This is a genomic window from Flavobacterium psychroterrae (assembly GCF_018380615.1).
Classification (GTDB): domain Bacteria; phylum Bacteroidota; class Bacteroidia; order Flavobacteriales; family Flavobacteriaceae; genus Flavobacterium; species Flavobacterium psychroterrae.
In genome coordinates this window covers 115,344-170,574 of sequence record NZ_JAGYVZ010000013.1, presented here as the reverse complement: position 1 = coordinate 170,574, position 55,231 = coordinate 115,344, and the positions used below count along the sequence as shown (strand labels likewise).

Genomic DNA, 55,231 nt, shown 5'->3' with positions numbered 1-55,231 from the left:
CTGCAGAATCTTTTAATGCGAAAATTAAAGCATTTAGATCTCAATTTAGAGGAGTTAGAAATGTAGATTTCTTCTTATTCAGATTATCTAATCTTTTTGCTTAATCCCCAACTTTTGCACCTGATCCGTTATTGCTATGTTAAAAACTGTTTAATTATAGAGACAATTAAAAGCAAAAAAAAAGTCTTTTCAAGAAAATGAAAAGACTTTAGTCGGGGTGGCAGGATTCGAACCTGCGGCCTCCTGCTCCCAAAGCAGGCGCGATAACCGGGCTACGCTACACCCCGTAAGCGGATGCAAATATAGGAATAAATTTGGTTTAGAAAAGGAAAATCTGAAAATAAATAAAACTTATTTTGAGATAGTTATTTAGGATTTGATTTGGTGGTAATTTTTTATAATAAAGTTTACCTTTGCATCACTTAAAACTAAACATATTATGTCAGATACGATCGAAAAAATTAAATGCCTAATTATTGGTTCTGGTCCAGCGGGTTATACTGCGGCTATTTATGCAGCCAGAGCAAATATGAATCCGGTTTTATATCAAGGAATGCAGCCTGGTGGTCAATTAACTACAACAAATGAAGTAGAAAATTTTCCGGGATATGTTGATGGTGTTACAGGACCGGAAATGATGGTTCAATTACAGGAACAAGCAAAACGTTTTGGATCAGATATTCGTGATGGATGGGCGACTAAAGTTGATTTTTCAGGAGATATTAAAAAAGTTTGGATCAACGATTCAATCGAATTGCACTGCGAAACAGTAATCATTTCTACAGGAGCATCCGCTAAATATTTAGGATTACCGTCTGAACAGCATTATTTAAACATGGGCGGCGGAGTTTCTGCCTGCGCGGTTTGTGATGGATTTTTCTACCGTAATCAGGAAGTTGTAATTGTAGGAGCAGGAGATTCGGCTTGTGAAGAGGCACATTACTTATCTAAACTTTGTAAAAAAGTAACGATGTTGGTAAGAAGCGAAAAATTCAGAGCTTCGAAAATTATGGAAGATCGTGTTCGCAAAACCGAAAATATCGAAATATTAATGAACCACGATACTCTTGAAGTATTAGGTGATAACCAGGTAGTTCACGCTATTAAAGCATTGAACAAAACTACTGGTGAAGTTCTTGAAATTCCTGCAACAGGTTTTTTCGTAGCAATTGGCCATAAACCAAATACAGATATCTTTAAAGATCAGATTACTCTTGATGAAACTGGTTATATTATAAATATTCCCGGAACATCAAAAACTAATGTTGAAGGTGTTTTTGTTGCCGGAGATGCTGCTGATCATGTATACCGTCAGGCAATTACTGCTGCCGGAACAGGATGTATGGCTGCATTAGATGCTGAAAGATATTTAGCATCTAAGGAGTAAGTTTTTAGTCTCAGTATTCAGTCTCGGTTTCAGTATTCAGTTTTTTTTTGGAATTGAAATTTGATTATTTATAAAATACAAAAGTCCCATTCTTAATTGAATGGGACTTTTTTTATGTGAGATTCTTTATTAAATTATCTTTTAGAAATAATTAATAAAAATTTATTGCGGTAAAGATGATTTCTCTTTTTCCTTGTCTTTCTCTTTTTCTTTTACGCCGCCTGGTTTTTTAATCAGTTTTGCTTCTTCGCTAAAACGTGTAAGTTCAATTTTTGGATTTCCAAATAATGAAACTTCAGATTTGTCTCCCGCTGCGATTGAAATACTGGTTCCGGCTAAAACTGTAGCGGATGATGAACCTTCGGTAGTAAGATTTGCATCTTTCAAAGTAAATTTTGTTCCGTTAAAAACCGAATTATTATCTAAACGAATCGTTGCTTTATCAGCAATACCTTCAATATTTGCAGCGGCTTTTTGGTATAAATCACATTTGAATTTTATGGCAGATACTAATGTTTTAATGGCTGAGTTTTTGCTCAATTGTAAATTTGCATCTTCAGATTTTAAGTTCAATTCGGTTCTTGTTTTATCATCAGCAAACAAAGTGAATTTTTTTGAGTTTACATTCAGGAATAATTTCGAATAGTCAAAACTATTAAATGTAATATCATCTAATTGCAGTTCCTGAATAGCATATACTACGGCATCGTTTTTTGTAATGACACTTTTTAATGATTTTGTATAAGTAACACGAACGGTAAGTTTTTTGAAAATAGTACTTTCTTTAGAGGTGTATAATCGAAGTACTTTTTCTCTTAAATCCATCCCAATGATGTCATGTAAATTATCATCGGCTTCAATTTTAATTTCGTTTTTTTCTCCTCTTTCAAGATATACTTCTATATTATCATCTGCTTCAATACCGTCAAATTCTCCTACTTCTTTAATGGAAGTAGTTACGATTTTAGATCCTTTTATTTTTTCTCTTCTCTGAGCAAAAGTTAGCGTCGTAACCAATAATAATAGGAGTAAGGCTGTATTTTTTTTCATTAATTCTAGATTTGATTTTCACAAATATAAAAAAATCATCCACTTTCGATGAATGATTTTTTTATATTTAACAGATAAATATCATTTTATCCCTGACTGATACTTCCTCCTGAACTTGCAGTTTTCTCGATTGTTTTAGGTGTAATGTCATAATTAATGCTTCCACCGCTGCTTGCTTGCGCTTTTAAACTCAAAATAGGATGAACATTTGTGCTTCCGCCACTTGAAACTTCTGCATGAACCTCATTAGCAAATAATTTATTTGCATTGATGCTCGAACCACTTGATGCTGAAGTTCTTATTGTTAATGCTTTCCCTTTTAGGCTAATCGTACTTCCGCTTGCTGAATCTGCCGATACATTATCAAATTCTAAATCAATATCCATTGTTGAAGCGCTTGAAGTTTCCAGATCAATATCCTCACCTTGCAAAACGCCGTTACTCGTTACAGTTGCAGCACTTGAAGCTTCTAATTTGTTGATTTTGGGCATTTTTACCGTAACTGTTTTCTTTGTAACATCTCTAAATGAACTGTATTTACATTTAATGATCAAAGTTCCGTTTTCAACTTTTGTTGTAATTTCCTTTTGTATATTATCATCGGCTTCAACTACAATTTCAGTAGCATCAGATTGTATAATTACTAAATCGATCGCATTGCTAACAGATACTTTAGTAAAATCTCCCTGAACGATTCTTTTTTCAGTAGTAACATTTCCGCTTCCTTCAACTGAGTTCACGTTAAAGTTACATGAGGCAAACAATAATGCGGTAACAGTCGCAATAATGAATTTTGTAATATGAATGATTATTTTTATCATGGCTTAGTTAATTTTAATTATAACTCCGTTTTTATCAGTGGTTAATCTGCCTTTGGTTTTTTTTCCGTTTAAAATTTCTTTTCCATTAATTTTAACCGAAAGTTCGTTTACTGTATCATTTTGAATATTTACTTCTTCATGCACATCTTCGTTCACATCATTGTATTCATCTTCTTCTGATGGGCAATTCAAACATTTAATTTTGGACCCTAAAACCTTATAATTGTAATTTCCACTAAAGTGTAAGTTGAAAAATTCATCGTCAGAGCTATCGTAATCCTGTACAGATGTATCTGGTTTGAAAAGCTGTCCTTCAGGCAAGTACAAATATACATCAACTTCCTGACCTCTGAATTTGTTTTTTACATCGGTTAAAAAATAATTATCAAGAACTAAGCGGTTTCCTTCAAGTTCAATTTTATAATTGATTTTTTCAGCTCTTTTTTTAGCATTTATAAATGAATTTCCTCTTGCGCTTTTTTCTATTTGTAAATATGCATTAGATTCATCAGTATGCAAAACATGTAAATGAACATCATTTGAGTATATTAACTGATGATTAGCTGAGTCCTGTACAAATTCAAAATCGCTGTGATGATTCAAATCTTTCGCATAATAATCATTGTACCTGAATTTCACATACAAAGTGTCTTGTGGACTAATTCCGATTTCTTTTTTCTCCACCGTTTTATTGTCGTATGATAGCTCAGTTGCTTGTTTAATTCCAATGCTAATTGCAATAGCAACCGCAATAATCCAAATCGCTAACAAAGTATATTTTGTAATATTCCCGATAGATTTTAAGTTAGGAGATAACAATTTGAAACCTAAAAGCGTCAAAAAGAAAAACGGAATCCCAAGGGCAAAGAACATTAATAAACCAAATGACCAAAGAGGATAATCTGTAAAGTTTCCAGCATCAACGAAGTTCTGCCAAGGAAAATCGAAAAAAACATTCGTTCCTAAAGTAAATACTCCAATCAATAACATGATCAAAACGCCAATTCCTGAGATAATTAAGATTACTCCTAAAAATTTAGCGAAGATTTTAAAAATCGTCATTATAAAGTCTCCAAATGAACTACTTATTCTCTCAGCTCCTGACTTTACCTGGTTTCCCATTGCATCATAATCAGCATTTTTAAATTTGTCTGATAATGACTCAATTTCCTCACGTACTTTTTTCTCAATGTTCGAAATCGTAACCGGTTCTCCGGTCATTTCCAGTTTTTCAGATGTTGTAATGGCTTCCGGAGTAACAATCCAAAGAACGAAATAAGCTAAAATTCCAGTTCCAAAACCTGCAAAAACAAATATTAAGAATATAATTTTTATCCATACAGCGTCAATCCCAAAATAGTGTCCTAAACCGGTTGCAACACCACCAATCATACCTTTTTCCTTATCGCGGTATAATTTTTTATGCTTTCTTGTACCGTAATCATTAAACGACTGATTTGTTTTTTCGTCATCTTCAAGAATATAATCTTCAGGTTGACCCATAACTACAATCACTTCCTCAACATCCTTCAATCCCACAACATGTTTGTCGCTTTTTTGTTTCTCAAGTAATAATTCAGAAACACGCATTTCGATATCTTTAATAATTTCGTCCTGTCCGGATGAGTTGTTAAGAGATCTTTTTATAGCGTCAAAATAGCGTGTCAATTTTACATATGCGTCTTCATCTATATGAAAAACCATACCGCCTAAGTTAATATTTACTGTTTTGTTCATGATTATTGGTTTTGATTGGTGATTAGATTAACGGCGTCAGACAATTCTGTCCAGGTACCGTTAAGTTCGTTTAAAAATGTTTGTCCTATTTCGGTTAATCCATAGTATTTTCGTGGTGGTCCTGAAGTCGATTCTTCCCAACGATAATTAAGCAGACCGTCGTTTTTAAGTCTGGTCAAAAGCGGGTAAACAGTTCCCTCAACAACCAGTAATTTTGCGTTTTTTAAAGTGTCTAATATTTCTGATGTGTATGCGTCTTTTTCTTTTAATACAGATAAGATGCAAAACTCAAGAACACCTTTGCGCATCTGTGCTTTTGTGTTTTCAATGTTCATAATTTCATTTTGTTTTTTTTAGATTGAACAATTCGTTTTTTGATTGATGATGATTGATTGATGATGATTTTGATGATTGATCGTTTTTTTTGGAGCTGTTTCCTGCTATTCGTTTCAATCTTTTATTTTTTAAAGAAAAAAAATAAAAGGATTTCCACTTCTATCAGGGCTAAACCCTAAAATACTGCTATAACTTTTATTCTTTTATGTAACACTGAGCGAAGTCGAAGTCCTACTTTATAAAAGGAATCGCCAGCGGATACTTGTATAATTCTCCGTTTGAAGCTTTGATTGAAGCGTAAATCACTAAAAAGAATTCAACAAATTTTAATAATCCAAAAAGTAAAACTGCCGTTGCCCCAATACTTAAGATTCCAATATTTCCGTCGATGTTTAGATTTCTGATGATTAAATCCTCATCGTTAAAAACAGTATTTATTGGAAGGTTTTTTAAAAGTACAAACGCAAAAATTGGAATTGCAATTAAAGCCAAAACTAAAGTATAAAGCAAAAGACTTAATTGAAAATTCAACGTTTGCTTTCCGTGATCGTTTACAAATTCTGATTTGTCTTTGTAACTCGTCCATATTAATATCGGGAAGATATAATTCCCAAACGGAATGATGTATTGACTTAAAGTACTTAAATGAGTGAACGCCGCAGTGTTCTTTTCTGATGTTTTTTCCATGATGAGTGGTGTTGTTGTTTCCATGATTAAAAGTATATAGTATTTTCTTATGCAAATATATGGCTAAAAGACAGTATCTTGTTTTGCATAGTACTAAATATTAACATAATTTTAACAAATATAAAATTATAATACAACTCATAATGAACTGAAAATCATCTTGAAGTCTTGTCTTTACTGGGTGCGCATGAAAGTAATTCCAATTTATTGTGCGTGCATAGTTTTTTTGTATTTTTACATAAAAAAATAAATCACATGGCATTATCAGTTTCTAAACTCAACAAATTTGTATTATTCAAATTACCATCAGCATATATTTGCGGTGTTCGTGTAAAAGCAATCGACGACGATAGATGCGTGGTAAGTGTTAAACACAGATGGATCAATCAAAATCCTTTTAACTCCATGTATTTTGCAGTTCAGGCAATGGCAGCAGAGTTAACAACAGGAGCGTTGGTTATTTCGCAAATTCAGCAAAGCGGAAAAAAAATCTCAATGCTGGTAGCCAATAATAAAGGGAACTTTACCAAAAAAGCAACCGGAAGAATAACATTTGTTTGCAACGACGGACATTTAATTGCCGATGCAATCAAAAAAACAATCGAAACAGGCGAGGGGCAAACCTTTTGGATGAAATCCATAGGAACAGATGAAAAAGGAATCCAGGTTTCTGAAATGGATTTTGAATGGAGTGTAAAATTGAAATAGTTTTTAAAAAGTTTTTGCCACGAATTTCACGAATTAGCACGAATTATTTTTTATTGGAGTTGAACATAAAAATATAAAATTTGTGCTAATTCGTGAAATTGCTTCGCCTGTTCGCTATCACTCGGGTCGTGGCTAAAAAAACATAAAAAGCCCCAAATATTTGGGGCTTTTTCATTGAAATGTGTTACGATTATTTTTTAGCGCAACATGCTTTTTTATCTTTTGCATCAGTTTTCTTGCAACAAGATTCCTTTTTAGCTTTTTCTTTTTTAACAGGTTTAGTTTCCTGTGCACTAACGCCAATTGTAAATAAGGCAATCGTTAAAACGGTAATTACTTTTGTCATTGTAGATTATTTAAATGTTTTTTGTTTTATGGTGATTCAAATATAATAGTATTTCTTAAAGTTGATTCTTACAATAAGTTAATGTTTTTATAATAGTTGTTAATACAATTTAAAGTGTTTTAGCCACAGATTATGCTATTATAAAAGATTAACAATTCAGGCATACTTTTGATATGAACTTAAATTACTTATATGGTTCAAAATAATCTAATAATTCAGATTCAATCCAAAACCAATTCCCATATCACTGTCATAATGCGTTGTAATCCCAAAGTTTCTGGCAACAATATATTTTAGTCCAGCCATATATTCCTTATCAGTATTCCACATCAAATTCATTCGCAAGCGTCTCGCAAGCGGAATATCCTTTCTTTCAAACTGAACTCTCACATTTCCATCGGTGTAAACCTCAACCTGGGCTTTTACAAGCATGGGTAAAGTATATTCTAAACCGGCGCTAAATACCGAACGATTGTCTTTAGTATTGCTTTGTCCGAAAAGGTTTTGTTCCTGTTCGTCCATTCCCATTTTTCTATAGCGCCAGTCAAAACCTATAAAAGGCATTAACCATTGATTTTTTCCGATGTAGCGACCAACATGTGTTTCGGTTTCATAACCGTGTTCATTGTTATAACCCAATCTCCATTCGGTTCCAATGCTCCAGCGCGTATTGCTGTACATTGCTTCACCGTCATTTCCGTTAGAGGCAAAATCATTTTCACCCATAAAATGAAACATACGATCATCCATTTTTAGCATTTTGTATGCCATTTCAGGATGATGAATCAACGGATTTGGTGCTGAATTTTCATAACTAAAAATACGTCCCATTCCAGCCATCATATGATATAAAATGTGGCAGTGAAAAAACCAGTCGCCATCAGCATTTGCCTGAAATTCGATTGTATCGGTTTCCATTGGCATAATATCAATTACATTTTTTAACGGAGAATAATCGCCATGTTCATTCAAAATTCTGAAATCGTGTCCGTGTAAATGCATTGGATGGCGCATCATTGATCCGTTGTACAATACAATCCTGATATTTTCGCCTTTTTTGATTAAGATTTTATCGGTTTCAGAAACTACTTTATTGTCTAAACTCCAAACATAACGATTCATGTTTCCAGATAATTCAAAGCGTAATTCTTTTAGCCCCCCAGCCCCAGAAGAAGGAGTTGGAAGAGTGGTTTTATTAGGCGATTTCAGCATTCCGTAATTCAAAGTTGTAATTTCTGCAGCCTCTGTCGTATCGGTTGCCATTTTCATATCCTCCATTTTCATCCCTTCCATAGTATGAACAGAATGATCTTCTGCTTTAGCAGATTTATCTTCTCCGGAAATTTCAGGGTACATCACGGTATTCATGTCCATTTTATTCAAAGACATTTGCATGCCCATATCATTCAATTCGCTGTTCATTTTCATCATGCCGTTCATCATTTTCATCCCTTCAAAATATTTTAATTTCGGAAGATGTGAAACGGATTGTTTCGTTCCTTCACCTAAAAACAAAGAAGTAGATCCTGTTCTGTCTTCGGCTGTAGCTAAAAAGGCAAAAGATTTTTTATCTTCAGGAATTGTAACCACAACATCATAGGTTTCAGAAACCGCAATAATCAATCGGTCAACTTCAACAGGTGTAACATCGTTTCCGTCACTTGCCACAACTGTGATTTTTCCGCCGCCATAAGTCAGCCAGAAATAACTTGAAGCACCGCCGTTAGCAATTCGTAGTCTGACTTTATCGCCCGCTTTAAATTGCGAAAGCTGTTGTTCGTTTTTTCCGTTAATCAGGAACTTCTCATAATAAACATCACTAACATCCATGGCGTTCATGCGTTTCCATTCGTTAGTAACTTTTGTCGAAAATTCACCGTGTTTTATGGCTTCGGCATAACTTTGAGTTGTCCCTTTTTTTATCGCAAACCAATCGTTTGCATTGTGCAGCATTCGCTGAATATTCTCAGGTTTTAGATCTGTCCATTCACTTAAAATTACCGGAACAGTTGGTAAATCGTCGATTCCTTTTCTAAAAGTCGAATCATCTTTCTTCTTATTAATAATAAAAAGTCCGTACAAACCTATTTGTTCCTGCAAACCCGAATGACTGTGATACCAATACGTTCCGTTCTGGATAATTGGGAAACTGTATTTATGCGTTGTTCCCGGTTTAATAGGCATTTGAGTCAAATAGGGAACGCCGTCTTCTTTATTTGGTAAAAATAATCCGTGCCAATGTAACGCAGTATCTTCGTTTTTTAAATCGTTGTGTACGTAGATTTCGGCAATATCGCCTTCGGTAAAAGTCAACGTTGGCATTGGGATTTGTCCGTTAACAGTAAGAGCGCGTTTTTGTTTTCCTGAAAAATTTACAATAGTATCGCGAACGTGTAAATCATAACGAACTACTTTCTGCGAAAGCATAATTTCTGTAAAGAAAAACAGTATCAAAAAAGATAGAAAAATTTTTTTATAGTTCATTTATAGAAATGTTAGCAGCATTATTAAACTCATTGTGATCATCAAACCATCTTCGATAATTGTAACAGTGCTCATAGGTAAATTAAAAACGGCACCTAAACAAGCACATTGAATTTTTTGTTTATTCAATACTGATTGCAATACGCCAATAATGCTTATGCTCATCACTATAAAAGTTACCGCGTTTGTAAAAATTGGGTTGAAATTCAGTAAATATGAAATCCCCAAACCAAGTTCTATAAAGGCGTAAAGATATCCCCAAACTGGAATTTTTCTGGCAAGAACGTCGTACATCATATAACTTTCTGCAAAACCTTTTAAATTTAGCATTTTAAAGAATGAAAAAACCAGAAAGAAACCTGCCATAAAGTGCTGCATTGCCTGCATGTAATCAAAATGATGATTTGTGAATTGTATTAATCCTGTGACCAAACTTATATAAAAGAAGATCAGCAATATTGGTTTATAGGTTTCAAACCAGGATCTGGTTTGCTCAACAGTTTCATTATGATCAATGGCTGAAATTTGATATTTACTGTCTAAAGCATTTTGCAATTCGGATAAAGGAATATGTTTTTCCATGCTTACTGTTGCGGTATTAGCCTCTTTTGAAACGCTTACGTGGGTTACGTTGTCAACTAATTCAAGTGCTTTTTTTACTTTGTCTTCGCAACTTGAACAAGTCATTCCGTTGAGTTGATATGTATGTGTCATTGTTTTTATTTTTAAAGTATCACAATGCAAATGTCCGAACTAAGGTTTGCTTCGGTTTGTAGAATTTTGAGAATGATTTGTAATATTATTTTTTTAATGGCAAAAAAACGCAAGGTCTTATACTAAGTTTTTATAATCTAGCAAAGATGCAGAGGCGCAAAGTTTTTGTTTCACGCAGATTCTACAGATTTTAGCAGATTTTAGCAGATTTATTTGTGAGAAAATGGTGTTGTTTTGTATTTTTGCTATAAACTAAAATTATAACAACTATAATCATAAATGAACGAACAAAAGCTGGCAGAACGTTACTAGAACTTGCAAGGTTATTGGCTACGACAAATAAAGGTATAGAAATTCAAGAAGAAAGTCCTTATAATCCTGAATTTGTTGCTAAAATTGAGAGAATATATGACGATTATAAAAGTGGAAAGACCAAAAGCATAACACTTGATCCTAATGATATATGGGGAAGTTTGGGATTGAAGTAAAGGAAGAGAAATAGTTCGTAACCGTTGTTGTAATCTCTGCAATGGGACATTATTCAGATAAATAAAAAACGTGCTATAATTTAGCACGTTTTTTTTATTGTAGAAATCAGATTTACAAATGCTCAATCTGAATTCGCTTTTTATCTTTCTGTTGTTTAAAATGCGTAGGCGTAAAACCAGTAATTTTCTTGAACTGATTGCTCAAATGTGCGACATTACTATAGTTTAAGATATCAGCAATCTCGCTTAACGAAAGTTCATTGTAAATCAATAACTCTTTTACCTTTTCTATCTTTTGGCTGATAAAATACTTTTCGATAGTGGTGTTTTCAATTTCCGAAAATAAATTACTGAGTGTGCTATAATCCTGGTTGAGGTTTTCGACCAAATAATCAGATAAGTTGATTTTAAGTTCATTGTTTTTATGATGAACTAAATCAACAATGAGGTTTTTTATTCTCTCAATAGTTTTCGTTTTTTTATCATCAATAAAATCGAAACCCAATTCTTGAAGGTTGTTAAGTAAAATTTCCTTCTGACTTTTGGTAATACTATCTTCCAATTCAACTTCACCCAATTCAACAGAAATAGTCTGAAGTCCGAGTTTTTCAAACTCAGACTTCACAACCATTATACAGCGACCACACACCATGTTTTTGATGTAGAGTGTCATAATTTATTTGATGGTTTCTACCACGTTTCCACAAGTCAGCATTGATGAACCATAATACGGATTTTTAACTGCTTTTTCTTTACTTAACCAGTCAGCGTCAGCCATTGGACAATATTGTTTGTAAACCGCCACATCAGATTTAGAAACTTTAATTAAATCGTAAGTGTTTTTTGAAAGCGATTTAAAAGTCTCACGCTGCTTTTTGATATCCGTTGAGGTCGAAATACTTTTAGCATCAGCAGTTAATTTTTTTACCACTTTCATCCAAACTGTATGTTCGTTGCTTTTTAATTTGTCCATTTTTATGGCACTAATTGCAGTTAATAAATCTGTGGCTTTCGCCGAAGTTAATTTCGCATCGCTTTTAATTAATGCATCTTTTACAGTAAAATAAGCATCATAAACAGATTGTAACTGACTAGAATCAGCAATTTCAATTGAAGTTGTTGCTGTTTTGATTGTATTTGCCTGAACGAAATTTGCAGAGAATACTAATACGATTACTGCTGCTATATTTAATATTGAATTTTTCATTTTATGTGAATTTTGATAGAGAATTTAGATTTTTCTCTAAGTTAAATAATTTTATTGAAGTTATTGTTTCGCAAAGAAACAGAAAGCAAAGTTATTTTTTTGCTTAGAATCTTAGTGTCTTAGCGCCTTAGTGGCTAAACACAAAAATGGCTGTAAGCAATAGAATTATTTTATTTTTGGTGGCAACCAGATCGAAGTAAAACCATCAGAAATACTACTGTTTTTGTAGTATGGAGTAGTTTTCTCAAAAGAGAAATTGAATAGATTATTATTGAATTCAAATTCGTTACTCGATATCATGCTGTATTGTAACCCGGAAGTTGTGCAACCGGAATGATCACATTTTCCGTTGCAGCCATGTTGATCCTTTTTAGAAGAAGAACCTTTTTTGCAACAATCTTTTTTACACGAATCTGAAGTTTCTTCTTTTGTAGAAGTTTTCTTCTCGCAATTCATTTTAGTTTCAGTTCTACCACACGCATAACCTGAATTGGACATCAAAAAGAAGCCAAGGGTTAAAATAAGAAATAATATGTGGAATTTTTTCGTCAATGAATTGTTTTTAGAATGACAAATTTATAAATAATTTTTAAGAGCTGCTATTTATTTAAGATTTCAAATTTATGTTTTCTTAAAATCAGTAGGTTTCATGTTTTTTCTCTTTTTGAAATAGTTAGATAAATGACTTTCATCTGTAAAACCAAATTCATACGCGATTTGCTTGATTGGTAATTGATTATTATGAATTCTTTTTTCGATCAAAGTAGTTCTTAAATTATGAATATAATCCCGATAACTGATTGCAAATGTTCTTTTGAAATAAGCACTAAAATAGGACTCGGCAATATTGAAATGATTGGCAATTACTTTAATCTGAACCAATTTAGGCTGATAAATATTCTGATGAATGTATGTCGCAATCTGCTCGTTATCTATATGATTCGATTTCATTTGCAGATTCATGCATCGGATGGTTTCTTTTATTAATCCAAAAATCGAAAGAATCTGATAAAAAACAATTGGCGAAGTCGACACATCAGTTTTGCAATTATAAGTCGTAATGTTTTCGACAGTATTCTTTAAAATCGTTTTGCACGGATCGTCTAATTTTAAAACCGTTTCTTTTAGCAATTTATTTCGCATGAAATCTTCGGGAGTATTCAAAAGCAAATCATCACAAAATAGGTTTTTATTCGAATCAAAATAATTGTCTGTAAACTTGATATATACAAAACGAGTTCTTTTTTTTATATCAAAATAATGATAATCTTCAGGAGAAATTACAAATAAATCCCCAGTTTTATAAGGAAGCAGATTGTTGTTTAAATGATGAATTCCGCTTCCTTTTTTGATATAAATGATTTCATAATATGTATGTGTGTGCGGAACATGAGGAAATACGTCATCTTCAAATTCATGAATGACAAGTTTTTCAAACTGATTAAATTTCGTCATAACTTAAATGTACAAGTTTATATCGCAAATATACAACTATTTTTATCTGCTATTGTGTTAAATTTGCACCATAGAAAGTCTAATCCTTTCTTGTGAAAAAAATGAAAAAAAGTCTTATTGCACTCTCATTAGGAGGTTTAACTATCGGTATTACCGAATTTGTTATGATGGGTTTGTTGCCAGATATTGCCTCAGATATGAAAGTTTCGATTCCGGTTGCCGGATATTTAATTTCGGCTTACGCACTTGGTGTTGTCATTGGAGCTCCTTTATTAGTAATTTTAGGTCGAAATCTTGCGCCAAAAAAAATGCTTTTAATATTAGCCTTAATGTTAACCGTTTTTAATGCACTTTCGATTATTGCACCAACCTATAATTTTTTATTCGCTTCCAGATTTCTTTCCGGTTTACCACACGGAGCTTTTTTTGGAGTTGGGGCTGTAGTCGCAAGCCGATTGGCAGATAAAGGCAAGGAAGCTCAGGCAATTGCAATTATGTTTTCTGGTTTAACCCTGGCAAATTTAATAGGCGTTCCCATTGGTACTTATATAGGACACAATTTTATATGGCGTTATACTTTTATATTAATTGCGGTTGTTGGTTTGCTTACGTTTTTGTTTATCTCTTTATGGATGCCAAATCTTGAAAAAAGCGGGAATGTCAATATGAAAACGCAATTGCAATTTTTTAAGAAAACAGAAGCCTGGTTAATTATTGGGATTACTGCAGTAGGATTCGGAGGATTATTTGCCTGGATTAGTTATATCGCGCCTTTATTGACAAATGTGTCTCAGTTTTCACCCGAAGATGTTTCATATATATTAATTCTTGCAGGTTTAGGAATGGTAGTAGGAAATTTTCTAGGAGGTAAACTTGCCGATAAATACTCTCCGGCACCAACTGTTTTAGCATTACTGCTTGTAATGTCAATTGATTTAATTTTAGTTTACTTGTTCTCGTATAATCAGTATGTTTCATTATTCCTGACTTTTTTAACCGGAGCAATTTCTTTTTCGGTTATTGCACCTATTCAAATGTTAATGATTCGTACTGCAAAAGGTGCAGAAATGATAGCATCGGCAGCACTTCAGGGAAGTTTTAATATAGGTAATGCTTTAGGCGCTTTTTTAGGTGGTTTGCCTTTGGCTGCGGGATATAGTTATGCATCGCCAAATCTTATTGGTGTTGCAATGGCAATTATTGGTATGATTATTACTTTTATCTTAATGCAAAAACATAAAAGTAATTTACAATTGCAACGCGCTTAAATGTAGTTTACTTTATAAAACAATATAAACCCTTAAACGAAATTCGTTTAAGGGTTTTTTTGTGCTTAAACTTTACCTTTTGTGTTGCAAAGTACTAACGCATAGCTGGTAAAGGTTGTGTTAGTAAGAATTTATTTTCTTTATGGTTTGCAATACTTTTTAAAAACATTGGACACAATTAAAAATATGGAGTTTAATTATTACAAAATTTTGCACTTTGTAAATTGTTTTAAATGTGAAAAAGACACTTATAATACTGCAATTAGTGTTAGTGTAATCGATTGTTTTTTTTAGGAAATCGTAAGAAATTAATAAATATCAATAATATATTTAATATTTATATCGAACTTAAATTACACATGTCATATAAAAAAGCACTTTTATTTTTCATATTAAATTTATTTTAGGAAATTTTTATGAATTTTAATTTTTTATATCAAAAAAATATTTATGTTTGTGTAATCGATTACAACTTTTTATTTAATGTAAAAAATGAATCTGTTTTGCAATTCAAAACTGACGAAATCCCAAGTTATCATTGAAGAAATTAATCTTTAATAATAAATAAAAGTTCAAAGATTAAATTTAGAATAACCACAAAAAACCACTTTAAAACAAAAATCTAATTAATAACTTAAACAATCAACCATGAATTTTAAAGATTTATTTAACAAAGGAGCACGTTGTTACTTTGCAGTTGTTTTTTTATTGTGTTTACTCACGAGCAATCAAATGAATGCTCAGACAGGAACACTTGAAGGAACCGTTAAAGATGCTGCAGGGCTAACATTGCCGGGAGTTAATATTTTAGAAAAAGGAACAAAAAATGGAACCTCAACGGATTTTGACGGACGTTATAAATTAAAGCTTTCAAATCCGAAGGCGGTTATAACATACTCCTTTATTGGTTTTAAAACCAAAGAAGTAGCCGTAGATGGAAAAACTAAAATTGATGTTGCTTTATCTGAAGATTCTAACAGCCTGAATGAAGTTGTTGTTATTGGATATGGAACGGCTAAAAAGTCTGATTTGACTGGAGCAGTTTCTACTATTTCAGGTAACGATTTGAAAAAAGTGCCGGTAGCAAATGTAGCTGAAGCCTTAACAGGTCGAATTGCCGGTGTTCAGGTAACTTCATCTGAAGGTTCTCCGGATGCGGATATAAAAATTAGAGTCCGTGGAGGTGGTTCTCTTACTCAGGATTCTTCACCTTTAATTATTGTAGATGGATTTCCAATAAATAGTATGAATGATATTTCATCATCTGATATTGACTCAATGACGGTTTTAAAAGATGCTGCTTCAACTGCAATATATGGATCACGTGGTGCAAATGGGGTAATTATCATTACAACTAAAAGCGGAAAAGATGGCAAAATCGCAGTCAATTTCAATATGTTTTATGGTATGAAAAAGATTGCTAATCAAATTGATGTTTTGTCTCCGGACGATTATACTAAATGGCAATATGAGTATGCTATGCTTTCCCAAACAGGAACAAAAGTAGCATCTGATCCATCTTCATATACTAAGTATTTTGGAAATTGGCAAGATCAGGATATGTACAAAGGTTTAAAAGGAGATAATTGGCAAAAACAAATCTTTGGGCGTACAGGTGAGGTGCAAAGTCGTGATTTAGGAATTAGAGGCGGAACTGATAAGCTTAATTATAATTTTAATTATGCTCATTATGATGAAAAGGCTATTATGATAGGGTCAGATTATAAACGTAATAACCTTTCCCTGGCTTTAAAAAGCAAATTAAATGATAAAATTGATGTTAGTTTTACTATGCGTTATTCGGATACTGAAATTGATGGTGGAGGTGTTAATGAACAAAATGAAAAATCTTCAACAGATTCGCGTATGCGTACAATTGTTGGTTATGCGCCACTTCCGGTACCAGGTTTGACTTCAGAAGACGTAACCGGAGATGGTTCAGATGTATTGATAAATCCTTTAATATCTGTGTCTGACAATGATCGTCAACAGTTTCGTAAAAACTATAATATGTTAGGTAGTTTTGGATGGGAGCTAGCAGAAAATTTAAAATTAAAAGTAGATTTAGGTTTGGATAATTATAACAATCTGGATTATCGTTTTTACGGACAAACTACTTACTATGTTGCTAATGCTCCATTAGGTCCATTACAGGGTATGCCTGCAATGATTATGTCTGATACTAAAGACAGACGTTTTAGAAATGCGAATACACTGAATTATGATTTCAAAAAAATAATGGGCGAAAACCACCATTTAAGTGCTCTTTTAGGAGAAGAAAGTATTTCATATAATTCAAATAGCGTAACAAGTACTATTCATGGATATCCTACATTTTTTGATTTTGATCAGGCAAAAAAATTAACAACACAAGGAACACCACAATCAGTAGATAATTATTACAGCCCTGATGACAAATTATTGTCGTTTTTTGGACGTGCAAATTATGACTACAAAAATCGTTACTTATTAACCGCTACGTTTCGTGGAGATGGTTCAAGTAAATTTTTAAAAGAGAATCGTTGGGGATATTTCCCGGCTTTTGCAGCAGGATGGAAAATTTCTGAAGAGAATTTCCTGAAAAATCAAACCTGGATCAATCTTTTAAAAGTAAGAGCCAGTTATGGTGAAGCAGGAAATAATAACATACCTGTTGGGCAGCAAATTCAAATTTTTCAATCTACACCAACACCATGGATTAATGGCGTTACCAGTGTTTGGGCACCTTCAAAAACAATGCCTAATCCTGATTTGAAATGGGAAACAACAGTGACTCAAAACGTTGGTTTGGATTTTGGATTTTTCAAAAATCGCTTAAATGGTACTTTTGATGTTTATAAAAATGTTACCAGTGACTTATTAATTAATTTTCCAGTTCCGGGATCCGGATACGATTTTCAATATCGTAATATGGGTGAAACACAAAACACAGGTTTCGAGGCTACTATAAATGTTGTTGCAATTGAAAAAGCCAAATACGGATTGAATTTTTCATTCAATATGGGAATAAACAAAAACCGTATTAACTCATTAGGGGTTATGAATAATTTTGGACAGGCTACAGGATGGGCTTCTTCACAAATTGGAGATGATTATCTGATAGAAGTTGGTTCTTCATTAGGAACTATGTATGGTTATAAAAATGATGGAAGATATGAAGTTTCAGACTTTGATTATGTTGGTGGAAAATATATCTTAAAAAGTGGTGTAATCAGTACTGCTACTACTTTAGTTGGAGACGGAAGCGCTATTAAACCAGGAGATATGAAATTGAAAGATGTTAATGGAGACGGTAAAGTAGATATAAATGATAAAACAGTTATTGGTAATGTTAATCCTAAAAGTTCCGGTGGTTTTGTTATAAATGGAAATGCTTATGGATTTGATTTAATGGCAGCTTTTAACTGGAGTATTGGAAATGATGTATATAATGCTGATAAAATTGAATTTTCAACGGCTAATGCTTCAGGGCAGTACAAAAATTTAAATTCTACTATGGCTGACGGCAAAAGATGGACGAATTTAGATCCTGTTTCTGGTCAGATAGTAACAGATCCTGCTGCATTAACAGAACTTAATGCTACTACTACAATGTGGTCTCCATATATGAGAAGTGCAATATTTACAGATTGGGCAGTTGAAGATGCATCGTTTTTAAGATTGAATACTTTAACATTAGGTTATACAGCTCCTGAGATGTTTACATCTAAACTTGGAGTTTCTAAATTGAGATTCTATCTAACAGCAACTAATGTTTTTGTTTGGACTAACTATTCAGGTTCTGATCCGGAAGTTTCAACAAGAAGAAAAAATCCACTTACACCTGGGGTTGATTCAAGTCCTTATCCAAGAAGCAGACAAATGGTTTTTGGGATGAATCTTAATTTCTAATTTTAAATTACTACAAAATGAAACATAAAATAATAATAGCAGGATTGATTATTTCTGGTTTATTCAGTTCTTGTCAACAATTTGAAGAGGACTATTTAGAGGCACCTGCACAATCAACATTAGATGCTTCGGTAATTTTCTCTACAGCCGGACTTGCAAAAGGAGCTATTGATGGAATAAAAGTACCATTTGCCGAGACTAACTCTTACAGAGGACGTTTCTTACCCTATTACGGATTAAATACTGACGTAGAATGGTATAGTGCTTCGCAAACGGCAGGAGATAAGTCAGATTTGTGTGTTTACGATGCAAAACCAGGTAATACAGAAATGAATACTACGACGAATGCGTATGCGATGATGTTTTCAGGTATTGAGCGTGCTAACGTTTGTATAAAGGGTTTACGTCAATATGGAAATCCTTTGCCGGGAACAGAAATGGGACAATTATTAGGAGAAGCTTTAGCATTAAGAGCTATTTACTATGCTGATTTAATCAAAGCATGGGGTGATGTTCCGGCTCGTTTTGAACCTATAACTTCTGAAACTTTATATTTGCCTAAATCAAGCAGAGATATTCTTTATAAACAATTAATTGCAGACTTAGGAGAAGCGTCAACATTAGTTGCATGGCCTAACGAAACTCCCTATACAAGTACTGTAGAGCACATAAATAAAGCTTTTGTAAAAGCTTTCAGAGCACGTTTGGCTTTGGCAGCAAGTGGTTATCAGCAATATCCTGATGGCGTAAGAAGAAGTACTGATCCGGAACTTTCAGTTGGTACTATGTATGCATTGGCATTGAAAGAATCTCGCGAAGTAATTCAAAGTGGTTCAGCTCATTTAGAAACTACTTTTGAGGGATTATGGAGAAAATACAATGAAGAGAACACAGTTGCTGGAGGAGAATCTCTTTGGGAAATTCCTTTCGGTGACGGACGTGGCAGAATGTTATTTACGTTTGCAGTAAAACATACTGCGGCTAGCGATCAATTTCAAGCTAATGGAGCGAACCGTGGCGGTGTAGCAGGTCCATTACCATTTGTTTTTTATGATTATGACCAAGTTGACGCCCGTAGAGATGTTACTTGTGTGCCATACAAATATGGTGCAGCAGTTAATAATGTTGCTAAACAAGAGTTAAATACGCTTGATACATGGTATTTTGGTAAATACCGTTACGAATGGATGAAACGTTATGTTACTTCTACCAATGATGATGGAGTTAATAAAATGTACATGCGTTATGCTGAGGTACTCCTTATTGCTGCCGAAACAGCTAACGAATTAGAAGGTCCCGGAGCAGCTGCGCCTTATTTAAAAGAAATTCGCAGAAGAGCATTCCCTACAGCTCAGGCAGTAAAAGTGGATGATTATGTCAATGCTTTGACTAGTAAAGAAGCGATGTTTAATGCTCTTGTTGAAGAAAATAAATTTGAATTTACCGGAGAAATGGAGCGTAAACAAGGTCTTATTCGTTGGAATTTATTGAAAGCAAAATTAGATGAGGCAAAACAAAAAATGACAGATTTAGCAGCCCGCTCAGGTAAATATACCGATGTACCGACAACTTTGTACTATAAATATAAAGCAGATAATGTATCTCTTGATATCTATGGATTAAACAGAGGTGAAACTACTAATCCTGGTGTAACATATACTGCAACTCCCTGGACATGGACAGGAACAGCAGCAGATGCTAAGATAAATTCATTGTACAAACCAGGCGTTAATCCTGATAACAGACAATTTTGGCCAATATGGCAAGTATTTATTGATGGAAGCAATAATCAATTAAAAAATGATTACGGTTATTAAGATCTTAGAAAAAATTAATAAAGTTATTACGATGAAAACAAAATATATTTTAAAAGGATTAATAGCCACATTAATACTTGTATTTGCAGTTTCAAGCTGCGATAGTTATAATGAGGAACTGTTAGACGGAATTGGAAATACCAGAGAGTTTTCCCCAATTGGTCTTACAGCAAAAGTTAGAAATCAAACAACAGTCGAGTTAAACTGGACTACAAAAGAAGATGATAATGCAGATCATTATGTTGTAGAATTTAGCGCAGATGATGCAGAATTCAAAACAATCTATAAAACCGTTGAGGTAACTCCTGCACAATTACCAGTTTCGGTAGCGTTAGAGGGTGAAACCACATATTCAATAAGAATAAAATCAGTTAGTGATTCAGGATTGGCAGATTCTAAATGGTCTGTAACGACAGCTACAACATTATCAGAACAACTTTTTTTACCTGTACAGCCAATTGATATAGAAGCGAAACAAGTAACTTTAAGATGGACGCCAAATAGTAATGTAACACAAATTACCGTTGCTCCGGGTGGTATTACACATGCAATAACGCCAGCAGAAAAAACGGCTGGAGTTGCAATAGTAACTGGGTTAACAGCAGAAACTGCTTATACAGCTACATTACTTAACGGTGCAAAAAAGAGAGGTGTTGTTACATTTACAACCGGAATCGATATTGGAACAGGTATTTTAGTTAAAGCTACAGATGATTTAATGCAAAAAATCGCTGATGCCGCATCTGGGGCAATACTAGTTTTAGAACCAGGTGATTATACAGCAGCAAATCAAATAGGAGCAATTACTTTAAATAAAGCAATTACTTTAAGAGGATTGCGCAGTTATGACAAACCTAAACTTCATGTGAATTTTGTACTAACTAACGGAGCCGCTAATATTAGTTTAATCGATCTGGATTTAAAAGGCGATAAAGGAGCTGCCGGAGCTGCAGTTTCGGTTATTAAATATAATGATAACAGTATTACATACGGTTCACTTTTAATAAGTGGTTCTAATATACATGATTATGGTATATCATTAATCAGTGCAAATTTAACTGCTGCTAAAATTACTTCTGTAATAATTGAGAATACTATTGTGACAAATGTATTAACAACCGGTGGAGAATTTATAGATGTCAGAGGTTCTCAAATGGGACAATTGACGCTTAAAAACAGTACTTTTAATAATTGTGCAACAGCAAGATACTTTATTCGTATGGATGCTGGTCTTACAGGTTTAACTACCAATATATTAATTGATAGCTGTACGATTTCAAACCCAAATATGTTAGGTACTGCTGCTAACGCCATTTTATACACGCGTTTTGTTACCAATGTAATAGCTGTTAGAAATACATTGTTTGCAAATACACCTGCACCATATACAAGAGAGGCTGTTACTGCAAATCCAACTTTTGCAAGTAATAATTATTACAATTCGCCAAATCTAATTGCTAACCCTAATGCACTTGCCAATAACAGACCAGATACATCTGGAACTGCATTAGATCCGCAATTTGTAGGTGCAGCAACAGGTGATTTTACAATCAAAAATCAAACATTAATAGACAACAAAGTGGGAGATCCACGTTGGAGACAATAGTTCATTTTTTAAGTTTTTAATTAGAAAAAGGGATGCAATTTTTGCATCCCTTTTTGTTGTAAACTAATTAATAAAGTTCTAAAATCTGTATATAAACTGAGACTGAAAACCGCGACTGAAAACTTTCTAAAATCTATTCAATATCCAAATCAAATTTTTCAAGCAAACCCGCAAGTGCAGCTTGAGAAACTCTGGTTCTCTTGATTTTATTTTCAGATGGATCAAAAGCATAATTTCTTGAAGAACGAAAATCAGTTTTCTCTAAAATACAATCCTGAAAAGTAGCATTGGCAAGATCACAATTTTTAAAAAGAGAAAGAGATAAATCAGTATTTGAGAAGTCAACATCTTTTAAGGAGCAATCAATGAAGTTTGTTTTCTTTAGTTTTTTATAAATAAAAGTCGAATAATCAAGCAGGCAATCCTGAAAAGACATCGAAAATAAAAAACTATTACTTGCACTAAAATCAAGTCCCATTAATTTACAACCAATAAATTTAATGTTTTTTAATCCAGTACTTTTAAGCGTAGAAAGCGAAAGATTGCAATTTTTAAAAGTACAATCTAAAAAATCAATATAACTAAAATCACTTTTAGAGAAATTACAATTAATAAATTCACAGTTTATAAATTCATTATCCGATAATTTTTGATCCGAATAATCAACGGTGTCAAAAGTTTTGTTTTGATGCAATGCAGTATCCATAATAATATGTTGAGGTTGAAAGGAATATTTTAAAAAGCAATTTATTCTAATTCGATACAATCGAAAATTTCATTTTGAAGAGACATTTCATTTATATCCTCTTCGCTTTCAATTCTTAAAATATTATCACAATCCTCCAGATCAAAATTCCAGACAGCATTAGGCAGTAATTCCCCAATCAATACATTTGCGAATTCTAATTTTGATTTTGAATCAACAGAAGTTTTAAAAACATAAATCATAATTTGCTTTTTTTTACGGGACAAATTTCAACAAATGCTTTTGGAGTAAATAGGATTTTACAAGCAATAATTAGGACTTAGCAATCATTTTACGATATTCAATAGGCGTGATTCCTTCGTGTTTTTTAAAGAACCGGCTAAAGTAAGAATGATCCTCGTGTCCTACCTGCATTGCTATTTCGCTGATAGAAAGCGTAGTTTGAAACAGTAAATATTTGGCTTCAAGTAAAATGGTTTCATCAATCCATTTAGTAGCAGGTTTGCCTGTTGTAGACTTTACCGATTTGTTTAAATGATTAGGCGTGACATTCAATAAAGAGGCATAATAATTTACCTCATGATTTATTTTTATATGAGCAAAAATCAATTCTTTAAACTTCGATGAAAGAACAGCAGAAGCATTGCCGCTTTTGGGAATTTTGACGTTGTTTTTATTCATTTCACAAAACAAAGCCATCAGATAAGATTGTACAATATTAAAATTGGTAATTCCAGATTCAACATATGAGGCTTGTAAGCGGATAAAAAGATTGTATATAAACCGGGAATTACTTTCAGAAAGGCTAATTTTTGGATTTCCTCCAATCTTCAGGAAATCAAAATCGTTTAACATTTCCGTATTACCATATTTTCCAATTAAAACATCGGGATGAAATTGGCATATGAATCCAATGATTTTATTGTTGACATTTTCTATTGAAAAAATCTGTCCTGCCGGAACCACAATAATCTCATTGGCGTTTGTTTGGTGTTCCTCAAAACCAATTTTCATGATATGCGTTCCGGAAGTTATAAAAAGAATTGTATGACAACTGTGTTTTGATGGTGGAACAGGATATTGAAGCTGCATTATTTCTTCCATCTTTAAACAAAAAAAATGATCAGAATTTGATTTAAAAAGTAAATGCATAGGGTTTCCTGCACCAAGGAACTTTTCACGAAATCCCTTTGCTTCATATGTTTTTACTTTTTCGTCTCCTTTACTTTTCATCTAATAATACAATCTAAAATCAAGTAATTTGCACAATGCATAATGCTTTTGGTACAACTCTTCTACAACTTCTGTAATATCGTCATTATCCTGATAAAGGCTAAAAAAAGCTTTGTCAATTGTACTTGAACTGGCAATTTTATTATAGGTTGAACCATAACCGGAAATGGCACGAGCACCAGTTATATCAAGAAAATATTGAGCTTCGTCATCGTTTAAGTCTAAAACTTTAAGATTCGCAAAATGAATAATTTTACCTTTCATCTTACCTTCAAAAAGTTCCGCGATTTCCTCAAGGCTATAATAATAATCGTGAAGGCAAATATTGTTAGCTTCGCCGGGCATTACCAGATAGATAATTTCATAATCCTTAAAATTATGATCTTCATAAAGCAGTACATTCAGGCTTTCTTCCAGACCTTCAATAGTATCGCAGGTTTTATAGATGCTGGAAATCCCTTGGTCAATTGCAATTTCTTCTAAGTTTTTTACCGCTAAAGTTGCCGTTTCGTTGTCTACGTCCGGAACACCTTCGAGGCAGAAGATGAATTTTTCGTAATCCATACATTATATTTTCTTGGTTGTAATAAGTCTTGTTTTCCTTTCTAACAAATGTATTTTTTATTGTCGAAAAACAACTATACAAAAAGTATTTTAACGCATTTTTGACATTGATTGAAGATTAGCTATTTGTCGAAATAAAAAAACCACTTTTAGAGAAAACTAAAAATGGTTTTTGAAGAATTAATATTTATTAATTTTTGAAATTTTCAATTCGTTTAGAATATAAATTACTTCCAAAAATAATTGCCCCTAATACAAACGGAACAAAGTGAGAAATTTGCCAAAAAAGTTCTTTTCCTGTTTTTAATCCTTCATTTGATGTTTCATAAATTCCAATCACAATAAAGAAAAGGGAAATTGCAAACAGACAATATTGAATTTTATAATTTATCCTCATCATTTTAAGTTTTCTTTTAAATATAAGTAAAATTATACAATCACCAAAATTATTCAGCTCTGTTTAAAACCAATAATCTTTGCCACCATTTTGGTGATTCTTCGTGTAAAACTTCAGCGTAGTTAATTAATTTGGATTCTCTTTTATTTCCGCATGCGGCACAAAAAGAAGCCTTAGGAGTTCTGTAAGGTTTAGAACAACTTTCGCATTCAGAACCGTAAAGTTCGATGCGATGATGCATAATTGCGTTAGGATTAGTTTCTTCAAATCCTGTAAGATTTTTATAATAGTCAAGTAAATCTTTGAAGCGTGTTTTTCTGGTCATACTACATTTACCTTTTTCAAAACCATCACGATAGAGTTTAGACGCAACTTTATATTCCTCTTCATTAAGCATAGGAACTTCCATTTTACAACGCCAGCACCAAAGGTTTTTCATAGTTTTAAATTTTCAGGTTTAAATGTGTAACGATTTATGACTTTTAAGCCAAATGTTTAGCTAATTTAGTGTGATTTATTAAGAATAGTTTACGGTTTCTCGTAATCTGAAACAAAAATCGTTATTTTAACATTTATAACACTACGTATAAATACCCGTTTTTTACAATAAAATTCTAGATCTAAAAAAAAGAAAAGTAGTTTAAGTGAATAGGCTAATTATTTTAAAACATAAAAACATAGATTTTGTAAACCTTAAAAAAAGGCGTTTTACTTCGGATTAATTCACATTGCTATGTGAAAGCAACATGTTTCTTTTTGTATTCCCTTTTCCATAAAAAAACCTATATTTTTTCTATGTGTTTAATGATTTTTTTTTTAATTATTTCAGGTAATTTCATCAAGAGATTGGCGTAAAATTTTCACGGCATTTTCCATTTCAGCCGTGTCAAAATGTCCAAAACCCAAACGAGTGGCCGTAAGATTTTTTGTTTGATATAAAATCGTCTTCGGTAAAAACAAACCATTTATAGCACATTGTTTTTGCAGCCTTATCAAATTGAAATTATCCAGCCATTCCACCCAAATTGCCAAACCCCGAAGCGGAACCTGAAATTTAATTTTCCCTTCCAGTTTTTCCTTCAGCAACAAAACAAAATAATCCCTGCGCTCTTTGTAAATTTTCTTATTTTTTTTAGAAAGCCGATGAACTTCGCCTTCCTTGATCCATTCTGTTAAAACCTGTTCCTTAATAACATCAATTCCCGGTTCCAGAATATTTTGATGTTTTTCGAGTTCCTTTATAAATGCCGAAGGCGCAGCAATAAAACCATAACCAAAGCCCGCCGGCAAAGACCTCCCAAATGAGCCAATATAAACCACCCTTTCATTTGAATCTAAAGACGCGAGAGGCAATACGGGATTATTATCATAATGAAAATCAAAATCATAATCATCCTCAATAATCACAAATCCGTAGCGATTGGCTAATTCCAAAATTTCCATTCGCCTTTTAGCGCTTAAAGAAGTCGTTGTAGGATAATGATAATTTGAAGTCAGATATAAAATTCTGATTTGCTGTTTCTCGCAAATTTGTTTCAGATCTTCCGTATTGATTCCATCTTTATCAACCGGTATCGTAATAATTTGTGCGCCACTGTCTGACAATGTCATGTTCGAAATATAATAACCCGGAGAAGCAACAACGACTTTATCACCAGCAGAAATCAATAATTTTGTAACCAGATACAAACTAATTTCGTGACTATTTGTAGTAAGCAAATTTGATGTTGAAATGCGAATTCCTCTTGTTACATTCAAAAAATTAGAAAATTGGATTTTAAAATTCAAATGAGATTTTGTCTGGATTTGTTCCCAGGTTTTAGTGCTTTTTTGGCCTTTAAGTTTTGAAACATAAAGCCTCGCCAGGACATCAGTTTGTACCAACCGCAAATCTGGTAAACCGTCATTAAATTGATACGGTATAGTGCTTATTTCCTTTGGATCTTCAAGAATAGTCGAATGTTTAAAAGTAAAAGCAGCACTTTGGGAATTATTTTTTTCAGTAAAAATATAATCCGTTTTCTTTTTTTCTTTTTTTTCTGATAAGATAAAAGTTCCCTTATTAGGTAAAATTTCAATCCACCCTTGCAATTCTAAATCCTGAAAAGCTTTAATCAATGTGTTTCTGTTAACCTGCAATAATTTACATAAAATGCGGGTTCCCGGAAGTTTTGTGCCTTCAGGAAGCAAACCTGTTTGTATCGCTTTAATAAACTCAAAAACAATTTGCAGGTATAAAGCAGTTGCATCTTCAGGCTTAAGCTGAATGAAACTTTTAAAAGGAATTTGAACCGGACTATCCATTTTTATAAAACTGGTATACATTAGTAGTACGGCAAGATACTACTTTTGCAAAAAATTAAAAAAAATGACAAAACTTTATTTTGCAATACTGACTCTGTTAAGTCTTGGTTTACAAGCGCAAGTGCAAAAAGACACCATTAATATTGATGAAGTAATTATTCATGAAAATAGATTTAGCACACCAATTTCTAAGAAAAACCGAAACGTTTATGTAATTGATAAAGCCACAATTGCAAAATTACCGGGACGATCTGTTCAGGAAATCCTGCAATATGCAAATGGTGTTGATCTACGACAAAGAGGACCTTTTGGGAGTCAGGCTGACGTAAGTGTTGACGGCGGAAGCTTTGAGCAAACTGTTGTACTTTTAAACGGAAGTAAAATCATCGATTCACAAACGGCGCATAATATGCTGAATCTGCCTATTCCGGTTGAGGTAATCGAAAGAATCGAAATAATTCGTGGTCCGGCAGCGATGACTTACGGAATCAATAGTTTGACCGGAGCAATTAATATTATTACTAAAAAACCAATGAAATCCGGAGTTTTAGTAAATACTTATGCAGGTTCAAACTTTGAAAAAGATACACAAGATACCGGAGATACATTTTATGGCAGCGGAATTCAGGTTGGCGGAGTTTTAAGCAAAGAAAAACAGCAGCATTCGCTTTTTGCATCACACGATAAAAGCAATGGATATCGTTACAATACCGCTTTTGAAAACAATAAAATATTTTATCAGGGAAATTATCAGTTGAATGATAAAAACGAAATTTTAAGTTCATTTGGTTACATCAACAATGGTTTTGGTGCGAACGGATTTTATGCTGCTCCGGGCGATAAAAACTCAAGCGAAGTTGTTCAGACTACTTTTGCAAATGTGCAATCGAAACATCAGTTGTCTGAAAAATGGACGTTAATGCCAAGATTGAGCTACAGATATAATTATGATGATTACCGTTATTACGGAATTGCCAATCTAAAAGCGGGCAGAAGCCAGCATTATACCAACTCATTTGCTGCCGAAGTAAATACATCATATAAGATGGAAAACGGTGAACTTGGTTTTGGAGCCGAAGCAAGAAGCGAAGATATAAGTTCATCAAATATTGGGGATCATAATCGTGAAAATTACGGACTTTACATGCAATACAGAACCACTTTTATAGAGAAACTGGATGTGAATTTTGGTGCTTATTTAAATTATAATTCAGATTATAAATGGCAGGTTTATCCGGGATTTGATGCGAGTTACGCCGTTACAGATGCATTTAAAATCATCGGAAACATTGGAACAAGCCAGCGAATTCCGTCGTTTACAGATTTGTATTTAAATCAGCGTCCGGGAAATATTGGAAATCCTAATCTTGAAACCGAAAATGCTTTTCAGAGTGAAATAGGTTTTAAATACATTAAACATAATTTTAATTTTAATGCGAATTATTTCTATAGAAAAATCAATAATTTTATCGACTGGACAAGAAACGTAACTACTGAACCTTATCAAAGTAACAACTACGGAAACCTAAATACAAATGGTTTCAACCTGCGTACTAATTACAATGCTAATTTATCCAGCGATTCTAAACTGAATATTAGTCTTGCATATTCTTATTTAGATTTTGAATTTCAGGATGTTATTCCGGTAGTTTATTCAAAATATTCGGTTTCATCTTTAGAACATCAAATAACAAATACAATCGATTTTCAGCATAAAAATTTTACGGCTTTATTTGCGACACGTTTCAGTCAAAGAGTAACGGGACCGTCCTATTGGGTGAATGATTTTAGAGTTAGCCAATCTATTAAAAAACTTACTGTTTATGTTGACGCACAAAATATTTTCAACACCACATATTATGAAGTTGGAGCGGTTCCGCTTCCTTCAAGATGGTTTAGTTTAGGAGTGAAATTTGTGACTTTTTAAAGTTAAATGGGAGAACTTCTAAAATGATAATCATAGAAATAAAATTATTGCAAATCAAATCCGTTTTTATCCGTGTTTTTACGAAGTAAATCTGTTTTATCCGCGTCAAATTAGACGCTGATTTTACTGATTCGCTAAAGCGAAAACGCTGATAAAGACGGATCTTTCTAATTACTTTCTCGGTAAAAGGGTTAAATAATTTCTATAATTTAATGTTTTCCATTTTGAATATTAATAAAACATAAAAATGCCTTTAATCAGTTTGAGATTAGAGGCATTTTGTTTTAGAAAATTCTCTAAGTTTGTATGACTTCATATTAATTATAATTTCAAAAATTAAATTTGAAAATCCCCATTTACAATCAGAGATCAGAAGCAGTAGGAGGTATTTTTATCGCTGAGTTATCTGTATTGGGTGAAGATACTCAAAGTGTAAATAAACTGGGAACACATCGCGATGATTTTTATAATTTTTTTGTGCTTACAAAAGGAAAAGTCATCATGAAATGTGATATGATCGACGTGAAAATAAGCGCTCCGGGTATTATTGTTGTTAAGCCATTTCAAATTCATTCACCAAAATTTGTTTCGCCGGATTCATCAGGATATTATATTAGTGTAGCTCCGTTTTTAGTGCCTGATAATTGCGCTTCGGTTTTTGAGAACATGAAAATTGCTAATCAGGTAAACAAACTTGATAAACTTCAAAAGAAAGATATTATGGAAACCGTTTTGTTATTACATCGTGCTTTTCAAAATACAACTTCAAACAAAACAGCTATTGTCAATGGACTTTTTAGTGCATTAGTATATCGTTTTGTAAACATTTATTCAGAAGCAAATCAATCAGCATCAGAACTTAAAAATCAATCGACGTTGATATATTCTAATTTCAAGAAATTAATTTCCGGTTCCACATTTTTAGAAACGCCTTCTTATTTTGCTGCGAAATTAAACATCACAACTTCGCATTTAAATTATTGCGTAAATATTTCGACAGGAAAATCAGTTACCTATTGGCTTCAAAATGCCATGATTTTAGAGGCACAACGATTGCTTTATTATACTGAAAATGATGTTAAGGAAATTGCCTTTACTTTAGGTTTTGAAGATCATACCTACTTTTCAAGATTGTTTAAAAAAATAACAGGCGAAACTCCATTAACCTTCCGGTTGAAATTCCGCGAATAGTCCAATCATCCCTATTTCTTCTTCAACTTATTTTTATTGTTTTAGCTTCAATTTTGCATTGAAATTAAAAGATAAGATTATGAATTCGATGCCCAAAATTATTGGAGATTTTATGGAAATGGCTTTTAGCAGTAAAATTTCCAAAGTAAATGTTGAAGCAGCGAAAATGCTCAGCGAAAATATAAAAATGGTCAGATTTAAAGGTCATTTTCCTCATGTGAAATTTAAAATTGGACAAGCTATAATTATCAGAATCGACGATACAAATTATCGCAATTACACGCCCAGTAAATGGAATAGTAAAGAGGGATGGTTTGAAGTTATTTTTCATATTCATAAAAATGGTCCCGGAAGTTATTTTGTTGAAAATTTAAAACCAAATGACCAATTAACCGTAGGAATGCCCAGAGGTTTTGAGGTTTTTAAAAGAGAAGAAAAGTACCAATTCTTTTTTGGAGATGAAACCTGTATCAGCGTTTTTAAAAGTTTTCAGGATGAAATTAATGCCAGTGAAAATAATTATTTAGGAATTTTAGAACTTGATTCCTCTTCTGTAGAAGTTCCAAATAAGTTAGGATTCGCGGTAGATATCGTGCCAAAATCAACCAATAAAGCCGAATTTGCAATTGAAATTTTAAATAAACTCGACAATAAAATTTGGGAATTATGGAAGGATGGATATTTTTATTTAATGGGAAATGCAAAGTCAATTCAAGCGTTTAGAAAAGCCCTGAAAGAAAAAGGAGTTTTAAATAAAAATATTTATACGCAGCCATATTGGGCAGAAGGAAAAATAGGACTTTAATTTAATAATCAGTTACTTGTAATAGAGTTGTTGAAATTTGATACAATTTGGAACAACTAAAATCAATCTTTTTTTGTCTTTAAATAGTAGTTTTGACGTTCAACAAATTTAGTTTTTAAACCACTAAAAAAACGCAAAATGGTACAGGAAAGAGTAATGGAGAAGCTTGCGATTTTAGCCGACGCTGCAAAATATGATGTTTCGTGTTCGTCAAGCGGAAGCAAGCGTGAAAATAAAGATAAAGGAATTGGAGATGCAAAAGGCTACGGCATTTGTCATGCCTATACAGAAGACGGACGTTGCGTATCATTATTAAAAATTTTACTTACAAACCATTGCATTTTTGATTGCGCATATTGTGTAAGCCGAAAAAGTAACGACATTAAAAGAGCCGCTTTTACAGTTCAGGAAGTTGTAGATCTAACAATTGGTTTTTACAGAAGAAATTATATCGAAGGATTATTTTTGAGTTCGGGCATTTTTGATAATCCTGATTATACAATGGAACGTTTGGTTCGAATTGCCAAGAAATTGCGTTTAGAGGAAAATTTTAATGGATATATACACCTAAAAGCAATTCCCGGAGCAAGTGATGAATTGATGAAACAAGCCGGAATGTATGCCGACCGTTTAAGTGTAAATGTCGAAATGCCAACAGAACAAAGCTTGAAATTGCTGGCGCCGGATAAAAATCATATTGATGTAATTAAACCAATGGAATATTTGAAAAATGAAATCGTTGGTCATAAAGAAGAAAAAAAACTAAACTACAAAGCACCAATTTTTGCTCCCGCAGGACAAAGTACACAAATGGTTATTGGCGCAACAAAAGAAAGTGATCTTGAAATTCTGGGCATGGCAGATTATTTTTATCAGAAGATGAATATGAAACGTGTTTATTATTCAGGATATGTGCCTATTAGTTACGACAGCAGGCTTCCGGCAATTGGAACTCCAGTTCCTATAATACGCGAAAACCGTTTGTATCAGGCAGATTGGCTAGTTCGCTTTTACGGATTTAATGTAAACGAAATTGTGGGTTTTAATCAGCCTAACTTGGATCTTGATATCGACCCAAAATTAGGTTGGGCGTTGCGTAACCTGAATCAATTTCCTGTTGATGTTAATACCGCCGACTTAGAACTGATAAAACGTATTCCTGGAATTGGTTATATGAGTGCCAAAAAAATTGTAGCAGCAAGGCAATTTAAAAAACTATTTCCCGATGATTTAAAAAAACTCGGAATTGCGTATACGCGCGCCAAATATTTTCTGGCGTTTGCATCACCATTTCAAATCCAGAAAGATTTGACTTCTATTCAGATCAAGGATCAGATTTTGAATTTGCAAAACAGTAAATACAAAAACGACTTTTCGAATCAACTTGCTTTATTTTAATTAAAATGATACAGCTTATTTACGACGGAACTTACGAAGGCTGGCTTACAGCGGTATTTGAAATTTATGAATATAAATTTCAAGACGTTGTTTTTGCTAAAAATGAAGCTTCGGCAGCTTTGCTTTTTTCCACCCATCATTATGTAATGACAGATGAGGAAAAAGCAAACAGGGTTTTAAGCGGAATTAAAAAACGTCTTTCGCCAGGAGGATATTCAGATTTTTATAAAGCATTTTTTTCTGATTTAGATGAGATAGAACAAATCATGTTTCAATTTACTAAATATGCATTGGCAAGTTCAAAAAATATTGAAGGAGATTTTAGCAATAGTGCCGTTTGGGATGTCAGAAAAGCAACAAGATTGACGAGAAGAGAAGCCCATCGCATGGAAGCATTCGTCCGTTTTAAACTCACAAAAGACAAACTATATTATGCTATTGTAGAGCCGGATTGTAATGTTTTGCCCATTATCGAAAGTCATTTTAAAAAACGCTACGCAGATCAACGCTGGTTAATATATGATGCAAAACGTAAATATGGCATTTATTACGATCTCGAAAATGTATCAACAATCGAATTGCAATTTAATGCGGAATCTAATTCCTCTAAATATTTAGCAGAAATATGCGATGAACAGGGAGAGTTTTTCCAGAATCTTTGGCGCGTTTTTTTTAAGAGCGTCAATATTGAATCCAGAAAAAACATGAAACTTCATATTCAGCATATGCCAAAACGATATTGGAAACATTTGACAGAAAAGATTCCGACATTGAAATAGATAAGTGAATTAAAATTTATAATTGTAGCTTTTTATCTTTTTGCCTTTTTGAAAGTGAAGGCTGCTCAAAATAGGAGGTAAGTTCTAAGGAATAAATGACGCTGGTAATTTTCCATTTTCCATCTCTTTTTATTAAGGTTAAATATTTTCCGCCCCAATTTGTCATTTTGTTATTTGCCCAAAAACTATAATCCATAGTTACGGCTGCAACAGTTCCGTCTTCGATAATATGAATATTGTCAAATTTATCTTCGGTAGATTCATATCGAAATAAACCTCGCATGAAATCTTTGTAGCTTCCTGAAAAATAATTGCTTCCCGCTTTTTCCTTGCCTTTCGTTTCTATTTCTTTATTTTGAGATTTGTCCATAAGCGCGGCGCACCAGGTTACATTTCCGTCATTAAATAAAGTATAAAATGTGATGGAATCTTTTTTGATAACGCTTTCGCTGTATTGATTTATAATCGAATTAATTTCTTTTTGATTATCTACTTTTTTCTGTGCATTTGAATATTGAACAACAATCAGTAAAACAATAATGAAGATTTTTTTAGACATCATTTTTATTTTTTACGATTATTGATCCATTTATACTCAATCGTTAATCCGTCATAACCGTACGCATCCGCTTTCATTTCTTCAATTGCGGTATAACTCACCGGATGCATTTTGCCCAGACGCGATAATAAAGCCTGATGAACAGCTTCGATATATTTTGCTTTATCATTCTTTAAATTCGTTGAATCAGAAATTTTAACCGTAAGATGAAAACTGTTTGTTTCTAATTCAGTTAGGGATTCTGAATTTATAAACCAAAGATCCTTTGGTACAAATGAAACCGTTACCACCGTGACTTCAGGTTTTTTGTTTAAGACTTCTTTGGTAAGAGTGCTAATAGTGAGTGCTAATTCTTTGGCTAAAGCCGAATTTTGTTCTCCGCTTAGTTTTAAATTGATTACAGGCATACTTCAAATGTTTTAAATTATTGAAGTACAAAGCTCATGATAACAATAAACTTATTTATTGATGTAGGTTAAGAGTTTGATTCGGCTTAAAGATTCGGGCTTAATGCCGAGATAGGAAGCAATATGATATTGTGGTACTTTTTGCTCGATTCCCGGATAAAGGATTCGTATCATTTCTAATCTTTCGGCAGCGGAGTTTTTCAGGAAAGAAGTTTCTCTTTTACACTTTCTGATAAAATAATTATCAGAAATATATTTTGCCAGTTTCAAAAAGTTATTGTCCCTTTCGATTAAAGAATTGAATTGTTTATGCGTTATGTAATACACTTTTGCATTGGTCAAAGCTTCGATATTGCAATTCGTTGGCATTTGAGTTAGAAAGCTTGTGTATGCGCTGACAAAACTATTTTCGAGATAAAAATCATTATTAAATTCGCCTTCATTATTTTGAACATAAGATCGCAATGTTCCCGAAATTACGAGCGCAATAAAATCACAAACAGCACCTTCCTGAATTAAGAATTCTTTTTTCTTCAGATTTTTAATGCGTAACTCTTTCTGAAATTCTTCAAAAAGTTCCACATTTAATCCTAAAGTTTCCGTGAAAATAGCTTGTAATGATTCCATTATATTGCTGAAATAAGATGAGTAAAGATAATTGATATTTCTTCGGGCAATTTGAAAAATTAAAATTTAAGCAAAAAAATACGCAAACTTAATCAGCTTGTAACAAACGCTCGTAAAAATTCTTACTATAGATCTTCAGTGTGTATTAAATTGTATTCATCTGCAATATCTGTCCAGTCATCTTTCCATGATTTGTGGAAGTAAATTTCTGCTTGTTGCCAATCTTCTTCATCCCATTCCTCTCTTTCATCGGTTAATTTTAATTTTTCAGTGCGAACTGCATCAATTAAAAAGGCAAGAAATTCATCAAAATCATCTGCAATAACCGAAACTGGTTCGGGATCTCCTGTAGGTAAATATAAAATCTGACCAGACTTTCCTTCAATATTAGGATCGTAGTCAATACATAATAAGTTTCCGGATCCATCGTGAGCAAAGGGAATTCTTTTTACAGAATATAATTGATTTTTGATTTTATTCTTTTGATATATAGAATCTGGTTCCGTTTGAGCTGTTGCTGTTTTGAAAAAATTCCATTGTATTTTTACGTCTTCAATTTCTAAAAAACCAAATCCCGCCATTACTCCAAGGATTTCTTTTTCCCCATTATACACTTTTAATAAATCTATATAGGACTTTGGTAAAGTTTGATTGAATAATTTTTCTAAATCTGATATTTCTTTTTCACTTGCTCCATCATTCATTAGCGTATCAAAAATATCTAATTTTGATTTAAAAGCTTTGTTTAATTGATCAATCAGTTTATTGGTCATTATAATTTTTGATTTATAATTATTTCTCCTCTTCTAAACCATCAACGGCAGAAATCTGATCCAATATATTAGTTTGGTTTGGCGAAATATAGTTTTTTGTTTCGGCAGGAGTTTCTTTCTTAAAAAGCATATCTAATGCATTGTATAGTCTTAATAAAACCTCTTTATCTTCTTTTTCAATTTCTAAAGCAGTATTGAAATTAAAAACGTAATTATTCGAATTGCGTACTTCTACTTTTATCGTTTTTGATGTGATTTTAAATTTGACTATATCCATTGTTGCTTCTTTTTTAGATATTTGAGATGTTCTTATGAGGTTTTTTAAACAAAACTACAATAAAAAAACCCTAATCAATTGATGATTAGGGTTTTGTTTTTATGTAGCGAGGACGGGAGTTGAACCCGTGACCTCAGGGTTATGAATCCTGCGCTCTAACCAACTGAGCTACCTCGCCAAGATTGCAAGCGAACCGTGTTCCTCATTGCGGGTGCAAAGATAGAAATATTATTAAAGCTTACAAGAATAAAATGAAGAAAAAAAAATATTTTTAAAAATGCATTGTTTTTGGACATATATTCTTATATTTCGAAAAAATTAAAAGTAGCACATGGATCAAAAAATACGTTACGAAATCGAGTTTCCAATAAATTCTTCGCCGCAATTATTATATCAATATATATCAACGCCGTCAGGTTTGTCTGAATGGTTTGCAGACAATGTAAATTCAAGAGGCGAATTCTTTACTTTCATCTGGAATGACTCGCAGGAAAAAGCGCGTTTGGCTTCTAAAAAAACAGGAGAAAAAGTAAAGTTCAAATGGGTTGATGAAAGCAGTAAAGACACGGAGTATTTTTTTGAATTACATATTTTAGTTGATGAATTAACTAAAGATGTATCGCTAATGGTAGTCGATTTCGCAGAAAAAGAAGAAGTAGGAGAAGCTAAACAATTGTGGGAGAATCAGATCTCAGACCTGAAACATCTTATAGGATCTGTTTAGTAAATTTCTATTTTATACCTTATATTTGCCCTGAACAAAATTCAGGGTTTTTTTATGATCAATTTTAACGGAAACATAGTAGCGCAAGAAGAGAATATATTAACTCAAAATCGTGCTTTTTTGTACGGCGATGGTGTTTTTGAAACGCTAAAAATAGTCAATAACAAAATTTTGTTTCTTGAAGATCATTATTTTAGATTAATGGCTTCAATGCGTGTTGTGAGAATGGAGATTCCGATGAACTTTACAATGGAATTTTTTGAAGAACAGGTTTTAAACCTCGTAAATCAAGAAGGAATTTCGGCATCGGCAAGAGCCAGAATTACCGTTTTTAGAAACGACGGAGGTTTATATTTGCCTAAAACAAACGAAGTGTCGTATTTAATTCACGCAACTTCCTTAGAAAGTGTTTCTTATGCTTTAAATACGGCTGAATATGAAGTTGATTTATATAAAGACTTCTATGTAACAAAACAGTTATTATCGTCGATTAAAACGACTAATAAATTGATAAATGTTACCGGAAGTATTTTTGCTCATGAAAATGGTCTGGAAAACTGCCTTTTAATAAATGATGCTAAAAATGTGGTTGAAGCATTACAAGGCAATTTATTTATGGTAATGGGCAAGAAATTAATCACGCCGCCAATTTCTGAAGGTTGTCTCAATGGAATTATGAGAAAGCAAATAATAGCTTTGGCTAAAAAAGTAGAAGGCATAGAAGTACTTGAAGAAATAATTTCGCCATTTGATCTTCAAAAAGCTGACGAATTATTTCTGACAAATGTAATCACAGGGATACAACCGATAACTAAATATCGGAAAAAGGAATTTACAAGTAATCTGGCGCATTTATTAGTGCAGAAACTAAATGAATCCATCTCTGAAAATTAATTCAGATATGGATTTTCAGGTGCATTCGACCATATAACATAATCACCTCCGAGCTCAATAATTTGCTCTTTCCAAAAATGAGTGGTGGATTTACCGATAATTTTATTTTTATAACTATTATCAGTAATGATCCAGGAGTTTCCCTGCATTTCATTCTCAAGCTGATTTTCGTCCCAACCGGTATAACCTAAGAAAAAGCGAATATTGTTTTTACCAATAGATCCGTCGTTTATTAAGTCTTTAGTCGATTCAAAGTCACCTCCCCAATAAATCCCATTCGAAATTTCGACACTATTAGGTATCAATTCCGGGATATTGTGAATAAAATAAAGATTGTCCTGTTCAACAGGACCTCCGTTATATATTTTGAAACTGGCATCAATCTCAGGTATCAAATCATTAATAGTATACTTTAATGGTTTATTAATGATAAAACCTATTGATCCTTCTTTGTTATGGTCTGCTAATAAAATTACCGATCTATTAAAAGATAAATCTCCAATTATAGAAGGTTCGGCAATAAGCAGGTGTCCTTTTTTTAATTTTTCTGAAATCATACGGCTACAATTTTTATTAAATTTAATAATAAAATATTTAAAAACCCAAATAAAATCGTTAAACCGCACAAAAAAACCCTCATGGAGGAGGGTTTTGATTATATTATAAGTTTAGAGAACTTTTCTTACTAGTTCACTGCACCTTCTAATTCAGCTCCGGCTTTGAATTTTACAACATTCTTAGCAGCGATTTGAATAGTTTTTCCAGTTTGAGGGTTTCTTCCGTCTCTAGCAGCTCTAGCAGATACTGACCAAGATCCAAAACCTACTAAAGAAACTCTACCACCTTTTTTCAAAGTAGCTCCTACGTTTCCTAAAAATGATTCTAAAGCTAATTTTGCCGCAGCTTTTGTAATTCCTGCATCAGCAGCGATAGCATCGATTAATTCTGATTTGTTCATAATAATTAGTTATTAATTGTTGGTTAAAAAAAATTGTTAATACACAAATTTAGTAGGAAATCCGTTCCTTGCAAGTGTTTTCTTTAATTTTAGCAAAAATTGTTGATAACTTGCTTTTTTTGTTCATAACGCTAACTGATTATCAGGCAAAAACAGGTAAAAACCCCTGTTTTACTGAGCTTAATAGACTTTTGCGGTATCAGTAAAAGTTATGCCATTTAGCAATTCTGCAACCTGCATTCTCTTTTTTCCCGGTAATTGAAGACTCAAAAGCTGAACAAAACCATTTTTGATCGCAATTTTGATTTCTTTTTTGCTGCTAATCAAGCTTCCAATCTCATAAGAATGATCTTCTAAAACTAGTTTTGCTTCGTATATTTTGATGCTTAATTCTTCATTTTTATCTTTCAGGAAACACCATGAAGCAGGATAAGGACTTAAACCTCGAATCAAATTATTGATTTCATCGCCTGATTTTGTCCAGTCGATCTTACAATTTTCCTTGTTTAATTTGTAGGCAGTTTTAATTTCAGCGTCGTCTTTCTGAATCGTTGTAGTTACATTTCCGTCTTCGATCACTTTTAATGTGTCAATTACAGTTTTACTTCCCAACAACATTAATCGGTCGTGTAATTGTCCCGCATTTTCTTCCGGTTCAATCGCAATTTCCGAATTTAAAATCATTGCTCCGGTATCTATTTTATCATCAATAAAAAAAGTAGTAACTCCCGTTTTTGTTTCTCCATTAATAATTGCCCAGTTTATAGGTGCAGCACCACGATAATTTGGTAATAAAGAAGCATGAAGATTAAAAGTTCCCAGACTTGGCATTTCCCAAACTACTTTTGGCAACATTCTAAAAGCAACAACAATTTGTAAATTGGCGTTTAGCGCTTTTAATTCGGCCAGAAAACTTTCGTCTTTTAAATTTGTGGGTTGTAATAAAGTAAGACTGTTCGCAAGGGCATAATCTTTCACTGCTGAATATTTTATTTTTTGTCCGCGTCCTGCCGGTTTATCTGCCGCCGTAATCACGCCAACAACTTCATAATCGCTTTTGATAATGGTATCCAGAATGCCAACGGCAAATTCCGGAGTTCCCATAAATATGATTCTTAATTTTTCCATTATAATTTTAAAGTGTATTTATTATTCGCCTGAATGGTGATATAATTGTTTTCCAGTAATTCCTGAAGCGCAACAACAACATCATTAGCGTCTAGTTTTATTTTTGTTTGAATTTCTCTTGATGACAAAGCCGCCGTTTTTAATTGATGCAAAATTTTATCTGCAATCGAATCGGCTTCGGTAATTTTGCCTTTTTGTGTAATACAATAGGAGCAGACTCCACAATTCTGAGTTGTTTCTTCTCCAAAATAATCCAAAATCAATCGATTTTTGCAGGTTTTATTGTCCTTTATATAATGAAGCACAGATAAAAGCTGGTCTTTTTTAAGCTGATTTTGTTTTTCAAGATATTTTGAAACCCTGTTAATCGTTAAGTCATCTTCGCGAACTTCATTGAATAATATAGTAGCGTCGTTATTTTTTGATTTGTATTCGATGATATTCTTCTCGTTCAGTTTTTCCAGAACAGCCGAAACCTGTTCTTCAGTATGATTTGATTTTTTAGCAATCAACGAAATATTAAACGGAGTTTTCATTTCGTAAATTCCCGGATACGTTCTTAAAATCGCCAACATGATTTCTTCATCATTTGAGTTTAAACTCATATATCTGATTACTTCTTTTGATTCCAATAAAAACTGCATTGTAATCTTTTCAGAAAATTCCTGAGACATTGTAATAATTCCCTGCTGATTCAAAAACTGCAAAGCATTATACGTTTTTAGAGTAGGGAAGTCATATTTCTGGCAAAAATGATTCAGCTTAAACGAAAACGAATCGTTTAAACCTTCGCCATACGCAATCTGAAAATAATTGCAAAGCTTGATATAAACTGTGTTCAGAAATTTTTTATCGGGTAGGATACTTAAAAATTGTTGTTCCGTTTGATTGCCGTCAGCCGAATTCGTTAAAACAACCGAAAAAGCTTTTTCGCCATTTCGTCCCGCTCTTCCGGATTCCTGATAATAGTTTTCGATATTCTCAGGCAATTGTGTGTGAATAACCGTTTTTACGTTGTCTTTGTCAATTCCCATTCCAAACGCATTTGTGGCAACAATAACCTGTGCTTGTTCAGACATCCACAATTGCATGTTTTTGTCTTTTTCTTTTGCCGAAAGTCCACCGTGATAATACGTCGCCTTGAATCCTAGCGATTGCAATTGGGTTGACATATTCAGGCACGATTTCCTGTTTCGTACATATATAATAGAAGGCTGGGGGTTTTTCTTTAAAATTTGTTCCGTGCGATATAGTTTATCTTCGACTTCAAAAACCATATATGCGATATTTTTTCTTTCAAAAGATTGCTGAAAAAGTATCGGATCTTTTAATCCTAATTCGGTTTTAATATCTTCAATAACTCTGGGAGTTGCCGTTGCAGTCAAAGCCAAAAATGGAATTTTAGGAAAGTATTTTTTAAGTTCTGAAATCTTCAAATAAGCCGGACGAAAATCGTGTCCCCATTGCGAAACACAGTGCGCTTCGTCAATAGCAATTAAATTAATTGGGAGATTTTTTATGCGTTCCAATATCCAGTCTGACTGAAGTCGTTCCGGAGAAAGGTACAGAAATTTATAATTCCCGTATTGGCAATTGTCCAGAAGATCAATGATTTCCTCCGTGTGAATTCCGCCGGTAAGCGCAATCGCCTTAATATTTCGCTTTTGCAAATTTGCTACCTGATCTTTCATCAAAGCGACCAAAGGCGAAACAACCAGACAAATACCTTCCTGCATCATTGCCGGAACCTGAAAACAAATTGATTTTCCGCCTCCGGTTGGGAGCAGGGCAAAAGTGTCCTGACCGTCTAGAACCGAGTCAATAATCTCCTTTTGCAACGGTCTAAAACTGTCGTGTTTCCAGTATTTTAAAAGAATTTCTTGCGCTTCGGGCATTGGTCTCGTTTTAAAGTTAAAAAATTTAGAAATCAGTTTCTAGTTTTGCAACTTTAAAACGCGCCTAAATTTTATCTAAGATATAAAGAATTCTGTTCTCCACCGTATCTTTAGGTACTTCAATTAAGTCGTAGCCGTATTTCTTGTAGGTTTCAACAAGGTGTTTTTGTATTGTCAAAGCTTGTTCAAAATTCTCGTAGCGCTCAGTGTCGCATTCGTAAATTTCTTCCCAAGGTGGTAATATAAAAGTTTTGGTGTATTTAAACTCCTCACATGCTTTTGTAAAATGCTCCGGATAATCATCGCCAATATAATCCATATAGGCTACAACATCAGGAATTCCGCGATCTATAAAAACTACATCATCAGGTTCCTGACCGGCATCTTGAAATTGTTTAATGCGACCTTCCAGCAACATTTCGCTAAATAATAAAGGCTGTTCCAGAAACAATTGATCGATACCTCGCTGCTGAGCTTCGAGTGTAACTTGTCTGGAAATTTCAGGATAACAACAGTAGCCACGAGCTACCAATTCGTTGATAAGAGTAGATTTTCCCGTTCCCGGGCCACCAATGAGGACTATGATTTGTTTTTGCACTTTCTAAAAATAAAGCGCAAATTTACCTAAACTTATTGATATTTAAAAAGTTTATTTCGTCTTAAGCGAATGATTTCGCAATTTTAGGTAAATCCCGAAACTTTAGAACCTGCTGCTCGCTACAATCTTTTGCTTTTTAAAGAAAAAACAAGAGGCTTACTCCTAAAACTTTGAGATTGTTAGGGCTAATCAGGAAATATAATTTGGGATGAATACCATTTTGTCATGTTGCTATAAAATAAAATTAAAAAGACATGGATTTCGAAAACATGGGCGCAACTGGACTAAAGTCCAGCTCTACAAAATAGATTGTTCCTCCGGAACTAAAACAGAAAGGAGTTGTGAATTCGGGTCAATATCATAGTGCTGGACTAAAGTCCTGCTCTACAAAATAGATTGTTTCTCTGGAACTAAAACAGAAAGGAGTTGTGAATTCGGGTTAATATCATAGAGCTGGACTAAAGTCCAGCTCTACAAAATAGATTGTTTCTCCGGAACTAAAACAGAAAAGAGTCGTAGACTCGGATAATATTGTAGGGCTGGACTTTATTCCGGTTGATGTCAAAATATAAATTTTATTATTTAGGATAATTATGCAGCATGTACATTGTAAATAACACAATTGAAGTAAATGAAAGGAACGAAGCATATAAAATTCCCCAGCCCGCATCATTCAAATTTACATTTCGGTCCTTTGAGAAAAATTTAATTGCCAACCCTATTAATATTCCACTAAAACAAATAAGACAAACGAAATTAAAATTATCAAAAAGCTTTAATCTTACCATAATTAAATAATGAATTATGAGTGTAACTGTAAAAGAGATAATTCTCATTTTTTTTTATATATAAAGTTTATTATTCACAAAACAAATATTTCCCGGAATCCTTACCTTTTTTACCCGAAGGAATAATAATATGCGATTCGAATTTTTTTTCTTTCAAAACATCATTCACAAAATCCAGAACATATTGTTGTCCTTGGTGAAAAAGATAGCCGGAGAATTCATGGCCTCCACCACAAAACGTAATCAGTTCAATATCTTTATGTAAGTCATTCATATGATTATAAACCGCATAAGAGCCAAACAAAATCAGCCAACCCGAAGCATTTGTTGGGCAAGATCTATGCGAACCTGCAGAGTAAGGAACCGTATCGTCATTATTCCCGTGTGCCAATAACATCGGAATCGCATTTTCTTTCGTAATCAAATTAATATCCTGAATCGCGCCGGAACCTCCAATGAAACCTTTGTATTTAAAGTTTTCAGGAAGATTATTTTTATATAGATTCATCAGTTTATAATCCCAGAACGAAGCATGGAAACCAATTTCGGCACCTGCACTAATTCCCGAAATGAATATTTTAGAAGCATCAAGATTGTATTTATTGGCATTTTCGATCAAAAATGAAGTTGCCTGCCACATATCGCTCACGCCAATCTGGATTGCTTTTATTTTCTCGGTTAACGTTCCTTTGCATCCAAAATCTTTTCCTTTCATATATAAACTGTATGAAATGCTTGCAACCGCGTAACCGTTTTTCGCCATAAACATGCCAAATTCTTTCTCGCTCGTGCGTTCTCCGCCGGAAAATCCTCCTCCAAAAGCAAAAATAATTAACGGAATTTTTTCGTTGGTTTTCTTCTGAGGTAAATACAAATCTAAATCCAGTTTGAGAGTGTCATTCTGAAAATAAGTCATTGTTTTAATTTCCTGTGCTTTTATAGAGTTGAATGTAAGTGTTATAAAAAGAATAAGAATGTAGTTTTTCATAGTAATGTGTTTTTAATCGCGCAAAGTCGCGAAGACGCAAAGTTTTAAATATTATGACTTAAAAAACTTTGCGTTTTTGCGACTTTGCGAGCAAATTTCTAAGCAATGTTTTTCTCAAATATAAGAGGAAATTTTACAAAGAAATAAAGTTACAAAGTTTTTTTCTTTGCACCTTTGCGCCTCTGTAACTTTGCACCTTTTTCGAAAGAAAAAAATCTAAAATCTAAACTCAAAACCGTATATTTGCCTTTATTTTTAATTACGAATGGAAAACGATAAAGAAAAAGAAACCGCTGAATTTTACGAAAGATTAAAGGTAGAGTTAGATAACTCAAATACTTGGCCTGCAGAATATTTGTATAAATTTATTATGCCGTCGGTAAACGATAATGTCGAGCGAGTAGAAAAAGCTTTTGACAATTTGGGAGCGGTAATTAAAACAACAAAATCTAAAACAGGTAAATTTACCAGTGTTTCTGTAGATGTTACAATGCATAGTGCTGAGCAAGTGATTAGCAAATACAAAGAAGTCTCTACAATAGAAGGTATAGTTTCATTATAACTTATGGTCGAAAAATATAAAAAAGAAGTCGCGAATGACGTTGTTTTTAATTTAGAATATAATTCTGAAAGACAACGCTTACTTATTCCGGAATATGGTCGTCATTTACAAAAACTGATCGATCAGGCAACTATTATTGAAGATGCAGAAACGCGCAATAAAGCTGCGAAATACATTATTCAGGTAATGGGCAGTCTGAATCCGCATTTGCGTGATGTACCGGATTTTCAACATAAATTATGGGATCAGCTTTTCATTATGTCTGATTTTAGACTAAATGTAGATTCGCCATATCCAATTCCGTCAAGAGATGTATTACAGCTAAAACCAGATGTTTTACAGTATCCACAAAACTTTCCTAAATACAGATTTTACGGTAACAATATCAAATATATGATAGATGTTGCCAATAGATGGGAAGACGGCGAAATGAAAAATGCATTAGTATTGGTCATTGCCAATCACATGAAAAAATCATATTTAAGCTGGAACAAAGACACGGTAAAAGATGATGTGATTTTTGAACATTTATTTGAATTGTCTGATGGGAAAATCAATTTACTGCAAAGCACAGAAGAGCTTTTAAATACAACCGATTTATTGCGTACCAACAAACGTATGTCTAATAAGATTACGCCACCGGGACAGCCAAAAATCCAAAGCAACAAAAACGTTAAAGGACCAGGGAAACCAAAACCTTTTCAGAAAAATAATAATCAGAAGTAGAAAAAAAGTTGCTAAGTGGCTGAGATGCTAAGTTGCTAAGTTTTTTTTTAGCTCAGAATCTTAGAACCTCAGTAACTCAGAACCTTAAAAAAAACAATCAGAAATAAAAAAAGTTGCTAAGCAGCTAAGCTACTAAGTTGCAAAGCAAAAAAAACTTAGAATCTTAGAACCTTAGTAACTCAGAACCTTAAAAAAAGAATATGGGAATTTTTAAAATCGAGGGAGGAATTCCTTTAAAAGGAGAAATCACTCCGCAAGGAGCAAAAAATGAGGCATTACAAATTTTATGTGCCGTGCTTCTAACGGGGGAAAAAGTAAAAATTAATAATATTCCCGATATTATTGACATCAATAAATTAATCACATTGTTGGGTAATTTAGGTGTGAAAATTCAACGAAATGAACCAAGCTCGATTACGTTTCAGGCAGATGAGGTTAACGTTGGATATTTAGAAACCGAAGCTTTCAAAAAAGAAGGCGGAGCGCTTCGTGGTTCTATTATGATTGTTGGACCGCTTTTAGCACGTTTCGGAAAAGGATATATTCCTAAACCGGGAGGAGATAAAATTGGTCGTCGAAGATTAGATACACACTTTGAAGGTTTTATTAATCTTGGAGCAAAATTTAGATACAATAGAGAAGATCACTTTTACGGAGTAGAAACTCCGGAAGAAGGATTACAAGGAACAGATATGTTACTTGATGAAGCATCAGTAACAGGAACGGCAAATATTGTTATGGCTGCTGTTTTAGCAAAAGGAAGAACTACAGTTTACAACGCAGCTTGTGAGCCTTATTTGCAACAATTGTGTAAAATGTTAAGCTCTATGGGAGCTAACATTACAGGAGTTGGATCTAACCTATTGACAATTGAAAGTGTTGAAAGCCTTGGCGGATGTGAGCATACAATCTTACCAGATATGATCGAAATTGGTTCTTGGATTGGTCTTGCGGCTATGACAAAAAGCGAAATCACGATCAAAAATGTAAGCTGGGAGAATTTAGGTTTAATCCCGAATACTTTTAGAAAACTTGGAATTACAATCGAAAAACGTGGCGATGATATTTATATTCCTGCTCACGTTAACGGATATGAAGTAAAAACCGATATCGATGGATCTATTTTAACAATTGCCGATGCGCCTTGGCCAGGATTTACACCTGATTTATTAAGCATTGTTTTGGTTGTGGCAACACAAGCAAAAGGCGATGTTTTAATTCACCAGAAAATGTTTGAAAGCCGTTTGTTTTTTGTCGATAAATTAATTGACATGGGCGCAAAAATTATGTTATGTGATCCGCACAGAGCTGTGGTTATGGGACATAATTTTGAATCTCAACTAAAAGCTACAACAATGTCATCTCCTGATATTCGTGCGGGAATCTCATTATTAATTGCAGCACTTTCAGCAAAAGGGACAAGTACAATCCAGAATATCGAACAAATCGATCGTGGATACGAGCGTATCGATGAACGTTTAAGAGCAATTGGAGCAAAAATTGTTAGAGCATAAAAGGTAAATATTTAGTTAAATAAATATTCTAAAAATACCATTAAGAAGTTAAGAGAAATTAAGATTACAATAGCTTAATGAATCTTAATATCTTAATGGTTTTTATATCTAAAAACTTGATTTAAAATCTGTTAAAAGGCGCAAATGACAAATGAACAAACAGCTATAAAAGCTACTATATTTAGTATAGTTGGGAATACCTGCTTAGCCGTTATAAAAGGGCTGGCAGGTTTTTTTGGCAATTCGTATGCCTTAATTGCAGACGCGATTGAGTCGACTGCTGATATATTTTCGTCCTTTTTGGTGTTATTCGGAATCAAATATTCTAATAAACCAGCCGATGAAAATCATCCTTACGGACACGGACGCGCTGAGCCTTTAATTACTTTTTTGGTGGTTGGCTTTTTAATCACTTCGGCAACAATTATTGGTTATGAAAGTATAGCAAATATTCAGGAACCGCACGGTTTGCCAAAATCATGGACTTTGTATATCCTGGGTGCAATTATTATCTGGAAAGAATATTCGTTTCGTTTGGTAATGAAGCGAAGCAAAGAAACCAATAGTTCGTCTCTTGCGGCTGATGCCTGGCACCATCGCAGTGATGCCATTACATCTGTAGCAGCGTTTATAGGGATTTCGATTGCACTAATTATGGGCAAAGGTTACGAATCTGCAGATGATTGGGCGGCGCTTTTTGCTGCTTTTTTTATCTTATACAACAGCTATAAAATTTTCAGACCAGCACTTGGCGAAATCATGGACGAAAACATGAATGATGATTTAGTTGAAGAAATTCGTGTAAAATCTTTAAAAGTGGATGGAATTCTGGGAACCGAAAAATGCTTTATCCGTAAAGCCGGAATGAAATATCATGTTGATCTTCATGCTATTGTATCGGCTAAAATTTCGGTAAAAGAAGGGCATGATTTATCACACAAACTACAAGATACTTTAAAAGAAAAAATCCCGCAATTAGGAAATGTTCTAATTCATATTGAACCGGATGATTATCATTGAGGAAGTTTCTAAGATTCTAAGTTGCTGAGGTACTAAGTTTTCTTTAAGAACGATAAAACAAAATCCGCTTATTCTTTTGAGTAAGCGGATTTTTATTTTCTGGGCGTTACCTACGGCCCGGGCTATCCGCTATATCTTTTTATTTTTAAAGAAAAAATAAAAAGGATATCGCTTCTATCCCTAACGCAATATTGGGTAATAAGAAATTTGCGGTTTTTTTGTCACTTCGACGCAGGAGAAGTCACATCCAGCTGCTCGTCAACAGTGCTTCTTAGCGCATGTGATCTAGATGACAAGATTGTAGGTATGATGTGAACCAGAAACTAGTTGTTTAATAAAAGCACATCTTGTCGAATGAGATGACAAGATTGTGAAAACTTAGCAACTTAGAACCTCAGTAACTTAGCATCTTTCTCCTCTAATTCAAAACATTCAAAATCTTCAATCCAAACACAACACCATTTTGTTGAAATCCGCCTTGATACGAATGAACATAATCCAATCTGAATAATTTAAATTTCCCGAATCCCAGATTGTCTAAACCAACCGTAAATTCAGTGTAAGGTTTTCTGTCCGGAATTGCCAGAGAATGAAATCCTAAATTCATAGTCGATTTCAAGAGATTCAATAACGGAATTTTATTCATTAAAAATCCCTTGTCATTGTGCTCTAAATGCATTTCAAAATAACTGTCATTTGTACTGTTTGCGTAATACGGCATTAAATTAAAAACGTTCAAATAGCGATCACTTGTGCCAATATGAGTTTGGTTTCCGTTAAAATGTCTGTAATCGATAAACGAAATATTTTCGGCATTAAAAAACTTTCCTGCTCTTAAATTCATTCCCAGAATTCCTTTATTTCCTAGCGACAAATCATATTGTACAGATGCTCCAATTCGTTCAAATTCATATTTTTTCTCGCTTGCGGCAAATGCTTTTTCAAAACTTAAAAAGACGGTTGGATATTTATCATTTTTGAAATTATACCTTCCGTCAGGTCTTGAAATGTATTTATTTCCAAAGTTGATTTGGGCATTTAGCGACGCTTTAAATAAATGATGCGGATCAAAGGCCGGAGTTGTAAAATCATTTGGTGCCAACGGATTATTTGAGGAATATATATCATCCCTTTTGAAGAAAGAATAATCGGTTGTATTAAAAAGAGGTTTTCGTTGCTCATAAGCCACTTTTCCAATCAAATTTACACCGTTTAAAACATTCTGCGAATAGTTAATTTGGGCAAATTCAAGATTGTACAACTTCATATAATTATCTTTAAAAAATAAAGAACTTATTGAATTAACCAATTTACTGATAGGCTGCGCACTATTAAATTGTGCAGTTTTACTTCCTCCCGAAGCCGAAATAGTGGCATAATTTATATTGTTGAATTTATGACTGAATTCGCCAACAACACGAAAACGTTCATCTGAAAAACCATAATTAAAAGTGGTACTTATTGAAGTGCTTTTTCCTTCGTCTTCATTCCATTTTTTAAACGAAAAACCAGAATCTAAATTAAATCCCTGCACAGTATTAAAACTCAATGAAGTCAGATTTAATAATCCTTTATAATTGAATGAATATTTTTTGAAAGTGTTTTTGTAATCATAACCCATTAAGATGTCCGTAAATTTGAATTTGTTGTTTTTGGCATCTATTGAATCAGTATATTTCTGAGATTTCCGAATAATTAGCAAACTGTCTTTCTTTGTATAATCTGTACTTTCTTCAAGAGTTAGCGGAATTGGACGAATTTCATTCCAGAAAGTCTCATCTTTTTTATTGGCATTAAGTTCAAAAGCAACAACTTCATTTCCAAAAGTTCTCTTTTCAAAAGAACTCGGAAATTCATAGTTTGAATATATGTAATTAAATTTTCCGGAGAATTTTATTCCAAAGATTCCAGCAGTAAAATCAAGAGTTTGAGCATTTTTTGTCCAGATTTTATTTTTTTCATTGTAACTAAAGCTTTGTTTTAAGTTCATTACTTCGGTAAATTCATTTTTCATGCGATATCCTTTTATGTCTAAATCTATCGCGTAAATTGCAAAACTATCATCGACAATATAAATATAACCTTCAAAAACGGGTTCCTTATCACGTTTTGGGATTACTTTAATTTTATAAACTTGCTGATTATTATCGTCATAAAAAGTGCCTTCGAGTTTGTATTTATAATAACTGAAACCATTATCAGCAATAGGAGAGATGAGTTTAATGTCGAAATCTAAACTGTTATCATAAAAATCATAAGTCGATAGAGAAGCAGTATTATAACTGTATCCTTTATTGTTTCCGGAGATTTTAGAAGCAATAATTTTCTCCTTTAATTTGTTGGGTTTTTTTTCAAAAGTAATTTTGGAAATAGTTTCAGATAAATACAATATTCCTGTTCCTGTCGAATCCAGATTTGATGACATGTCATCACCAAGATCTACTTTTTTGCCAAGAATTTTTTTAGGTAAATCTTTGACTTTAAACATTCCCTTCGAATAAAAATCAGCAGTAAATCGCGCAGTTTTATCAGAGTTGTCTTTTTTATTCGCAATTGCACTTTTTATGATAGCATCGGCAGGATTGTTTTTCGGATCGATTACAACTTCATTTAATGTAAAGCTTTCTTCGAGCATTTTTACATCAAGAGTTATTGTTTTTGAATCAGCAGAAACAGCTATTTTTTGGGTTTTAAATCCCAAATATTGAAAAGTGATTTTGTTTTTGCCAACTTCTTTTACGTTAAGCTGGTATTTTCCCTGTTCGTTAGAAGTTGTTCCGCTATACGTGTTTTCTTCAAATACAGAAACGAATGGCAAAGGATTACCTTTTTCGTCTGAAATTGTTCCCTTTATTTGGGCAAAATTGGAAATCGAAAAAAATAAAAAGGCAAATAAAATACAGTTTTTCATGAAAGTGGTTTCTCTAACAAAAATAGAATAAGTTAAAAATGAGCTTATTAAAAATTTGTTAAATTGCTGTCAGGCAGAACGAAGTCAAAGCTTACAAAAAAGATTGAATAGCTAATTCGTAGCTTTTTAATCCAAAACCTAAAATAACTCCTTTTGCATTTCCGGACAAATACGATTGATGTCTAAAGCTTTCGCGCGCATAAGTATTTGAGATATGAACTTCGATAACGGGAGTTGTAACGGCCTTTATTGCATCGCCCAAACCTATTGAAGTATGCGTATAAGCGCCGGCATTCAGAATAATTCCGTCAAAAGAAAAACCAACTTCCTGAATTTTTCCAATTAATTCACCTTCAATATTACTTTGATAATAAGAAAGTTCGATGTTAGGAAATTTGGTTTGCAACGTTTCAAAATAATCTTCAAAAGTTTGACTTCCGTAAACTTCAGGTTCTCTTTTTCCTAATAGATTCAAATTGGGTCCGTTGATTATGCAGATTTTCATATTTAAAGGTATATTTTTCGAGTTAAAACATTTAGATTTTTTTAAACCATATAAGAAATATAAGTTCAATTAAGCTAAATTAATTCTTCAATAACATTGCTTTGATTTTGTAATTGACATTGCCATTGATTCTTGCATTGCCATTGAAATTGAAATTGACATTGCCATTGAAATTGATATTGAAATTGACATTGCCATTGAACTTGGTAAAAATAAAAAAACCGTTCTAATTAATAGAACGGTTTTTATAAAAGTATGTGATATTCTTTTTAGAACAAGAATCCAGCAGAAAGCTGAACTACTGAATTTGTAACATTAGCATTAGAAGAAACATCTGTTAATCCTAAACTATAGCGACCTTGTACAAATATACTTTTAGTGATTTTTAATCCTAAACCTGCGTTAATAGCAAAATCAAAAGTATTAGCATCTTCAAAATCTACTTTGTTTTTTTGGCTTACTAAAAATGAAGCTTGTGGTCCAACTTCTAAGCTTAATGATTTTGTAACGTAGATTTTAGCCATTACAGGAATAGATAAATAAGCTAATTCATTTTTAAAATCTTCCTGAGCATCAGCAAATTTGTAAGTTGCTCCTTGAGTAGAATATAAAAGCTCTGGTTGAATAGCGAATTTTTCTAATAATTTTATTTCTGCAACCACACCCACATGATAGCTAGTAATTCCATCTTTATCAAATGCCACACCGTCTAATGATGCATCTCCAGGCTGGCTAGCAAAGTTAACCCCTGCCTTAACTCCAAATTGTACTAATTGTGCTTGTATTGTAGCTGATGTTGCAATGAACAAAACAGCTGCTAAAATTATTTTTTTCATAAAAGTGTTTTTTTAAAATTTGGTATTTTTAAATGTATCTATTAGTCAAAACTACATTATTTTGATTTTATTGTTTTATTAATCGGATTAAATAATTTATAAAATTAACATCTATTTGTGATTTTTTAGAGCGTAATTTTATGATTTTAGTTTTAATGTGCTGAAATCCAGATAATTGTTTGTAATTAAATTCTGTCTTATTTTAATACTTCGTTGGCTTATAGCGGACATTATTTAACAAGTATAAGATTAGTTTTATAAGATAATAACAAACAAAAAACGAACTATGAAAAAAATTATTTTAGCTGCGATTGCAGTAATGACAGTTAGTTTTGCTAATGCACAAGAGCAAACTAAAAAAGGAAAGTACCTTATTGAAGGAAATACTTCTTTTGGAGCAACCGGAACAGGAAACACAGGTTTTGCATTAAGATCTGAGGATGGAACAACTTCATGGAATATTGGCGCTGAAGGCGGATATTTTGTAATGGATAATTTAGCTGTAAAAGCCGGATTAGGTTACGGTGATAATGGTCAGGATTATGCAAGTTCTATTTTTTCTTATAAAGTAGGAGCAAAGTATTATGTAATCAATAAAATTCCTGTTGAGCTTTCATATACCGGAGCAAGTATTAAAGATGCAGATGAAAATCCATCTTACTTAGGAATTCAGGGAGGTTACGCATGGTTCATTGGAAAAAATGTTTCTGTTGAGCCTGGACTTCGTTATAACATAACTTTAAACGAAGATTATGGTAAAGATGTTTTACAATTCAACATTGGTTTTGCATTGCATTTCTAACACTTTTATAAAGTAATAATTATTAAAACCTTTCTATTATCAGGAAGGTTTTTTCTTTTATGCTTGTTTAAGATGTAACAAATAAAAATGCATAAGTTTGTTTTTAGTAGGATTAAGTCTCTAGTTACCACTTTATTTGTTAAAATACAAGTTCTTTTTTGGGAAGTATATTTTTATATTTGATTATTAAATTTAATCAAAACTTATAAAAATGAAAAAAATAATTTTATCTGCAATTGCAGTAATGGCATTTGGATTTACAAATGCACAATCAACTAGATTTGGAGTAAAAGGAGGATTAAACCTTTCTAATATCGTAGGAGGAGATGTTGAAGATAGTAAATCTTTGGTAGGCTTTCACGTTGGAGGTTTTGCTGAAATCAAAATAACTGACAAGTTTGCTATCCAACCAGAACTTTTATATTCTGCACAAGGAAGTACATTTGAAACTGGACCGCTATTTGGAGACATTGATGTCAAATTAAATTATTTGAATATTCCTGTTTTAGCTAAATACTATATTGTTCCAAAATTTAGTGTTGAAGCAGGTCCTCAACTTGGTGTTTTATTATCTGCAAAATCTGAAGGTGAAGATGTTAAAGATGGATTTAAATCTGTAGATTTTGGATTTAATGTAGGAGCTGGATTCTACTTTACTGAAAATCTTTCAATTAATCTTCGTTACACAATTGGTATATCACCAATTGCTGAAAATTCAGATGTTGATAACGAAGAGGAGTACTATGACAGTGCTAAAAACAGCAACCTTGCATTATCTTTAGCATATAAATTCTAAAATACACAATTTTATAAAAAACAAGCCTTCCAAACATGGGAGGCTTTTTTTATTAGCATTAATTAACAATAATTTTATTTTAACATAATTGTATTCGATTATAAAAATTTTTGTTAAAAAAATTACTTTTTTCCCTTTCTATAGTTTTATATTTGCGCCATTAATTTTAACCATAAACAAATAAAATGAAGAAGATTATTTTATGTGCTATTGCAATAATGGCATTCGGGTTTGCAAATGCCCAAAAAACTCGATTTGGAGTAAAAGGAGGTCTTAATATTGCTACTATTGGTGGTGCTGATGAGTCTAATGCATTAGTAGGTTTTCAATTAGGTGGTTTTGCAGAAATCAATGTTTGGAAAAAATTATTCATTCAGCCAGAACTTTTGTTTTCTGCTCAGGGAGCTAAATTTGATGGATATAATGGTGAGCGTGATTATACGGTAAATTTAAACTATATCAATGTTCCTGTATTAGCTAAATACTATATTACGAAACAATTTAGTGTTGAAGCCGGACCACAACTTGGATTGTTAGTTTCCAGTAAAAATATTGAAGATGAAAAATCAGTTGATGTTGCCTTTAATTTAGGAGCAGGATATAATTTCACAGATAATTTCTCTGTTGGTATTCGTTATACTATTGGTTTGTCTAATGTTTACGATTACAACGATCGTTTTGATGGATATTATTATGATAATAGATATACAAATAACGTTTTAGCATTAACTGCGGCGTACAAATTCTAAACAGTAATTCTAGATATTGTAAAAACCTTCCCTAATCAGGAAGGTTTTTTTATTCCCTAAAAAAGTCTTTTTAATAAGATTTTGCGCCTAGTTACTACAAAGAATGTTAAAATACAAATAATTTTTTGGGAAGTATATTTTTATTTGCTCCGGATTAATTTAACCAAAAACAAATAACAATGAAAAAAGTTCTTTTATCTGCAGTTGCAGTTATGGCATTTATGAGTGTTAGCGCTCAAGAAACAAGATTTGGAGTTAAAGCTGGTGCAAACCTTTCTACATTTGGTGGAGATGCTGAAGATGCTAAATCTTTAGTAGGTTTTCAAGTTGGTGGTTTTGCTGAAATCAAACTAACTGATAAATTTGCAATTCAACCTGAGATCTTATTCTCAACTCAAGGTGCAAAAAGTGAAGAATCAGGTTTAGGGTATAGTTATGAAGACAAAATACTTTTAAGCTATTTAAATATTCCAGTTATGGCTAAATATTATGTAGCGGAAAAATTTAGTGTTGAGGCAGGTCCACAAATTGGATTTTTGTTAAGTGCAAAAGACAAATATGAATTTTCTGATAATGGAATGTCTGATTCTGGTAAACAAGACGTTAAAGATAATTACGAATCAATTGATTTTGGAGTAAACTTTGGTGCAGGATATGATTTTACTGAAAATCTTTCTGTAGGTCTACGTTACAATCTTGGTTTATCAAATATTGCTAAAACAGAAGATGGTGAAGATTTCAAAATGAATAACAGCGTTTTCTCTTTATCTGTTGGATATAAATTCTAATCTAATTAGATATTTCATACTAATAAACCTTCCTTTAATCAGGAAGGTTTTTTTTGTTAAAAAAGCATTTATATAATTTTTTATTGCTTTTTAATATTTT

55 protein-coding genes and 2 tRNA genes are annotated in these 55,231 nt (G+C 32.9%); 22 read left to right on the top strand and 35 right to left on the bottom strand.

Translation table 11 applies throughout. The features are described from left to right. Window positions 1–212: 212 nt before the first annotated feature. Window positions 213–287: transfer RNA gene (locus KHA90_RS15100), tRNA-Pro, on the bottom strand. A gap of 152 nt (window positions 288–439) precedes the next feature. Here KHA90_RS15100 and trxB point away from each other — a divergent pair. Further along, the gene (gene trxB, locus KHA90_RS15095; protein WP_213302061.1) at window positions 440–1,387 is read left to right on the top strand and encodes a thioredoxin-disulfide reductase; all 948 of its coding nucleotides are present in this window, start codon (window positions 440–442) and stop codon (window positions 1,385–1,387) included. A gap of 162 nt (window positions 1,388–1,549) precedes the next feature. On the opposite strand, the gene KHA90_RS15090 is transcribed toward trxB, so the two are convergent. From KHA90_RS15090 to KHA90_RS15070, 5 genes are all read right to left on the bottom strand, one after another. Further along, window positions 1,550–2,437, bottom strand: coding sequence for a GIN domain-containing protein (locus tag KHA90_RS15090; RefSeq protein ID WP_213302058.1), 888 nt, complete (start codon window positions 2,435–2,437; stop codon window positions 1,550–1,552). Window positions 2,438–2,523: 86 nt separating this feature from the next. Next, complete coding sequence (locus tag KHA90_RS15085; RefSeq protein WP_213302044.1) at window positions 2,524–3,258, bottom strand: head GIN domain-containing protein; 735 nt, start codon at window positions 3,256–3,258, stop codon at window positions 2,524–2,526. A 3-nt stretch (window positions 3,259–3,261) separates the two neighbouring features. Further along, window positions 3,262–4,995: a PspC domain-containing protein gene (locus KHA90_RS15080; RefSeq protein ID WP_213302026.1), complete on the bottom strand. Its 1,734-nt coding sequence runs from the start codon at window positions 4,993–4,995 to the stop codon at window positions 3,262–3,264. Window positions 4,996–4,997: 2 nt separating this feature from the next. Next, window positions 4,998–5,330, bottom strand: coding sequence for a PadR family transcriptional regulator (locus tag KHA90_RS15075; protein ID WP_213259014.1), 333 nt, complete (start codon window positions 5,328–5,330; stop codon window positions 4,998–5,000). A 232-nt stretch (window positions 5,331–5,562) separates the two neighbouring features. Next, window positions 5,563–6,042 (bottom strand): DUF4870 domain-containing protein, encoded by a 480-nt coding sequence (locus KHA90_RS15070; protein ID WP_244860368.1) that lies wholly within the window; start codon window positions 6,040–6,042, stop codon window positions 5,563–5,565. A gap of 231 nt (window positions 6,043–6,273) precedes the next feature. On the opposite strand from KHA90_RS15070, the gene KHA90_RS15065 reads away from it, so the two are divergent. Further along, window positions 6,274–6,726 carry a DUF4442 domain-containing protein gene (locus tag KHA90_RS15065; RefSeq protein WP_213302023.1) on the top strand — a complete coding sequence of 151 codons (453 nt, stop codon included), beginning with the start codon at window positions 6,274–6,276 and terminating at the stop codon, window positions 6,724–6,726. Window positions 6,727–6,916: 190 nt separating this feature from the next. On the opposite strand, the gene KHA90_RS15060 is transcribed toward KHA90_RS15065, so the two are convergent. From KHA90_RS15060 to KHA90_RS15050, 3 genes are all read right to left on the bottom strand, one after another. Next, on the bottom strand, window positions 6,917–7,072 hold the full coding sequence (locus KHA90_RS15060) for a hypothetical protein (RefSeq protein ID WP_213302020.1): 156 nt from the start codon (window positions 7,070–7,072) through the stop codon (window positions 6,917–6,919). 207 nt (window positions 7,073–7,279) lie between these two features. After that, window positions 7,280–9,499, bottom strand: coding sequence for a multicopper oxidase family protein (locus tag KHA90_RS15055; RefSeq protein ID WP_379785530.1), 2,220 nt, complete (start codon window positions 9,497–9,499; stop codon window positions 7,280–7,282). A 57-nt stretch (window positions 9,500–9,556) separates the two neighbouring features. Then, window positions 9,557–10,270, bottom strand: coding sequence for a heavy-metal-associated domain-containing protein (locus KHA90_RS15050; protein ID WP_213301999.1), 714 nt, complete (start codon window positions 10,268–10,270; stop codon window positions 9,557–9,559). A gap of 257 nt (window positions 10,271–10,527) precedes the next feature. Between KHA90_RS15050 and KHA90_RS15045 the strand changes: the two genes are divergently transcribed. Next, the gene (locus tag KHA90_RS15045) at window positions 10,528–10,758 is read left to right on the top strand and encodes a DUF2683 family protein (RefSeq protein WP_379785528.1); all 231 of its coding nucleotides are present in this window, start codon (window positions 10,528–10,530) and stop codon (window positions 10,756–10,758) included. Window positions 10,759–10,870: 112 nt separating this feature from the next. Here KHA90_RS15045 and KHA90_RS15040 read toward each other — a convergent pair whose 3' ends face one another. The 4 genes from KHA90_RS15040 to KHA90_RS15025 form a co-directional block, all read right to left on the bottom strand. After that, window positions 10,871–11,431 (bottom strand): helix-turn-helix domain-containing protein, encoded by a 561-nt coding sequence (locus KHA90_RS15040; RefSeq protein ID WP_213301979.1) that lies wholly within the window; start codon window positions 11,429–11,431, stop codon window positions 10,871–10,873. A 3-nt stretch (window positions 11,432–11,434) separates the two neighbouring features. Further along, window positions 11,435–11,965, bottom strand: a complete 531-nt coding sequence (locus KHA90_RS15035) for a DUF3347 domain-containing protein (RefSeq protein ID WP_213301967.1) — start codon at window positions 11,963–11,965, stop codon at window positions 11,435–11,437. Window positions 11,966–12,130: 165 nt separating this feature from the next. Beyond that, window positions 12,131–12,517: a hypothetical protein gene (locus tag KHA90_RS15030; RefSeq protein WP_244860366.1), complete on the bottom strand. Its 387-nt coding sequence runs from the start codon at window positions 12,515–12,517 to the stop codon at window positions 12,131–12,133. Window positions 12,518–12,586: 69 nt separating this feature from the next. Then, window positions 12,587–13,420 carry an AraC family transcriptional regulator gene (locus KHA90_RS15025; protein WP_213301964.1) on the bottom strand — a complete coding sequence of 278 codons (834 nt, stop codon included), beginning with the start codon at window positions 13,418–13,420 and terminating at the stop codon, window positions 12,587–12,589. A 101-nt stretch (window positions 13,421–13,521) separates the two neighbouring features. Between KHA90_RS15025 and KHA90_RS15020 the strand changes: the two genes are divergently transcribed. The 4 genes from KHA90_RS15020 to KHA90_RS15005 all read left to right on the top strand — a co-directional run bounded on the left by KHA90_RS15020 (window position 13,522) and on the right by KHA90_RS15005 (window position 22,002). Then, window positions 13,522–14,688: an MFS transporter gene (locus KHA90_RS15020; RefSeq protein WP_213301961.1), complete on the top strand. Its 1,167-nt coding sequence runs from the start codon at window positions 13,522–13,524 to the stop codon at window positions 14,686–14,688. Between the two features lie 648 nt (window positions 14,689–15,336). Beyond that, a complete protein-coding gene (locus tag KHA90_RS15015; protein WP_213301958.1) occupies window positions 15,337–18,579 on the top strand; it encodes a SusC/RagA family TonB-linked outer membrane protein in 3,243 nt (1,080 codons plus the stop codon). A 17-nt stretch (window positions 18,580–18,596) separates the two neighbouring features. After that, a complete protein-coding gene (locus tag KHA90_RS15010) occupies window positions 18,597–20,396 on the top strand; it encodes a RagB/SusD family nutrient uptake outer membrane protein (RefSeq protein ID WP_213301955.1) in 1,800 nt (599 codons plus the stop codon). Between the two features lie 31 nt (window positions 20,397–20,427). Next, complete coding sequence (locus KHA90_RS15005; RefSeq protein WP_213301952.1) at window positions 20,428–22,002, top strand: DUF4957 domain-containing protein; 1,575 nt, start codon at window positions 20,428–20,430, stop codon at window positions 22,000–22,002. A 133-nt stretch (window positions 22,003–22,135) separates the two neighbouring features. Here KHA90_RS15005 and KHA90_RS15000 read toward each other — a convergent pair whose 3' ends face one another. The 7 genes from KHA90_RS15000 to KHA90_RS14970 all read right to left on the bottom strand — a co-directional run bounded on the left by KHA90_RS15000 (window position 22,136) and on the right by KHA90_RS14970 (window position 27,206). Beyond that, the gene (locus KHA90_RS15000) at window positions 22,136–22,708 is read right to left on the bottom strand and encodes a pentapeptide repeat-containing protein (protein WP_213301949.1); all 573 of its coding nucleotides are present in this window, start codon (window positions 22,706–22,708) and stop codon (window positions 22,136–22,138) included. A 41-nt stretch (window positions 22,709–22,749) separates the two neighbouring features. Continuing rightward, complete coding sequence (locus tag KHA90_RS14995; RefSeq protein WP_213301947.1) at window positions 22,750–22,950, bottom strand: hypothetical protein; 201 nt, start codon at window positions 22,948–22,950, stop codon at window positions 22,750–22,752. Between the two features lie 70 nt (window positions 22,951–23,020). Further along, on the bottom strand, window positions 23,021–23,941 hold the full coding sequence (locus KHA90_RS14990; protein WP_213301944.1) for an AraC family transcriptional regulator: 921 nt from the start codon (window positions 23,939–23,941) through the stop codon (window positions 23,021–23,023). Beyond that, window positions 23,942–24,505 (bottom strand): DUF6642 family protein, encoded by a 564-nt coding sequence (locus KHA90_RS14985; RefSeq protein ID WP_213301941.1) that lies wholly within the window; start codon window positions 24,503–24,505, stop codon window positions 23,942–23,944. A gap of 190 nt (window positions 24,506–24,695) precedes the next feature. Beyond that, window positions 24,696–24,905, bottom strand: coding sequence for a hypothetical protein (locus KHA90_RS14980; protein WP_213301938.1), 210 nt, complete (start codon window positions 24,903–24,905; stop codon window positions 24,696–24,698). Window positions 24,906–24,951: 46 nt separating this feature from the next. Next, on the bottom strand, window positions 24,952–25,341 hold the full coding sequence (locus tag KHA90_RS14975) for a hypothetical protein (protein ID WP_213301935.1): 390 nt from the start codon (window positions 25,339–25,341) through the stop codon (window positions 24,952–24,954). A 386-nt stretch (window positions 25,342–25,727) separates the two neighbouring features. Next, window positions 25,728–27,206 (bottom strand): aminotransferase-like domain-containing protein, encoded by a 1,479-nt coding sequence (locus KHA90_RS14970; protein ID WP_213301933.1) that lies wholly within the window; start codon window positions 27,204–27,206, stop codon window positions 25,728–25,730. A 64-nt stretch (window positions 27,207–27,270) separates the two neighbouring features. Here KHA90_RS14970 and KHA90_RS14965 point away from each other — a divergent pair, with 64 nt between their 5' ends. From KHA90_RS14965 to KHA90_RS14945, 5 genes are all read left to right on the top strand, one after another. Then, window positions 27,271–29,133: a TonB-dependent receptor plug domain-containing protein gene (locus KHA90_RS14965; protein ID WP_213301930.1), complete on the top strand. Its 1,863-nt coding sequence runs from the start codon at window positions 27,271–27,273 to the stop codon at window positions 29,131–29,133. 342 nt (window positions 29,134–29,475) lie between these two features. Next, complete coding sequence (locus KHA90_RS14960) at window positions 29,476–30,324, top strand: AraC family transcriptional regulator (RefSeq protein WP_213301927.1); 849 nt, start codon at window positions 29,476–29,478, stop codon at window positions 30,322–30,324. Window positions 30,325–30,403: 79 nt separating this feature from the next. Then, window positions 30,404–31,129, top strand: coding sequence for a siderophore-interacting protein (locus KHA90_RS14955; RefSeq protein WP_213301923.1), 726 nt, complete (start codon window positions 30,404–30,406; stop codon window positions 31,127–31,129). A gap of 138 nt (window positions 31,130–31,267) precedes the next feature. After that, entirely contained in the window at window positions 31,268–32,527 is a 1,260-nt protein-coding gene (locus tag KHA90_RS14950; RefSeq protein ID WP_213301919.1) for a putative DNA modification/repair radical SAM protein, read from the top strand. A 5-nt stretch (window positions 32,528–32,532) separates the two neighbouring features. Next, the gene (locus KHA90_RS14945; protein ID WP_213301916.1) at window positions 32,533–33,306 is read left to right on the top strand and encodes a TIGR03915 family putative DNA repair protein; all 774 of its coding nucleotides are present in this window, start codon (window positions 32,533–32,535) and stop codon (window positions 33,304–33,306) included. 16 nt (window positions 33,307–33,322) lie between these two features. Here KHA90_RS14945 and KHA90_RS14940 read toward each other — a convergent pair whose 3' ends face one another. The 6 genes from KHA90_RS14940 to KHA90_RS14915 form a co-directional block, all read right to left on the bottom strand. Beyond that, complete coding sequence (locus KHA90_RS14940) at window positions 33,323–33,868, bottom strand: nuclear transport factor 2 family protein (protein WP_213301913.1); 546 nt, start codon at window positions 33,866–33,868, stop codon at window positions 33,323–33,325. Window positions 33,869–33,870: 2 nt separating this feature from the next. Further along, a complete protein-coding gene (locus KHA90_RS14935; protein WP_213301910.1) occupies window positions 33,871–34,272 on the bottom strand; it encodes a tautomerase family protein in 402 nt (133 codons plus the stop codon). Between the two features lie 51 nt (window positions 34,273–34,323). Next, window positions 34,324–34,899 carry a Crp/Fnr family transcriptional regulator gene (locus KHA90_RS14930; RefSeq protein ID WP_213301907.1) on the bottom strand — a complete coding sequence of 192 codons (576 nt, stop codon included), beginning with the start codon at window positions 34,897–34,899 and terminating at the stop codon, window positions 34,324–34,326. A gap of 125 nt (window positions 34,900–35,024) precedes the next feature. Then, window positions 35,025–35,672: an SMI1/KNR4 family protein gene (locus tag KHA90_RS14925; RefSeq protein ID WP_213301904.1), complete on the bottom strand. Its 648-nt coding sequence runs from the start codon at window positions 35,670–35,672 to the stop codon at window positions 35,025–35,027. 19 nt (window positions 35,673–35,691) lie between these two features. Next, on the bottom strand, window positions 35,692–35,949 hold the full coding sequence (locus KHA90_RS14920) for a hypothetical protein (protein WP_213301901.1): 258 nt from the start codon (window positions 35,947–35,949) through the stop codon (window positions 35,692–35,694). A 104-nt stretch (window positions 35,950–36,053) separates the two neighbouring features. Then, a tRNA-Met gene (locus tag KHA90_RS14915) sits at window positions 36,054–36,127 on the bottom strand. 153 nt (window positions 36,128–36,280) lie between these two features. Between KHA90_RS14915 and KHA90_RS14910 the strand changes: the two genes are divergently transcribed. Both KHA90_RS14910 and KHA90_RS14905 read left to right on the top strand, forming a co-directional pair. Then, entirely contained in the window at window positions 36,281–36,673 is a 393-nt protein-coding gene (locus tag KHA90_RS14910; protein ID WP_213259043.1) for an START-like domain-containing protein, read from the top strand. Between the two features lie 54 nt (window positions 36,674–36,727). Beyond that, the gene (locus KHA90_RS14905) at window positions 36,728–37,567 is read left to right on the top strand and encodes an aminotransferase class IV (RefSeq protein WP_213301898.1); all 840 of its coding nucleotides are present in this window, start codon (window positions 36,728–36,730) and stop codon (window positions 37,565–37,567) included. Here the strand turns inward: KHA90_RS14905 and KHA90_RS14900 are convergent. From KHA90_RS14900 to KHA90_RS14875, 6 genes are all read right to left on the bottom strand, one after another. Further along, window positions 37,564–38,124, bottom strand: a complete 561-nt coding sequence (locus tag KHA90_RS14900) for a YqgE/AlgH family protein (RefSeq protein ID WP_213301895.1) — start codon at window positions 38,122–38,124, stop codon at window positions 37,564–37,566. The genes KHA90_RS14905 and KHA90_RS14900 overlap by 4 nt on opposite strands. Window positions 38,125–38,252: 128 nt before the next feature. After that, complete coding sequence (locus KHA90_RS14895) at window positions 38,253–38,525, bottom strand: HU family DNA-binding protein (protein ID WP_017498096.1); 273 nt, start codon at window positions 38,523–38,525, stop codon at window positions 38,253–38,255. Window positions 38,526–38,705: 180 nt separating this feature from the next. Next, on the bottom strand, window positions 38,706–39,653 hold the full coding sequence (gene fmt, locus KHA90_RS14890; RefSeq protein WP_213301892.1) for a methionyl-tRNA formyltransferase: 948 nt from the start codon (window positions 39,651–39,653) through the stop codon (window positions 38,706–38,708). Further along, window positions 39,653–41,548, bottom strand: coding sequence for a RecQ family ATP-dependent DNA helicase (locus KHA90_RS14885; protein WP_213301889.1), 1,896 nt, complete (start codon window positions 41,546–41,548; stop codon window positions 39,653–39,655). Before KHA90_RS14885 ends, fmt begins: the two co-directional genes overlap by 1 nt. Window positions 41,549–41,612: 64 nt before the next feature. Continuing rightward, entirely contained in the window at window positions 41,613–42,146 is a 534-nt protein-coding gene (locus KHA90_RS14880; protein WP_213301886.1) for an AAA family ATPase, read from the bottom strand. Window positions 42,147–43,004: 858 nt separating this feature from the next. Further along, complete coding sequence (locus KHA90_RS14875) at window positions 43,005–43,922, bottom strand: carboxylesterase family protein (protein WP_213301883.1); 918 nt, start codon at window positions 43,920–43,922, stop codon at window positions 43,005–43,007. Window positions 43,923–44,187: 265 nt separating this feature from the next. Here KHA90_RS14875 and KHA90_RS14870 point away from each other — a divergent pair, with 265 nt between their 5' ends. The 4 genes from KHA90_RS14870 to KHA90_RS14855 all read left to right on the top strand — a co-directional run bounded on the left by KHA90_RS14870 (window position 44,188) and on the right by KHA90_RS14855 (window position 47,744). After that, the gene (locus tag KHA90_RS14870) at window positions 44,188–44,484 is read left to right on the top strand and encodes a DUF493 family protein (protein ID WP_213301880.1); all 297 of its coding nucleotides are present in this window, start codon (window positions 44,188–44,190) and stop codon (window positions 44,482–44,484) included. Between the two features lie 3 nt (window positions 44,485–44,487). Continuing rightward, entirely contained in the window at window positions 44,488–45,210 is a 723-nt protein-coding gene (locus KHA90_RS14865; protein ID WP_213301877.1) for a DUF4290 domain-containing protein, read from the top strand. 200 nt (window positions 45,211–45,410) lie between these two features. Continuing rightward, entirely contained in the window at window positions 45,411–46,724 is a 1,314-nt protein-coding gene (gene murA / locus KHA90_RS14860) for a UDP-N-acetylglucosamine 1-carboxyvinyltransferase (protein ID WP_213301874.1), read from the top strand. Window positions 46,725–46,868: 144 nt separating this feature from the next. Beyond that, window positions 46,869–47,744, top strand: a complete 876-nt coding sequence (locus KHA90_RS14855) for a cation diffusion facilitator family transporter (protein ID WP_213301871.1) — start codon at window positions 46,869–46,871, stop codon at window positions 47,742–47,744. Between the two features lie 418 nt (window positions 47,745–48,162). On the opposite strand, the gene KHA90_RS14850 is transcribed toward KHA90_RS14855, so the two are convergent. From KHA90_RS14850 to KHA90_RS14840, 3 genes are all read right to left on the bottom strand, one after another. After that, window positions 48,163–50,655: a DUF5686 and carboxypeptidase regulatory-like domain-containing protein gene (locus KHA90_RS14850; RefSeq protein WP_213301868.1), complete on the bottom strand. Its 2,493-nt coding sequence runs from the start codon at window positions 50,653–50,655 to the stop codon at window positions 48,163–48,165. 91 nt (window positions 50,656–50,746) lie between these two features. After that, window positions 50,747–51,160 (bottom strand): type II 3-dehydroquinate dehydratase, encoded by a 414-nt coding sequence (aroQ, locus tag KHA90_RS14845; RefSeq protein WP_213301865.1) that lies wholly within the window; start codon window positions 51,158–51,160, stop codon window positions 50,747–50,749. Window positions 51,161–51,429: 269 nt separating this feature from the next. Next, on the bottom strand, window positions 51,430–51,996 hold the full coding sequence (locus tag KHA90_RS14840; RefSeq protein WP_213301862.1) for a porin family protein: 567 nt from the start codon (window positions 51,994–51,996) through the stop codon (window positions 51,430–51,432). Between the two features lie 286 nt (window positions 51,997–52,282). Here KHA90_RS14840 and KHA90_RS14835 point away from each other — a divergent pair, with 286 nt between their 5' ends. The 4 genes from KHA90_RS14835 (at window position 52,283) to KHA90_RS14820 (ending at window position 55,131) form a co-directional block, all read left to right on the top strand. Continuing rightward, complete coding sequence (locus KHA90_RS14835; RefSeq protein ID WP_213301859.1) at window positions 52,283–52,798, top strand: porin family protein; 516 nt, start codon at window positions 52,283–52,285, stop codon at window positions 52,796–52,798. Between the two features lie 211 nt (window positions 52,799–53,009). Next, window positions 53,010–53,594 carry a porin family protein gene (locus KHA90_RS14830; protein WP_213301856.1) on the top strand — a complete coding sequence of 195 codons (585 nt, stop codon included), beginning with the start codon at window positions 53,010–53,012 and terminating at the stop codon, window positions 53,592–53,594. Between the two features lie 185 nt (window positions 53,595–53,779). Further along, window positions 53,780–54,343: a porin family protein gene (locus KHA90_RS14825; RefSeq protein WP_213301852.1), complete on the top strand. Its 564-nt coding sequence runs from the start codon at window positions 53,780–53,782 to the stop codon at window positions 54,341–54,343. 179 nt (window positions 54,344–54,522) lie between these two features. Further along, window positions 54,523–55,131, top strand: a complete 609-nt coding sequence (locus KHA90_RS14820) for a porin family protein (protein WP_213301849.1) — start codon at window positions 54,523–54,525, stop codon at window positions 55,129–55,131. Window positions 55,132–55,231 lie beyond the last annotated feature (100 nt).

Coding starts and splice junctions, on each gene's coding strand:
- trxB (WP_213302061.1), top strand. CDS start 440: ATGTCAGATACGATCGAAAAAATTAAATGCCTAATTATTGGTTCTGGT.
- KHA90_RS15090 (WP_213302058.1), bottom strand. CDS start 2,437: ATGAAAAAAAATACAGCCTTACTCCTATTATTATTGGTTACGACGCTA.
- KHA90_RS15085 (WP_213302044.1), bottom strand. CDS start 3,258: ATGATAAAAATAATCATTCATATTACAAAATTCATTATTGCGACTGTT.
- KHA90_RS15080 (WP_213302026.1), bottom strand. CDS start 4,995: ATGAACAAAACAGTAAATATTAACTTAGGCGGTATGGTTTTTCATATA.
- KHA90_RS15075 (WP_213259014.1), bottom strand. CDS start 5,330: ATGAACATTGAAAACACAAAAGCACAGATGCGCAAAGGTGTTCTTGAG.
- KHA90_RS15070 (WP_244860368.1), bottom strand. CDS start 6,042: ATGGAAACAACAACACCACTCATCATGGAAAAAACATCAGAAAAGAAC.
- KHA90_RS15065 (WP_213302023.1), top strand. CDS start 6,274: ATGGCATTATCAGTTTCTAAACTCAACAAATTTGTATTATTCAAATTA.
- KHA90_RS15060 (WP_213302020.1), bottom strand. CDS start 7,072: ATGACAAAAGTAATTACCGTTTTAACGATTGCCTTATTTACAATTGGC.
- KHA90_RS15055 (WP_379785530.1), bottom strand. CDS start 9,499: ATGCTTTCGCAGAAAGTAGTTCGTTATGATTTACACGTTCGCGATACT.
- KHA90_RS15050 (WP_213301999.1), bottom strand. CDS start 10,270: ATGACACATACATATCAACTCAACGGAATGACTTGTTCAAGTTGCGAA.
- KHA90_RS15040 (WP_213301979.1), bottom strand. CDS start 11,431: ATGACACTCTACATCAAAAACATGGTGTGTGGTCGCTGTATAATGGTT.
- KHA90_RS15035 (WP_213301967.1), bottom strand. CDS start 11,965: ATGAAAAATTCAATATTAAATATAGCAGCAGTAATCGTATTAGTATTC.
- KHA90_RS15025 (WP_213301964.1), bottom strand. CDS start 13,420: ATGACGAAATTTAATCAGTTTGAAAAACTTGTCATTCATGAATTTGAA.
- KHA90_RS15020 (WP_213301961.1), top strand. CDS start 13,522: ATGAAAAAAAGTCTTATTGCACTCTCATTAGGAGGTTTAACTATCGGT.
- KHA90_RS15015 (WP_213301958.1), top strand. CDS start 15,337: ATGAATTTTAAAGATTTATTTAACAAAGGAGCACGTTGTTACTTTGCA.
- KHA90_RS15010 (WP_213301955.1), top strand. CDS start 18,597: ATGAAACATAAAATAATAATAGCAGGATTGATTATTTCTGGTTTATTC.
- KHA90_RS15005 (WP_213301952.1), top strand. CDS start 20,428: ATGAAAACAAAATATATTTTAAAAGGATTAATAGCCACATTAATACTT.
- KHA90_RS15000 (WP_213301949.1), bottom strand. CDS start 22,708: ATGGATACTGCATTGCATCAAAACAAAACTTTTGACACCGTTGATTAT.
- KHA90_RS14995 (WP_213301947.1), bottom strand. CDS start 22,950: ATGATTTATGTTTTTAAAACTTCTGTTGATTCAAAATCAAAATTAGAA.
- KHA90_RS14990 (WP_213301944.1), bottom strand. CDS start 23,941: ATGAAAAGTAAAGGAGACGAAAAAGTAAAAACATATGAAGCAAAGGGA.
- KHA90_RS14985 (WP_213301941.1), bottom strand. CDS start 24,505: ATGGATTACGAAAAATTCATCTTCTGCCTCGAAGGTGTTCCGGACGTA.
- KHA90_RS14980 (WP_213301938.1), bottom strand. CDS start 24,905: ATGATGAGGATAAATTATAAAATTCAATATTGTCTGTTTGCAATTTCC.
- KHA90_RS14975 (WP_213301935.1), bottom strand. CDS start 25,341: ATGAAAAACCTTTGGTGCTGGCGTTGTAAAATGGAAGTTCCTATGCTT.
- KHA90_RS14970 (WP_213301933.1), bottom strand. CDS start 27,206: ATGGATAGTCCGGTTCAAATTCCTTTTAAAAGTTTCATTCAGCTTAAG.
- KHA90_RS14965 (WP_213301930.1), top strand. CDS start 27,271: ATGACAAAACTTTATTTTGCAATACTGACTCTGTTAAGTCTTGGTTTA.
- KHA90_RS14955 (WP_213301923.1), top strand. CDS start 30,404: ATGAATTCGATGCCCAAAATTATTGGAGATTTTATGGAAATGGCTTTT.
- KHA90_RS14950 (WP_213301919.1), top strand. CDS start 31,268: ATGGTACAGGAAAGAGTAATGGAGAAGCTTGCGATTTTAGCCGACGCT.
- KHA90_RS14945 (WP_213301916.1), top strand. CDS start 32,533: ATGATACAGCTTATTTACGACGGAACTTACGAAGGCTGGCTTACAGCG.
- KHA90_RS14940 (WP_213301913.1), bottom strand. CDS start 33,868: ATGATGTCTAAAAAAATCTTCATTATTGTTTTACTGATTGTTGTTCAA.
- KHA90_RS14935 (WP_213301910.1), bottom strand. CDS start 34,272: ATGCCTGTAATCAATTTAAAACTAAGCGGAGAACAAAATTCGGCTTTA.
- KHA90_RS14930 (WP_213301907.1), bottom strand. CDS start 34,899: ATGGAATCATTACAAGCTATTTTCACGGAAACTTTAGGATTAAATGTG.
- KHA90_RS14925 (WP_213301904.1), bottom strand. CDS start 35,672: ATGACCAATAAACTGATTGATCAATTAAACAAAGCTTTTAAATCAAAA.
- KHA90_RS14920 (WP_213301901.1), bottom strand. CDS start 35,949: ATGGATATAGTCAAATTTAAAATCACATCAAAAACGATAAAAGTAGAA.
- KHA90_RS14910 (WP_213259043.1), top strand. CDS start 36,281: ATGGATCAAAAAATACGTTACGAAATCGAGTTTCCAATAAATTCTTCG.
- KHA90_RS14905 (WP_213301898.1), top strand. CDS start 36,728: ATGATCAATTTTAACGGAAACATAGTAGCGCAAGAAGAGAATATATTA.
- KHA90_RS14900 (WP_213301895.1), bottom strand. CDS start 38,124: ATGATTTCAGAAAAATTAAAAAAAGGACACCTGCTTATTGCCGAACCT.
- KHA90_RS14895 (WP_017498096.1), bottom strand. CDS start 38,525: ATGAACAAATCAGAATTAATCGATGCTATCGCTGCTGATGCAGGAATT.
- fmt (WP_213301892.1), bottom strand. CDS start 39,653: ATGGAAAAATTAAGAATCATATTTATGGGAACTCCGGAATTTGCCGTT.
- KHA90_RS14885 (WP_213301889.1), bottom strand. CDS start 41,548: ATGCCCGAAGCGCAAGAAATTCTTTTAAAATACTGGAAACACGACAGT.
- KHA90_RS14875 (WP_213301883.1), bottom strand. CDS start 43,922: ATGAAAAACTACATTCTTATTCTTTTTATAACACTTACATTCAACTCT.
- KHA90_RS14870 (WP_213301880.1), top strand. CDS start 44,188: ATGGAAAACGATAAAGAAAAAGAAACCGCTGAATTTTACGAAAGATTA.
- KHA90_RS14865 (WP_213301877.1), top strand. CDS start 44,488: ATGGTCGAAAAATATAAAAAAGAAGTCGCGAATGACGTTGTTTTTAAT.
- murA (WP_213301874.1), top strand. CDS start 45,411: ATGGGAATTTTTAAAATCGAGGGAGGAATTCCTTTAAAAGGAGAAATC.
- KHA90_RS14855 (WP_213301871.1), top strand. CDS start 46,869: ATGACAAATGAACAAACAGCTATAAAAGCTACTATATTTAGTATAGTT.
- KHA90_RS14850 (WP_213301868.1), bottom strand. CDS start 50,655: ATGAAAAACTGTATTTTATTTGCCTTTTTATTTTTTTCGATTTCCAAT.
- aroQ (WP_213301865.1), bottom strand. CDS start 51,160: ATGAAAATCTGCATAATCAACGGACCCAATTTGAATCTATTAGGAAAA.
- KHA90_RS14840 (WP_213301862.1), bottom strand. CDS start 51,996: ATGAAAAAAATAATTTTAGCAGCTGTTTTGTTCATTGCAACATCAGCT.
- KHA90_RS14835 (WP_213301859.1), top strand. CDS start 52,283: ATGAAAAAAATTATTTTAGCTGCGATTGCAGTAATGACAGTTAGTTTT.
- KHA90_RS14830 (WP_213301856.1), top strand. CDS start 53,010: ATGAAAAAAATAATTTTATCTGCAATTGCAGTAATGGCATTTGGATTT.
- KHA90_RS14825 (WP_213301852.1), top strand. CDS start 53,780: ATGAAGAAGATTATTTTATGTGCTATTGCAATAATGGCATTCGGGTTT.
- KHA90_RS14820 (WP_213301849.1), top strand. CDS start 54,523: ATGAAAAAAGTTCTTTTATCTGCAGTTGCAGTTATGGCATTTATGAGT.